The following is a 57671-nucleotide window of genomic DNA, read 5'->3' on the forward strand; positions in this document are numbered from 1 at the left end:
GCCCCCGCCGGCCGGGTCGTGCTGCTCGGCACCCCGGCCGAGGAGGGCCACACCGGCAAGGAGGTCCTCGCCCGCGCCGGGGCGTTCGACGACGTCGACGCGGCGATCATGGTGCACCCGTACGGCGCGGACGTCGCCGACCAGGTGTGGCTCGGCCGCCGGCTGCTCACCTGGACGTTCACCGGCCGCAGCGCGCACGCCTCCGCGCAGCCCTTCATGGGCCGCAACGCGCTCGACGCCGCGAACCTCGCGTACGCGGGCGTCGGGCTGCTGCGCCAGCAGCTGCCGCCGTCGGACCGGGTGCACGCCATCATCACCGACGGCGGCACCCGCCCCAGCGTCATCACCGAGCGGGCCGTCGTGCGGCTGTACGCCCGCTCGAAGTACCCGGACACGCTGCGTGACCTGTCGCGACGCCTCGACGACGTCGCCCGCGGGGCCGCGCTCATGACCGGCACCGACGTGAAGATCGGCTGGGACGACGGCGCCCACCCGTCGCTCCCGGTGCGCACCAACGCTGCGCTCACCGCCCGCTGGGTGGCCGCGCAGCAGCGGCGCGGCCGCGACGTGCTGCCCGCCGGCGTGGTGTCCGAGACCCTGGCGGCCTCCACCGACTTCGGCAACATCAGCTTCCGGGTGCCGGGCATCCACCCGCTCATCAAGGTCGCCGACCCGGCCGTCGCGCTGCACACCAAAGACTTCGCCGCCGCCGCCGGCTCCGCCCGCGCGGTGGCCGCCGCCGTCGACGGCGCCGCCGGGCTGGCACTCACCGCGCTCGACTACCTGTGCGACGACGGCCTCCGCGCCGCCGTCGACGACGAGTTCTCCGCCGCCGGCGGGTCGATCGACGTGCCCTCCTACTTCGACTGACCGGCGCACAGGCCGCGTCCGTGCGAGCGTGGACGCATGACCTCCGAGAAACAGCTCCGCCAGGCCGCCCTCGCGCTGCCCGACGTCGTCGAGTCCGAGGGTGCCTTCCGGGTGCACGACGTCGTGTTCGTCTCGGCCGTACCGGGCATCGGGATCCAGCTCGCGCTCGACGCGGCGGACGCCGAAGCCCTGCTCGGACAGATCGGCGGCGCCGAGGAGTCGCCCGGCGGCGTCGCGGTGGGCCTCGACGACCTCGATGGGCAGCAGCTCAACCACTGGGTGCGGCGCGCCTGGCTCGCGTGCGCTCCGCACGAGCTCGTCGAGACGGTGGTGGCGGCGGACTCCGCCGCGCCCGGGTCGGTCGGCGACCTGCCGGCCACCATCGGGCGGCCCGCGACCCGGGCGCTCGCGGGCGCCGGGATCACGACGCTCGCGGCGGTCGCCGAACGCTCCGACGGGGACCTGCTGGCGTTGCACGGCGTCGGGCCGCGTGCCGTGCGCCTGCTGCGCGAGGCGATCGGCTGAGGCTCAGCCCCGCAGCGGTGAGCCCGCGACGGTGAAGTCGAACCCGCCGAACTCCCCGGACAGCAGCGGGCGGGCAGCGGCGATGGACTCCTGGACCGCCGGCAGCTCCAAGGAGTCGCGGTGCGCCGCCGCGGACGTCCACAGCTCGGCGACGAACACGGTGTCCGGGTGGTCGTCGTGGGTGCCGACCTCGTAGAGCAGGCAGCCCGCGGCCGCGAGCTCGGGGCTGCGCCGCGTGAGGTGCGCGACGAGCTCGTCCCGCCGCCCGGGGGCCGTACCGAGGGTGCCGACGTTGGCGTAGGTCATGCGCACGACCGTAGCCCCGCCGTCCGACACCGCGCCCGACCAGGTGCGTGCCGCCACGGCCGAGTTGCCAGGTCACCGACCCGTCGGGTAGACATCTGCCCAGGTCACGAGCGACCGGCAACACGCCCTCCGCGTGCCGGTCCGGCAACCGCGCCCCTCGCGCACGGTGCCCCAGGAGGAAGACCCGCCCCGCGCCGACAGGCGCAGGGAAGAGCGAGGTCGACGTCACCTCGGAGCGCTCCGGCGCACCGACGTCGTCGGCCCCTGACCCGGGAGCCCGCATGTCCTTCACGTTCCGCACCCCGCACGGCACCGTCCACGAGGTCGACGCCGACGACCCGTGCCGCACCGCCCTCAGCTCGGTCGGCGAGCTCGTCTGCCCCGTCCACACCGGGGTCCAGCGGCCGCGGTCCCGGCGCTCCTGCACGGCGGCAGTCCGGGCGCACCGGCTCTGCCAGGTCTGCCTTCGTGCCACCGTGCCCCTGCGGAACTTCAAGGACGCGCAGCGGCACGTCTGCGACGACTGCCTGCGTCTCGATCGGGAGGTCGCCGCCGCGCGCGGTGGGAGCCCGCTGGTCACGACGATCCAGGGCGAGAGCCTGACGCGCCGCACCACCGCCCACGCCACGCTCGCGTTCGGGGACCTATGGGTAGGCGCGGTGGCGGGCGGACTGCCGGTGTTCGTCCTCGACGACCACGCGCCGTACTGGGGTGCCGTGCCCTCGCGCGGTGGTGTCGTCACCGTGGCCCGTACGGCGGCCGTCCGCTTCGCCTGGTTCGACGACTGGCGTCGTCGCCCGTGGGACGGGGCCGAGCAGCGCCGTCGGCACCTCGCCTGGGCGAGGGCCGTGCACCCGACCAGCAGTCTCGCGCAGCACCCGGGTGAAATCCGGTGACGGCGGCGACCGTTCCCTGGCGCACGCGTGACGCGGACAAGGGAATCCGGTACGAAGTGGGCATGGTGCGCCTCCTCCCGCCCGACCCCCGGTTCCCCGACGACGGCGGCGCCGAGCGCGCCGTGTGGGAGGCGCTCGCGGACGCGCTGCCGGACGGCGCCGCCCTGTTCCACGGCGTCCACCTGCAGGAGGGCGCACAGGAGTACGAGATCGACGTGCTCGTCGCCTGGCCCGGGGTCGGGATCGCCGCGATCGAAGTCAAGGGCGGGTACGTCGACCGGGTCGACGGCGCCTGGTACCAGGGCAGCGGGGACGCGCGGCACCGCATCGACCCCGTCGCGCAGGTGCAGGGCGCCCGCCACGCCCTGCAGGCGCTGCTGCGCGAGCGCGGCGACCTGGCGGCGTCGTCCCGCACCGCGCACCTCGTCGCGTTCCCGCACCGGTACGTGCCGGGCGACTGGCAGACGCTCGACCTGCCCCGCGACATGCTGGTCGACCGGGGCGACCTCGAGTCACCCGGTCAGGTCGCGGCGCGCGTCAAGCACGCGATCGAACGGCACGGGCAGGGGCACTTCCCGCTCGACGACCTCGGCGTCGACGAGCTCGCCACGTCCCTCGCCGGCGGTTTCCCCGGCCACGCCGAGCACCTCACCCGTGCGCTCGAGCACGAGACCTGGCTCGAGCAGATGACCCGCGACCAGTCCCGCGTCCTCGACCTGTTCGCCCAGGTGCGGCGCCTGCGCGTCGTCGGCGGCGCCGGGTCCGGCAAGACGTACCTCGCGCTGGAGCAGGCCCGACGCCGCACCCGCGCCGGGGAGCGGGTCGCCCTGCTCTGCTACTCCCGCGGCCTCGGCCGCTACCTCGAACGGATCACCGCCACCTGGCCAGCGCGGGAACGACCCGCCTACGTCGGGCTCTTCCACGACCTGCCCCGCAGCTGGGGCGCCACCGGCGGCCGCGACGACGACCCTGACTACTGGGAGCGCGACCTGCCGCTCGAGCTCGGCCGCCTCGCCGGCGAGCGCGGGCCGGACGACCTGTTCGACGCCGTCGTCGTCGACGAGGCGCAGGACTTCGGCGACCTGTGGTGGCCGTCGCTGCTGCGCTGCCTGCGCGACCCCGACCACGGCGGCCTCACCGTCTTCCTCGACGACGCGCAGCGCGTCTTCCCCCGCGACGGGCAGGCACCCCTCGACCTCGTGCCCGTCACCCTCGACGAGAACCTGCGCTCCACCAAGCAGATCGCCCACGTGTTCGGCGCGCTCTCACCCGACCGCGTGCGACCGCGCGGCCTCGACGGCGCCCCCGTGCGGATCGTCGACGTCCCCGCCGACCGTGCCCTCGATGCGGCCGACGACGCCGTCGAGGCGCTCCTCGACGAAGGCTGGGAACCCGGCCAGGTCGCGCTCCTCGCCACCGGCCGGCGGCACCCCGAGCAGATCAACGTCGTCGGCACGTCCGGCCACGCCGCCTACTGGGACGACTTCTTCGCCGGGACCGACGTGTTCTACGGGCACGTCCTCGGGTTCAAGGGCCTCGAACGGCAGGTCGTCGTGCTCGCCGTCAACGGCGTCCGCGACGCCGCCCGGGCGCGAGAGATGCTCTACACCGGGCTCTCCCGCGCGCGGACGCTGCTCGTCGTCGTCGGCGACCGGTCGTGGATCGAGGACGTCGGCGGGGAGGGTGTGCGCAAGCGGCTCGCCAAGGCCGAGGTGTGGGACGGCACGGCGTGAGCGCGGCCGGGTGCGCGGAGCTCAGGTCGTCTCGAAGTCGGCGGTCACGACCGCGGTGACCTCGACCTCCTCGACGCGCAACCGCAGGTCTCCGGTGCTGCCCGACGTCGTCACGCCGTTGCGGGCGCCCACCCCGGACTGCTGCTTCGCGCCGTACGGGCCGGCCGGTCGCAACCCCTCCTCGTAGAGGTGCACGAGGGTCACGTGGTTCTGCCCGAGAGCGGAGGCGTAGGCCTCCGCGCGCAGGCGGGCGTCGACGGCGGCGTCCCGGCGGGTCTCCGAGGTCAGGGCGTCACGGGTCTTCTCGGTCAGCGCCCAGGAGACGTGCGCGACCTCCGCGCCCTGGAGGGCGTTCGCCCGCGCGGCGAACGCCGTCATCCGCGCGAAGTCTCGGAACTTCACCTGGACACCCGCTCCCGCGACGTGGCGCTGCTGGAGGACCTTGTCGGCGTGCGCGCTCGGCTTGACCCACTCCTTCTCGACCCACGTCACCACCGGCTCGGCGCCCCACCAGGTGGCCGCACCGGCATCGGCCTCAGCGCGGGCCAGCGTGCTGACCTCGCGCAGCACTGCAGCCGCGTCCTGGGCGGTCCGATCGACCGGCGTCGGATGCTCGAAGCGGATCCGCACGCGGACGGTCGCGCGCTCGGCGGCCAGGTGTCGGACGGCCCTGCCCTCCACGGTGATGACGGCCATGCCTGCCCCTTCGGCTCGGTCGGGCTGTCCTCGGCGCTGCCCGGTCCGGGCCACCGTAGTGCCTGGCAGTGACCGACGCTGGTGGCGGGTGAATCCGTGTCCTCCTATTGCCTATGTGCAGTTAGTGCACATAGGCTGGCCGCATGACGACCCGACGGCAGTCCGACCGCCCCCGCCTCGACGCCGCCCGCGCGGCGCTCGACGAGGCGTCCACGGCCGAGCCGGGACGTGCCGTCGAACCGCTCGCCCGGGCGCGGGCGCTGCTCGACGGTGCGCTCGACGAGGCCATGGCCGAAGCCGTCCTCGACGGCGCCTCCCTGCGCGCCGTCGCCGAGCTCGCGGGCGTCGCACCCAACACCGTGCCGCCGCGACTCGGGCGCACCACCATCCTCGGCGGCTACGCGTCGCCCCAGGGCCGCGTCACCGCCGACGGCGTCTCCCGCGCCCGCTACGACCGCGAACGCGGCACCCCGCCCCCCGCCGACCCGCCCGTCGTCGAACCGCTGCGGTTCCGCCGCCGCAACAGCTGACACTCGCCGCACCACGAAGGGAACCGCCATGCCCGACGCCGCCCTCACCCACCTGGTCATGCTGCTCGACCGCTCCGGCTCCATGCAGTCCATCAAGGCCGCCACGCAGGAAGGGTTCGACGCCTTCCTCGCCGAGCAGCGCGGCACGCCCGGCCGCTGCCGCGTCACCCTCGCCCAGTTCGACCACGAGTACCAGGAGGTCTATGCCGACCGGGACGTCGCCGACGTCCCGCCGCTCGACCTCCAGCCCCGCGGACGCACCGCGCTGCTCGACTCCATCGGCCGCGTCGTCCACACCACTGCCGAACGCCTCGCCCGGCTGCCCGAGGCCGAACGTCCCGCCAACGTCGTCGTCGGCATCATGACCGACGGCCACGAGAACGCCTCCCGCGAGTACACGCACGCCGCCGTCAAGGCGCTCGTCACCGAGCGCGAGGAGATCGACGGCTGGACCTTCCTCTACCTCGGCGCCAACCAGGACGCCATCGAGGTCGGCGCCTCCGTCGGCATCCCCCGAGGCCGGTCCATGACCTACACGACCGGCAACGTCGCCGCCGCGTACGCCGCCACCTCCCGTGCCATGAGCGACGTCCGCACCGCCGTCGCCGCCGGCGCCGCACCTGCCGCCGCCCGCGACCAGCACGCCGTCTACTCCGACGCCGAGCGTGCCGCTGCTGCCGGGCCCGACGTCCCCGCGCCGCGCGCCGGCGGTGGACGCGGATGGTCCGCACGGCCGGACGTCGTGCGGCCCCGGAGCGGAACCCAGCGCTGACCACTGCCTCCCACGGCGGGGCGCCGTGCGCCCGACATGACACTCACCTGGAGAAACATGACCGACGACGTCTACCGCTACCAGACCTTCTACCGGACCAAGGCCCGCGGCCGGCTCCATGTCATGGGCTGCAGCCACCTCCCGTCGGCAGACCCCTCGGACTTCGTCCTCGCCGACGCCGCCGACCTCGCCGACCTCGCTGTGTGCACCGAGTGCGACAAGGAGATCCGAGGCATCGGCCGCATCCCCTACGAGTCCCTCGACGCCGCGTTCGAGGACGTGAAGCTCCCCGTCGAGAACCGCCCCCGCATGCGCGAGATCGCCGCAGAGCTCGACTACACCCGCATCTGGGCACCGCAGGGGCGCTCCTACGTCGCCGTCGGTCACCTCGACGGGCGAGCCGCCGCGGCGTACTTCACCCATGGCCACGTCGACGTCCGCGTCGACGACGCCACCTACCGTCGTGAGGAGATGCCCAACTTCACGAGGACCTCAGGGCGTGGCGGACGGGTGGCCGCCACGGAACGGCCCGCCGCCGTCTGCCCGACCTGCGCCGTGCAGCTGCCGGCGACCGGACTCTGCGACGACTGCGACTGACCGGGTGCCGCGTCCACCCGGCGCACGGCAGCCTTGAAAAGTTTGGCGACCGAGACGCCCCACACAGTCGAACAGACTGAGGATTGTCCGCCTGAGGTCGTAGCATTTCGTCCGTTACGCGGTACCGACGAGCTTCCGCTCCTGGACACGCTCCCCGCCGCACGAATCTTCGTGCTGCCCAGGAGCGTTCGTGTCCGGACCTGTCAGGTACTCCGCTCGTGCTCTCGCCGAGCTGGCGACGTCGGACGTCTCGTTGGTGGAGAAGCACCTCGAGGAGTTCTTCGTGAGCCAAGGCTTGGGTGTCCCCGGCCCGAGCGAGCGGCGCTCCTGGACACGCTCCTTGCCCGTGATCGCACGGGACCTGACCGACGCCGGACTCGGCGCCGTCGAGGTCCTTCTCGAGTACCGCCTGCCCTACACGTCGCGGCGGGCGGACGTCGTGCTCGCGGGAATACATCCGCAGAGAGGCGGAGACTCGTTCGTCGTGGTCGAGCTCAAGCAGTGGTCGCGCGCCCGACGTCATGACGAGTCGGAGAGTCTGGTCCACGTCGATGGGTCCCCCCGGCGGGATCACCTGCACCCGAGCGTGCAGGTGGCGGGGTACGTCGACTTCATCCGGGAATTCACCGCCACGCTGCACGACGCCCACGAGACGATCCGCGGCGTCGCCTACCTGCACAACGCGCACCATGCCGACGTCGCCGACCTCATCGACGCCGAAGTTGTGACGACGGCACCGCTCTTCACGGCGAGCTCGCGAGGTCGCTGGATCGAGTACCTCCAGGCCAATCTTGCCGCCTCGAGCGGGGCGGCGTCGGCCGACCGCCTGCTGCGTTCGGCGGTGCGGCCCTCCAAGCAGCTCCTCGCGGTGGCCGCCGACGAGGTGCGCCGCCGCGAGCAGTTCGTGCTCCTCGACGACCAGCGGGTCGCGTTCGAGCTCGTGCAAGGGGCCGTGCGCAGGGCGTACAAGGACAACACCAAGACCGCCGTGGTGGTCTCCGGCGGTCCGGGCTCGGGGAAGAGCGTCATCGCGCTCTCGTTGCTCGGTGAGCTGGCCCGGGAAGGCCGCACGGTGCTGCACGCCACCGGATCCCAGAGCTTCACGCGCACGCTGCGCAAGGTTGCCGGGAAGGGATCCTCGGCGACGCAGAAGCTGTTCATGTACTTCAACAGCTTCATGTCCGCGGAGAAGAACGAGCTCGACGTGCTCGTCCTGGACGAGGCTCACCGGATCCGTGAGAAGTCCGTGAACCGATACACGCCCCAGGCGATCCGGGAGCGGGCGCGCCCGCAGATCGACGAGCTGCTGGACGCGGCACGGGTTCCCGTCTTCCTCCTCGACGAGCACCAGGTGGTGAGGCCGGGGGAGAGCGGAACCGTCGAGACGATCACCGCCGCTGCCGAAGCGCAGGGCATCCGGGTCGAGCACGTGAGTCTGCACGACCAGTTCCGAGCCGGCGGGAGCGAGGCATACATCGAGTGGGTGCTGCGCCTGCTCGGCCTGGTCGAGGGCGGACCCATCCCCTGGCAGGGCGACGACCGTTTCGCGCTACGGACCGCCGCGTCGCCACGGGAGCTGGAGGTCGCACTCGAGGCATACCTCGGCAAGGGCTTCGGCGCCCGGATGACGGCCGGCTACGCCTGGCGATGGAGCGACCCGATGGCGGACGACACGCTGGTCCGGGACGTCGTCGTCGGCGACTGGTCCCGCCCGTGGAACGTGAAGGGCGAACGAGCGGTCGGGGACGCTCCGCCCTCCTACCTCTGGGCGACGAACCCCGGCGGGTTCGGCCAGGTCGGCTGCGTCTACACCGCGCAGGGATTCGAGTACGACTGGAACGGCGTCATCCTCGGCCCGGACCTCGTCTGGCGCACCGATCGGTGGGTCGCCCGTCGCGACGAGAACAAGGACCCGGCCTTCCGCTCCCGCAAGGAAGTCAGCGACGAGCAGTTCGACGCACTGGTCCGGAACGTCTACAAGGTCCTGCTCACGCGGGGGATGACAGGCACCATCGTCCACTCCGTCGACCCCGAGACCCAGGGACTGCTCGAGGGTCTCGTTCGCTGACCTGTCGTGCGGTTCCGCAGCGATCGGTGGCGAGCCGCGTAGGGCGTACAGGTCCGGTCGGACGTGGTCACGGCTCGACGTCGTCGTGCAGCACCACCCGCGACAGTTCGTAGCCCCCGTCTGGCAGCCGCCAGAAGTGCAGCCGCCGCGCGGAGGGCGTGTTGATCTGGAGGGACACACGGAAGCAGGTGGCGCCGTCGGCGTCGCGCGTGACCGGTTGCGAGTCACCGCCCTCGTCGGTGCGGAGCCGGTGGAGCTGGAGGCCGTTGATGTCGGCGGCGCGGCCGGTGACGACGTGCACGACGGTCTCGACGATCTTGCGGCGGCTGATGCCGCCGAGGGTGAGGGAGTCGAGGAACCGGGGGCCGAGGGAGTAGTCGCGCAGCGGCAGCGAGGCCTTCTGGGCCGCGGGGACGCCGCGCACCCAGGCGGTGCGGACCTCGTGCCGGAACTGGTCGGCGGGGTCGGTGAACCAGGGACCGTCGTCGTCCGACGTCGGGGTGCGGCTCTCTGCCTGTTGGCGCCGGAGGTCGGCCTGGCGGTACTTGCGCTTCTGCTCGCCGAGGCTGCGTTCGAGCCGGGTGATCCGTGCTTCGAGCTCGTGGACCTCGAGAAGGAGCTGTTCGTTCTCGCTTCTGAGCTGCTGGGCGAGGCGTCCTGAGGTGGTGGCGTCCCGCTCGGCGGTCTCGGCGCGCGTGACGGCGGCGGCGAGGGCGAGCTGCGCGTCCTGCAGCGCCTTGCCCTTGGGTGCGGGTCCCGCGGGGGTGGCAGGCGGTGCCGGTGTCGGCGCGGGAGGGGGCTGCGGGGGGCGATGGGTCGGGCCGTGGGACAGGAGCGCCGGTGTGGGTCGCACGGGCGCCGCCTCTGCGGGTACCGCCGCCTCCACGGGTTCCGTCAGGTCCGCCGGTCCCGTCGTCTCCGCCGGCACGTACGCCGTCGCCGAGGCGGGTTCAGCAGCGGGAGACGGCGACAGCGGAGGTGTCGGTCGCGGTGTCGGTTCCGGCGCGACGGGTTCGGGCGCACGGCGCCCTGTCGCGACGGGTGGGAGCAGCCACGGCGGCCCGCCGGGCAGCAGGGCGAGGGCCGGGACGGGGACGTCCTCGGTCTCGTCGACGTCGTCGAGACGGACGGTCAGCCCGGCGGGGCCGACGACGGTGCGGGCGAGCACGACCTCGCCGGGTTCGAAGAGGTCGTCGAGGTGGTCGAGCTCGTTGGTCGTGACGTGCGCGCGCGGCACCCGGGAGGCGTGCCGCGGTGCCAGCTCGACGGTGACGGCGTCCGCCGACGCCTCGCGTACCCGCACGAGCACGACGTCGCCGTCGCGGTAGGCGGTGCGCGCCAGGTGCTCGGACGCCGCGTCGTCGGGCAGGTGGGCGCCGACGTCGAGCAGCCGTGACGTGGGGTCGAGCACGCCGTGCACCCGCAGGCCCGGGGCGAGCACCTGCGCCAGCGGCACCCCGGCCCCGGTGAGCTCCTCCGCGACGGTGGCCTGGCCGCCGTCGTCGAGGTCGACGAGCGCACGCTGCCCGAGCACCCTGCGCACGATGCCTTCGACGACGGCCGCGGCGGGGGCGAGGTCGGGGGCGCCGATGAGCCCGGCCTGCAGCGCCGCCCCGAGGACGTCGTGCACGAGGTCCGCGCGGACGCGTGCGCCGTCGGCGTCGGAATAGGCGAAGCGCAGGCGCGACCGGCGTGGTTGGCCGACCCAGGCGTGGTCGACGGGGTACACGCGGGACGCGCCGCCGTACACCTGCGTCTGCGGGGGCATCGCGGCGGAGAACGCCCACGACGGGTCGCCGGTGCGGACGAGCGCCACCTCGGCGAGGTCACCGACCTCGGACTTCAGCTCGCCGGTGTCGACGTAGGGGCCGTCCGCGTCGGCGGCGGTCGACACGACGGCGACGGGCCACCTGCGGCCCGGGGTGAGGAGCCGGACGGCGAGCTCGCGGGCGGCCTCGGGCGTGTCGACGGCCACGACGTCCGCGGGCGGGCGCGCGCGGGTCGGGACGTCCTGCTCGCCGAGGGGCGGCGCGGCGGCGCGACGCTGCTCCCGGGCACGGTTGCGCTGGGGCACTCCACCTCCTGACCCTGTGGACCGAGGCTATCCGGGTCCTGCGACGACGAGTCCACGGGCGCGCGGAGGAGCCGCCGTCGACGCACCGGCGACGGCCGGCGCGGGAGCTGTTCCTAGGCGGCCGCCCGCCTCCGGACGTCGTCGATCAGCCACGGGTAGGGATCGGCGAGTGCTGGGCGGCCCGATCTGATGTCGTGGCCGATCGCCCGCAGCGGACCCGTGGCGGTGTAGTAGCGGCCGCGCGTCTGACCGTGCGCCTCGAGCAGTCCTGCCGCGACGAGGGCGCGCAGGTCACGACTGGCGGTCTGCTCCTCGATGCCGGCCTGCTTCACGTACGTCGGGCGGGCGACGCGCAGCCCGCGGACGGCGTCGAAGAGCGCGTCCGCCGTGCGTTCCTGCACCCCGTGCCGGGCGATCAGCTCGTCGATCGCCTGCCAGGTCCGCACGGCCTCGTCGAAGCGTCGCTGCAGGGTCTGGGCCTGCATGTGATGTGCGCGGAGGTTGAACTTGATCCAGAGCCCGGCGTCGTGCTGCGGGTTCCACGCCCCTCGCCCGGTCGCCGCCAGGATGCGGTGGTAGTCCTCGGTGTTGCCACCCAGCCATTCCTCGATGCTGGAGAACGTCAGTTCGAGGACTCGGTCCTGGGCGAGGACGAAGGTCTGCAGGGCTCGTGCGATGCGACCGTTGCCGTCCTTGAACGGGTGGATCATCACGAGGTTGAGATGGGCCATCGCTGCGTCGACGAGCGGTTCCGTCCCTCCGGTCGTCAGGGTGTCGACCAGCGCTTCGACGAGCCCGGGGACCATCTCGGACGGCGGCCCCTCGTAGACCGTGGCGTCCCGGGTCTCGTCGCGGACGTAGATCGGGCCGGGACGGAACCGTCCCGGCTCGACCGACAGGTCGTGCTCGAGCAGCATGAAGTGCATCGACCGCAGGGTCTGGGAGTCGATGCCGAAGCCGACTTCCGGAGCCATGCGCAAGATGTACGTCATCATCCGGCGATACCCGAGGATCTCTGACCAGGTGCGTTGGTCGGCGGTCAGGGGCGGCTCGTCGTCGACGGCGGCGAGCGCGTCCTGATCGGAGACGGTGTAGCCCTCGATCGTGTTGGAGCCCTGGATGGCTCGAGCCTGGGTCGTACGGCGCATCCCACTGGTCCACCGTCGGGGGGTGCGCAGCATCGTCGCCAGGGAGTCACGGAGGCCGCGGATCTCGTTGATGACTCCGGCATCCTCGTGGTCCGTCTCGGGTGTCCGGTAGATGGCGGTCACGGGGGCCTCCGACGATCGAATGATTCAATCATCATGTCACTCGGTCGAGAAGTAACGCAATGATGAAGTCAAAGCGTCACGCGACGTCGCCGTCGACGTAGAACCACCGCCCGCCCTCGCGGACGAACCGGCTGACCTCGCGCAGCTGCCCGCGCTGCCCGTCCTGGCGGTACGTCGCGACGAACTCGACGGTGCCGGCGTCGTCGAACGGCCCGCCGCCGGTGGCGGAGACGACGTCGAGCCGCAGCCAGCGCTGGTCGGGGTCGATCTCCAGGTCCGCGGGCCGGGTGGACGGGTGCCACGACGACAGCAGGTAGGCGGCGTCGCCGACGGCGAAGGCGGAGTACCGCGATCGCATGAGCGCCTCGGCGGTGGGTGCGGCGCGCTCCCTGCGGTGCAGCGGGCCGCAGCACTCGCCGTAGGGGAGGCCGGTCAGGCAGGGGCAGCGTGCGTCGTCGTCCACGCCCTCATGATCGGCCATCGGGTGCCCCGCCGTCGGGCCGCGATCCGTCACCCACTGGTTACACGGGGTCATCGGGCCCGAAACGACCGGTGTTTAGCGTCGACTTAACGCCGACGTCGGCGCACGACCCATCCGAGGAGCTCAGTGATGACGGACGCACCTGCCACGACGGCGCCCCCCGCGCCACCGGCCAAGCACCCGGTGGACGAGGTCCCGCGCCTCGCCCGGCTGTTCCCGCTCGGCCTGCAGCACGTGCTCGCGATGTACGCGGGCGCGGTCGCGGTGCCCCTCATCGTGGGTGGCGCGCTGGGCTACAGCCCGGAGGACATCGCGTTCCTCATCAGCGCCGACCTGTTCGTGGCGGGCATCGCGTCGATCGTGCAGTCGGTGGGCTTCTGGCGGTTCGGCGTACGCCTGCCGATCATGCAGGGCGTCACGTTCGCGGCGGTCGGGCCGATGATCAGCATCGGCACGACCTACGACATCACGGCGGTGTTCGGCGCGACGATCGCGACGGGCCTGTTCATGATCCTCGTCGCACCGTTCTTCTCGACGCTGCTGCGGTTCTTCCCGCCGATCGTCACGGGCACGGTCATCCTCATCATCGGCGTGTCCCTCATGGACGTCGCCGCGGGCTGGATCACGAGCCAGGGGGAGTCCGCGGCGCCGTCCGACATCGGGCTGGCGTTCGGCACCCTGCTGTTCATCGTGCTGATCGAGCGGTTCGCCCCTGCGGCGATCGCGCGCTGCTCCGTCCTCATCGGGCTCGCGCTCGGCACGCTGGCGGCGCTGCCGATGGGCAAGGTCGACTGGTCGGGCGTGGGGGAGGCGGGCTGGTTCGCCCTGGTCACGCCGCTGCACTTCGGCCTCCCGACGTTCCCCGTCGCGGCGGTGCTGTCCATGCTGGTGGTGGGCCTGGTCATCATGGTCGAGACGACGGGCGACATGATCGCCGTCGGCGAGATCGTCGACCGTCCGGTGAGCAAGAAGCGCCTCGCGGACGGCCTGCGCGCCGACGGCCTGTCCACCATGCTCGGCGGGTTCTTCAACACCTTCCCGTACACGGCGTTCGCGCAGAACGTCGGCCTGGTCAGCCTCACGGGCGTCGCGTCGCGGTTCGTCGCGACGATGGCCGGTGCCATCCTCGTCGTCCTCGGCCTCGTGCCGAAGGTGAGCGCCGTCGTCGAGGGCGTCCCCAGCGCGGTGCTCGGCGGCGCGGGCATCGCCCTGTTCGGCATGGTCGCGGCGTCCGGCATCCGCTCGCTCACCAAGGTGACGTTCACCAGCAAGAACATCCTCGTCGTCGCCGTCTCCCTGGGCGTCGCGATGCTCCCGACGGTCAAGCCGGAGATCTACGCCGAGTTCCCGACGTGGTTCCAGCTGATCTTCGACTCCGGTATCAGCGCCGGTGCGATCACCGCGATCGCGCTCAACCTGCTCCTCAACGGTGACCAGCTCAAGGGTGGCGTGCAGGACACGCAGGACGTCGCCCCGCACGACGCGCTCCGTGCCGTCCAGCCCGCCGTCCTGCACTTCGACGCCGCGACCGGCAAGGAGGAGAAGGTCGAGGCGCCGGTGACCGCGACGACGACGGGCTCCGACCCCGTCGTGGACGGCACCGAGCCCGACCCTGCCGACGACGAGGCCGGTCGCCGTGTCTGACGGCCCGGTCCCGTCGTCGGCGACCTGGTGCGCGGGTCCGCGAGTCGGCGCGCCGTGCCGCGAGTCAGCGTTGCCGGGCACGAGTCAGCGTGACTGGGTGCGAGTCAGCGCACCGTGCCCCGAGTCAGCACTGTTGGCCGCGAGTCAGCGCTCCTCTGCGCGAGTCGGCGTGCGACGGCGCGAGCAGGCGCAGGACCCGCTCGGTCGGTGCGATCAGGCTCTGATCGGTGAACTGCCTGGTCAGGCGGCTGTCCCGACGCGGACCCGGGTCCGCGGCTCGGGCAGCTTCACGCTGACCGGCGGCTGGTCGTGCTGACTCGTCACAGGGTGCGCTGACTCGCGCCGACGTGCGCTGTCTCGCGCCCGGAGGTCTCGCCGTCGGACGCGGGTCAGGCCTCGCGGGCGACGACGTCGGCGGCCTGCTCGACGACGCTGACGAGCGGCGGGTTGAGGCGCTCCTCGAGCAGCAGGACGACGAGCGCGAGCAGCACGAGACCGGCGCCGACGAGCGGGACGACCCGCACCCCGACGACGGCGACGAGCAGCGCGCCGAGCGCGGACCCGCCGGCGATGCCGAGGTTGAAGGTGGACGACGCGACAGCCTGGGCCATGGTGGTGCCGCGGGGGGCGACGAGCATGACGCGGTGGGACAGCGCGGGCGGGACGGTGGAGAACGAGAGCCCGCACACGACGAGGAACGTGACCGCAAGGATCTTGTTCTCGCCGAACGCCCACAGCCCGAGGACGCCGACGGCGTAGATGCCGATCCCGGCGAGGAGCGACGCCGCGGGGCGGCGGTCGAGGTAGCGGCCGACGACGATCGCGCCGACGACGCCGGCGGCGCCCTGGAGCAGCAGCAGGCCGGGGATGTCGGACTGGGTGAACCCGGTGACGTCCTGGAGGTACTGGGTGCCGAACGTGATGACGCCGAACGCGCCCGTGACGACGAGCACCGTGGTGACGAGCTGGAACCCGAACCGTCGGCCGCTCGGGTGGGGTGCCTGGGCGGCGCCGCCCGCGCGGGGCGCGACGGTGGGGAACAGGACCAGCACGATCACCATGACGACGGCGGAGAGCGCGGCGACGGCGCCGAAGGTGACGCGCCAGGTCGTGAGCTCGCCGAGCCAGGTGCCGATCGGGACGCCGAGGAGCGGGGCGAGGGAGTTGCCGATGGCGAGGCGGGACATCGCACGCCCGCGCACCAGCGGCGGGAACAGCCCGAGGGTGGCGGGCACGACCGCGACCCAGAACAGCGCCTGGGCGAGCCCGGTGACGAGCCGAGCCGCCATGAGCTGCTCGTAGGACGGCGTCAGCGCCGCCCACAGGGTGGCCAGGGAGGCGACGCCGCAGCAGGCGGCGAGCACCCAGCGGCGCGGGATGCGGCTGGTGGCCCAGGCGAGCGGCACGGACGACACGAGGACGACGAGCGCGTACGCGGTGACGAGCAGGCCGATCTCGGAGGTGCTGCGGCCGAGGTCGGGGGCCATGAGGGTGAGCAGCCCGGACGGCAAGGACTCGACCGTGACGAAGAGGAACGTCGAGGTGGCCATCGCGGCGAGGATGATCGTGGCGCGACGGGTGTCGACGGCGGGCTGCTGGGTGGACATCGAATCGATTCTACGGTTGCGCGGTCGCCGGACCGAGCCGAATTCTGCGCTGACCGGAGTGATCTTGCGCTGACTCGCGCCGTCGTGCGCTGACTCGCGCCCGCCCGCGCTGACTCGCGCCGTCGTGCGCTGACTGGCGCCCGCCCACGCTGACTGGCGCCCGCGTGCGCTGACTCGGGGTCTTGCCGCCGGTCGCACGGCTGTGAGCGTTCACAGTGAGCGCGCTAGACTCGGCCCCCATGAGCGGCACCACGAACGGCGACGTCGACGTCGCGTCCCCGGACGGCACCGGTCGGACGTCGGCGCAACCCTCCGCCGTGCCGGCGCGCGGCGGCCGCGGCAGCCGCAAGCCCGTCAAGCGGCCGACGATCCGCGACGTCGCGGCGGTGTCCGGCGTCTCGCGCGGCACCGTGTCGCGGGTGATCAACGGCGGCCACTGGGTGTCGCCCGAGGCGCGCGCCGCCGTCGAGGACGCGATCCGCAAGACCGGCTACCGCGCGAACGAGCACGCGCGCTCGCTCGTCACGGGCCGCTCCAACTCGGTGGCGTTCCTGCTCACCGAGCCGCAGCACCTGCTGTTCGAGGACCCGAACTTCCCGCGCCTGCTGCGCGGTGCCACGGAGGCCGCCGCGCTGCGCGAGATGCCGATGGTGCTGCTCGTCGCCGGCACCGCGGAGGAGCGCCGCCGCGTCGCGGGCTACGTCGAGGCCGGCCACGTCGACGGCGTGCTGCTCATCAGCTCCCACGAGGGCAACCCGATGATCGGCGAGCTGCTGCGGCTCGGCGTGCCGACCGTCGCGTGCGGCGTCCCGCTCGGCTACGAGGACAAGGTGGCGTACGTCGCGGCCGACGACCTCTCCGGCGGCCGCACCATGACCCAGCACCTGCTCGACCGTGGCCACCGCCGGGTCGCGACCATCACGGGCCCGATGGACACCCCGGGCGGCGTGCTGCGCCTCCAGGGGTACCGCGAGGCCCTCGGCGACGCGTTCGACCCGGCCCTCGTGGTGCACGGCGACTACTCGCGCGAGTCCGGCCGCCTCGGCATGGCACGCCTGCTCGCCGAGCAGCCGGACGTCGACGCCGTGTTCGTCCACAGCGACCTCATGGCGGCGGGTGCGCTGGTCGCGGCGCAGGCGGCGGGGCGGCGGGTGCCGGACGACGTCGCGGTCGCCGGGTTCGACGACAACGGGGTGGCGGAGCAGCTCCATCCGGCGCTGACGACGATGCGTCAGCCGTACGAGCGGATCAGTGCGGAGATGGTGCGGCTGCTGGTCGACGTCGTCGACGGCGCCGAGCCGGCGGCCGTCACGCTGCCGACGTCGCTCGTCGTGCGGGACTCCGCCTGAGCGTCGACCCAGGTCAGGGGCGCTGCCACTCGCGGGCGAGCATCCCGTAGACGAGGGTGTCGGTCCACTCGCCCTTCGACCACCAGTCGGCGCGCAGGTGCCCCTCACGCTTGAGCCCGACGCGCTCGCACAGCAGCGCGGACCGCTCGTTGCGGGCGTCGAGCTGCGCGACGACGCGGTGCATCCGGTAGTGGTCGAACGCGATGCCCAGCAGGGAGCGCAGCGCCTCGGTCGCGAACCCGCGGCCGGTGTAGGCGGGGTTGAACGCCCAGCCGACCTCGCCGCGGGACACCGTGTCACCCGTCGTCCACAGGGAGACGTCGCCGACGACGGTCCCCTCGTGCTCGACGACGAGCGCCAGCGCGGAGCCGGGCTCGTCGACGCCGGTGCGCGCCATGCGGCGGGCGAGCTGCGTCTCGGCGTCCTCGGAGGTCCACGGCTCCTCCAGCAGGAACCGCGCGACCTCGGGGTCGGCGTAGTAGGCCAGGAGCGCGTCGAGGTCGCCCGGCGCGTACGTGCGCAGCACGAGCCGGCTCGTCCTGACGGGCAGGGGAGCGCGGAGCGGGGTCACCTCGGTCACGGGAAGGCACCCTAACCCGAGACCGCCCCACTGGTGGGGACGACGGCGTGTGACGGTGGAAACAGGTGGCGCCCGCCGTCGGTGCGTGCGCACCCTGGAGCATGACCTGGATGCTGACGGAGGCACCGCACGCCACGTCGCCCGACGACCCGGCGGCGTGGGCGTACCGGGGCTGCGCGGACGTGGAGCGGCAGGTGGCGCTCGCCGACCTGGGCAACGCGGACGGCGTGCCGTCGGCCCTGGACGTCGTCGTGACGATGAACGAGGCGGGCTACCACCGACGGCGGCGTGTCGTCGCGGTCGAGGACTCCGGTGACGGACGGCACGTCGTCGGGCTGGGGTTCTTCATCGCGGACCTGCGCGACAACCCGGACAGCGCGGACGTGCGGGTCGCGGTGCTCCCGGAGCACCGCCGTCGTGGCATCGGGTCGGCGCTGCTGCACCGGATGGTCGAGATCGCGCGTTCCGAGGGCCGGTCGGTGCTCCAGGCGGAGGTGGACGTCGCCGACGAGCCGGACGCCGGCGGGCCGGGCGTGCTCACCGCGCCGACGGGCAACGGGCGGGTCCGCGCCGACGCGCCGGGCGTCGCCTTCGCGCGGGCCGCGGGGTTCGACCTCGCCCTGATGGCGCGCCGGTCGTGCCTGACGCTGCCGCTCGACGACGCCCTGCTCGACCGGTGGGAGGCCGACGCCCGCGCGGCGGCGGGCCGGGAGTACCGGCTGCACACCTGGCGCGACGACCTCCCCCAGCGCTGGCACCAGGCGTACGCGGACCTGGAGCACCAGCTCACGGTGGACGAGCCGAACCCCGGCCTCGACCTGGAGCCGGAGCAGTGGGACGCCGACCGGGTCCGCGCGATCCTGGACCGGCTCGCCCGGCAGCGCAAGGGGTTCGTCGTGACGGGCGTCGAGCACGTGCCGTCGGGGCGGCTGGTGGCGATGACGGTGCTGGAGCACGGTCTCGACACCCCCGAGTTCTCGGAGCAGGAGACGACCGTCGTCATGCCCGAGCACCGCGGCCACCGGCTGGGCCTGCTCGTCAAGGCGGTGAACCTGCGCGCCCACCTGGCCGCCTGGCCGTCCGTGCGGCGCGTGTGGACGTGGAACAACGAGGACAACCCGCACATGCTCGCGATCAACGTCGCGATGGGGTTCCGGCCGGCTGGAGGTGCCGCGCTGTTCCAGGCGCGGGCCGACGGCGTCCGGTCGCCGCGCGCGTAGCGTGGCCCCATGGCCGACCGTCTGCGCAGCGCGACCTCGCCGTACCTGCTCCAGCACGCGGACAACCCGGTGGACTGGTGGGAGTGGGGCGACGACGCGTTCGCGGAGGCGCGGCGTCGCGACGTGCCGGTGCTGCTGTCGGTCGGGTACGCCGCGTGCCACTGGTGCCACGTCATGGCGCACGAGTCGTTCGAGGACGCCGACGTCGCCGCCGTGATCAACGAGTCGTTCGTGCCGATCAAGGTCGACCGGGAGGAACGCCCCGACGTCGACGCCGTCTACATGACCGCGACGACGGCGATGACGGGGCAGGGCGGCTGGCCGATGACGGCGTTCCTCACGCCGGACGGCGACGCCTTCCACTGCGGCACGTACTTCCCGCGCGAGCAGTTCGTCGGCGTGCTCGGAGCGGTCCGGGACGCCTGGGCGGACGCGCGGGACGCCGTCGTGCAGCGTGCCGCCGCCGTGACGGACGCCGTCACGGAGGCCACGGGGCCGCTGCCGGGTGCGCCGCTGGACGACGTCACGCTCGCCGAGGCCGTCGCCGTCCTGCGCCGGGACGCCGACGTCGTGCGGGGCGGGTTCGGCGGCGCTCCGAAGTTCCCGCCGTCCATGACCCTCGAGCACCTGCTGCGCCACCACGCCCGCACCGGGGACGCCAACGCTCTCGCGATGGTGGAGCGCACGGGCGAGGCGATGGCGCGCGGCGGCCTGTACGACCAGCTCGGGGGCGGATTCGCGCGCTATGCCGTCGACGCCGCCTGGGTGGTGCCGCACTTCGAGAAGATGCTCTACGACAACGCCCAGCTGCTGCGCGTCCACGCGCACTGGTGGCGGGCGACGGGCTCGCCGCTCGCCGCGCGGGTGGTGCGCGAGACCGCCGAGTTCCTGCTGCGCGACCTGCGCACCGCCGACGGCGGGTTCGCGTCCGCGCTCGACGCCGACACGCCCGTCGACGACGGCTCGGGGGGACGCCACGGCGTCGAGGGGCTGACGTACGTGTGGACCCCGGCGCAGCTGCGCGAGGTGCTCGGCGACGACGACGGCGCGACCGCCGCCACCGTGCTGGGCGTCACCGACGAGGGCACGTTCGAGCATGGCACGTCGACCCTGCAGCTCCGGCACGACCCCGACCCCACCTGGTGGGCGCGCGTGCGCCCCGCACTGCTCGACGCCCGGGCCGCCCGCCCGCAGCCTGCTCGCGACGACAAGGTCGTCACCGCGTGGAACGGGCTCGCCGTCGCGGCCCTCGCCGACGCCGGGGCGCTGTTCGGCCGCGACGACTGGGTGGACGCCGCCCGGGAGTGCGCGGACCTGCTGCTGCGGCGGCACGTCGTGGACGGACGGTTGCGGCGCGCCTCCCGGGACGGGGTCGTGGGTGCCGCACCGGGCGTCGCGGCCGACCACGGCGACCTCGCCGAGGGACTGCTCGCCCTGCACCAGGCCACCGGCGAGGCGCGCTGGCTCGCCGCCGCCGGGGACCTGCTCGACACGGCGCTGGCACGGTTCGCCGCGCCGGGCAGCGGCTTCGGCCCCGACGCACCGCACGGCCCCGACGGTGCGGGCGCCCCCGCCGCTGGCAGCGGCGGTCCGGCCGACCTCGGGTTCTTCGACGTCGCGGACGACGCCGAGCGGCTCGTCGTGCGACCCCGGGACCCCAGCGACGGACCGGAGCCGTCCGGCCAGTCGGCGCTCGCCGGGGCCCTGACGACGTACGCCGCCCTGACCGGGTCGTCGCGGCACCGTGCGGCGGCGGAGGCGGCGGTGCGGGCGTCGGGCACCCTGGCTCGCCGCGCACCCCGGTTCGCCGGGTGGACGCTCGCCACCGCCGAGGCGCTCGCCGCCGGACCGCTGCAGGTCGCCGTCGTCGGCACCGGTCCCGCGGCCGCCGAGCTGCTCGCGACCGCGCGGTGCGCGCACGTCGCCGGCGCCGTCGTCGTGCCCGGCGCACCGGACGCCGACGGCGTCCCGCTCCTGGCCGACCGGCCCCTGGTGGGCGGCTCCCCGGCGGCGTACGTGTGCCGCGGCTTCGTCTGCGACCGTCCCGTCACGACGCCCGAGGATCTCGCCGCCGCGCTCGTGCGGTGAGGACCGCGAGCCCGGCCTGCCCGCCTCAGGTCAGCCGGTCGGCCGCCTCCAACAGCGGCAAGAGGGTGTCCCGCAGTGCCGTGTTCATCTCGGTGGACGACGTCAGGTCGAGCCCGTCGAGCGCGCGCTCGACGTCCGCCCGGGCCCGACGGCCGTCGCCGGCCGCCAGGTAGGCCGTCGCCCGGACCCGCAGGGAGAGCCGGACGAGATTGACCGCCCCCACCTCCTCGGCGATGGCGAGGGCGCGGTCGACCTCCTCGATCGCCTCGACGGGCCGCTCGAGACCGGCGAGCGCCAGGGCCATGAAGTAGTGCAGCGTGCCGACGACGTACGTCATGGCGTGCGTCGTGAACGGCGCCTCCGCCTGCACGCGGTCGTACGCGGCGCGGTGCTCGTCGAGCGCGAGCTGATGGTCACCGCTCGCGTGGGCGTGGTTCCCGAGCGCTGCTGCGGCACTGGCCGTTCCCACGGCGTCACCCGCAAGACCGAAGTGCAGCAGCGCGGCGTGACTGGCCGCCGGGCCGCCGTCGAGGCCGTTCTGCTGCAACATCCAGCCGAGGTAGTAGTTCGTCCAGCCGAGCTGCTGATGGTCGCCGGACCTCTCGGCGACCTCGACCGCGAGCCGGGCGAGGCGGAGTCCCTCGACGCGGTCCCGCGACTCGACGGCCGTGGCCCACACGAGGTAGCCCAGGTGCATCGCCTCCAGGCGGTCGTCCTGCAGGGCGCGCGACGACTCCACGGCGAGACCGAAGAGCTCCACCCAGTGACCCCAGTCCGCCCACAGCTCCGAGAACCAGTGCAGAGCGTCGGCCGCGTCGACGACCAGGGCGTGCTCACCCGCTCGGGCCGCGGCCTGCATCGCCGGCCACCAGTGCTGCTCCTCGAGCCGGATCCACGCGTCGGCCGCCGCTGCGTCCGGGAACGTCACACCGGTCGCAGCGGCGTCCGTCGCCGAGCGGTCCGATTCGAACCAGGCACCAGCACGCTCCAGGCTCGCGAGCAGCCAGTGCCGCAGCCGGGCACGGCGTGCCTGCGTCTCCGCGACGGACTCGGCATCGGCCCGTCGTCCGCCGGCGAACAGGTGCACGAGGTCGTGCAGGTGATACCGGTTGCCGCCACGCGCCTCGATCAGACCGAGGTCGGTGAGCTCGTCCAGCCAACCCTCGACGTCGACGACGCTCACGGGAGACGCGAGGGTGGCGGCGGCGATCCGGGCGTCGAACGTCCCGGCATCGATCACGGAGATCGAGCGGAACAGCGCTGAGACGGACGGCGCCAGGTCCTCGTAGGACAGGGTGAAGGCCGCCTCGACGGCGAGGTCACCGGCCACCAGCATCCGCAGGCGGTTCTCGGCCGACCGGATGCGGGCCGAGAAGTCGCCCGCCCGGACGGCGGGCGTGGCGGCGATCCGGTTCCCGGCGATCCGCATCGCGAGCGGGACGTTGCCGGCGAGCTCGGCGAGGTCGCGCAGGTCACCGGCGTCCCGTTGGTCCGCGGGGATGATGCTGGCCAGCATCTCGACGCTCTCCTCGGGTCGCAGCGGGCCGAGCGTGATCCGCCGCACCCCCTCCAGACCGGCCAGGGCGCGTCGCGAGGTGACCACCACCGCGCTCTGCGGGTCCAGCGTGAGGACGGGGCGGACCTGGGCCTCGGCGTCGGCATTGTCGAGCAGCACCGTCACCGGCGTCTCCGCTGTCACCGCGCGCCAGCGGCGCACCGCGTCGTCGAGGGTCCGGGGTGCCGCGTCGCCGGCGCCGGGGACCTGGCGCAGCAGACCGCTGACGACCTGGAGCGGCGTCAGCGGGGCCGGGCTCAGGCCGTCGAGGTCGAGGAACAGGATCGGGCGCGAGCTCTCGAGGCGGTGGATCGCCTCGAGAGCGGTGGTGGTCTTGCCGATCCCGGCCAGACCGGAGATCACGACCGGAGCCGTGCGTCCCGCCGGGGCACCGCCGAGGAACGACACGATCTCGGCGATCTCACGCTCTCGACCGCTGAAGTCCCCGACCCGGTGCGGTGCGACAGCCGACGCCCGCGGCCCCTGCGCCGGGACGGCTCGTCGGGCGCGCACGTCGCGCAGCAGTGACTCACGCTCCGCAGGGTCGAGCCGAAGTCCCCGGGCGAGGGCGTCGACGGTCCGGCGGTGCGGCGCGACGCTGACGCCCCGCTCGACGTCGCCGATGGTCCGGACGCTCACGCCCGAGCGTTCGGCGAGGGCTTCGAGCGTGAGGTCGGCCGACGTCCGGAGCCGGCGGAGCTGCTCACCGAACGTGAGGGGACGGTTCACCGGAGGTGACATTCCCTTTCTGCCTGCTTTCTGCCTGGTCACCCGGCCATGACCGGGGTGAGGTGGGGACAGGCGTTCGCCCGCGGTCTCGCTCGAGCGGGCGCAGCTCCCGCGTCCGGCCCTTCAGCCGGGACGACATCATCAGCAGCAGAGGATATTTCATGCCCTACATCACGACGTCCGACGGCACCGAGATCTACTTCACGACGCAGGGCTCGGGCCAGCCGGTCCTCTTCAGCCACGGGTGGCCGCTGAGCTCGGACGCCTGGCAGGTCGAGCTCAAGCTGCTCGCGGACGCGGGCTACCAGGCCATCGCCCACGACCGGCGCGGTCACGGCCGCTCCTCGAAGACGTCCACGGGCAACGACATGGACACCTACGCTCGCGACCTCGCGGAGCTCGTCGAGGCCCTGGACCTGCGCGACCTCGTCGTGATCGGTCATTCGACGGGCGGTGGCGAGGTGGTGCGCTACGCCGCGCAGCACGGCGCCGGGCGGGTCTCCCGCGTGGTCACGGTGGGAGCCGTGCCGCCCCTCATGGTCCGGACCGAGGACAACCCGGACGGGCTGCTGATCGAGGTGTTCGACGGCATCCGCGCCGGCGTCCTGAAGGACGCCTCGCAGTTCTACCAGGAGCTCACGGAGCCGTTCTTCGGAGCCAACCGGGAGGGCTCGAACGTGTCCCAGGGCGCGAAGGACGACTTCTGGCGGCAGGGCATGCTGGTCAACCTGGCCGCGGCGTACGACTGCGTGAAGGCCTTCTCCGAGACGGACTTCACCGAGGACCTCAAGGCTCTCGACGTGCCGATCCTCATCGCGCACGGTGACGACGACCAGATCGTCCCGATCGGCGCCTCCGCGCTCCGCTCCGCCGAGCTCGTGAAGCACGGCACCCTGAAGATCTACCCGGGCGCGCCGCACGGCGTCTACGGTGACTTCCGGGCGGCGCTCGGCGCCGACATCCTCGAGTTCCTGGCCTCCTGATGGGGGACGTCGACGCCCGCCTCGCAGAGCTGGGCATCACGATCCCGCACCGGTCCCCGGCACCTGCCGGGGTCTACGTGCCCGCCGTCGTCACCGGGAACCTCGTCCTCACGGCCGGGCAGCTGCCGATCGTCGACGGCCGGCTCCCCGTCACGGGGAAGGTCGGCACCGACGTTCCTGCCGAGGTCGCCACCCGCTGCGCGCGCATCAGCGCCCTCAACGCCCTCTCGGCCGTCGCCGAGGTGCTGGGCAGCCTCGACCGGGTCACGCGCGTCGTGAAGGTCGTCGGGTTCGTGGCCTCCGACCCCGCCTTCACCGGGCAGCCCGCCGTCCTCGACGGGGCGTCCGAGCTGCTCGGAGCGGTCTTCGGCGACGCCGGCGTGCACGCGCGGAGCGCGGTCGGTGTCGCAGTCCTGCCCCTCGACGCACCCGTCGAGGTCGAGCTCACCGTCGAGTTCGACTGACCCGCCGCCACGAGTTGATCTGATCCACCACGAAGGAGCATCACCCATGTCTGCAGACATCACCGTCGTCCTGGTCCACGGCGCGTTCGCCGAGTCCGCCAGCTGGTCCGGCGTGATCCACCGGCTCACCGATGCCGGGATCGCCGCCGTCGCCACGCCGAACCCGCTGCGCAGCGTGAGCACCGACGCGCAGAACGTGCGGGCGGCCGTCGCCGGCATCGGAGCGCCCGTCCTCCTCGTCGGCCACTCCTACGGCGGCGCCGTCATCACCGAGGCGGCCGTGGACAACCCGAACGTCGTCGGCCTCGTCTACGTCGCCGCGTTCGCACCGGACCACGGCGAGAACGCCCTCGAGCTGACCGGGAGATTCCCCGGCAGCACCCTCGGGGAGACCGTGCGCGCGTACCCGCTGGCCGACGGCACGAACGACCTCGTCGTGGACCGGGACCTGTTCCCCGGCCAGTTCGCCGCCGACGTCAACGCCGCGGACGCGGCGATCCAGGCGCGCACGCAGCGCCCGATCCGGGACTACGCGCTCGGCGAGGCGCAGCCCGCGTCGACCCCGGCGTGGAAGACGCTCCCGTCGTGGTTCGTCTTCGGCGACGCGGACAAGAACATCCCGGTCGAGGGGTTGCGGTTCATGGCCGAGCGGGCCGGTGCCGTCACGATCCAGGAGATCGCCGGTGCATCCCACTCGGTCATGGTGTCCCAGCCGGACGCGGTCGCCGACCTGATCGTCGAAGCGGTCGGCAAGCTGTCCGCGTAGCCCGCCGGAGGGACCCCTCTGGGGGCGACGTCCGACGGCGGGAGCCGGAACTCACCACCGCCGTCGGACGTTGCCCAGGCGATCCCGACCCCGGAAGAAGGACCACCCATGCCCGCGCCCGCCCATCCGAAGCCCGCCCTGTCCCGCTGGGGCCGCGCGTTCGCCGTCGTCGCCTGGATCGAGGCGTTCACGTGGGCGGGCCTGCTGGTGGGCATGTTCCTCAAGTACGTCACCGAGACCACGGAGGCCGGCGTGTGGCTGTTCGGGCGGCTGCACGGCGGGGCGTTCGTCGCCTACGGCGTGGTCGCGCTGATCGTCGCGGTGCAGCACCGCTGGGGCTGGTGGCGCACGCTCGTGGCGCTCGCGGCCGCGGTCCCGCCGCTGGCGACCCTGCCGGCCGAGTGGTGGCTGCGCCGCACGGGCCACCTGAGCGACGCGCCGGCGCAGGAGCAGGCCCCCGCCGTCGTCTGACGCGTCCGGGCCGCGCGGAGTTTTCCCGATCGTTACCCGTTCGGCTCCCCGTCGTCGGACCCGCTGGCTACTGTGACTCGGACCACCTCAACAGCGGGAGAAGTCACACATGCACACCATGCGCCAGCGCGTGGCCGGGGGCACGGTCCTCGGCCTCACGTTCGCGGGTGTCGCCGCCGTCGGAGTCCTGCCTGCGCAGGCCGCCGACCCGGTCGACATCCAGATCCTCGCCACCAACGACTTCCACGGCCGGATCCAGGCCAACGGCTCCGAGGCGGGCGCCGCCGCCCTGTCGGGTGCCGTGAAGAGCCTGCGCGAGGCGAACCCGAACACGGTGTTCGCCGCCGCCGGCGACCTCATCGGGGCCTCCACGTTCGAGTCGTTCATCCAGCAGGACAAGCCCACCATCGACGCCCTCAACGAGGCGGGCCTCGAGGTGTCGGCCGTGGGCAACCACGAGCTCGACCAGGGGTACCGCGACCTCGTGGACCGCGTCATGGCGCCGTTCGACGCCCAGACGAACCCGTACGGCGGCGCCGAGTGGGAGTACGTCGCCGCGAACCTCAAGATGCGCGAGACCGGCGAGGACGCCGTGCCCGCGTCGTGGCTGAAGGACTTCGGCGACGTCGAGGTCGGCTTCGTCGGCGCCGTCACCGAGGAGCTGCCGTCGCTGGTGACCCCGGGCGGCATCGCCGAGCTCGAGGTGGCCGACATCGTCGACACCGCCGACGCCGAGGCGGAAGCCCTCAAGGCCGAGGGTGCCGACCTCGTCGTCCTGCTCGTGCACGACGGCGCCGAGACCACGACCTGCGCGGCGGTGCCGACGGCGGACAACGCGTTCGCGCGGATCGTCAACGACCTCAGCCCCGAGGTGGACGCGATCGTCTCCGGCCACACGCACCTCGCCTACGACTGCGCGTTCCCCGTCGAGGAGTGGGCCGGCCGCGCCGTCACCGAGCGGCCCGTCGTGTCGGCCGGTCAGTACGGCTACAACCTCAACCAGCTCGTCTACTCGGTCGACCCGGAGACGGGCGACGTCGTGGGGTTGACGACGGCGGTCCTGCCGATCGCCGGCAGCTACCCGGCCGACCCGGCCGTCACGACCATCGTGGACGACGCCGTCGCGGAGGCCGCCGTGCTCGGCGCCGAGCCGCTCGGCCAGATCGAGGGCGCCTTCAACCGCGCCAAGCTGGCCTCGGGCAGCGAGAACCGTGGTGGCGAGTCCACCCTGGGCAACCTCGTCGCCGAGGTGCAGCGCTGGGCGACCTCCGGCGAGGAGTCGGGCGCCGCGCAGATCGCGTTCATGAACCCGGGCGGCCTGCGCGCCGACATGACCGGCACGGGCACCGGCTCGCCGCGCACCCTGACCTACCAGCAGGCGGCCGTCGTCCAGCCGTTCGCCAACACGCTGGTCAACATGCAGCTCACCGGCGCGCAGATCGAGGCCGTCCTGGAGGAGCAGTGGCAGCCCGCCGGCGCCTCGCGGCCGTTCCTGCGGCTCGGTGTGTCCGAGGGCTTCGAGTACACCTACGACCCGGCCGGCGCCGCGGGCGACCGCATCACGTCGATGTCGCTGGACGGCGAGCCGATCGTCGCCGACGCCACCTACTCGGTGACCGTCAACTCGTTCCTGTCCACCGGCGGCGACAACTTCTTCACGCTGGCCGAGGGCACCGGCAAGCGCGACACGGGCAAGATCGACCTCGCCGCCATGGTCGACTACCTGGCCGAGGTCGCCGCGGACGAGCCGCTGGCCGTCGACTACGCGCAGCGCGCCGTCGGCGTGTCCTTCCCGGCCGACGCCCCCGCGGCGTACGAGCCCGGCGACACCGTCGCGTTCGAGGTCTCCTCGTGGTCGATGTCCACCGCCGACGACGTCAAGGACGCCGCGCTCACCGTGTCCCTCGACGGTGCCGAGCTCGGCTCGTTCCCCGTGACGACGACGCCCGGCACGACGGTCGACGACCAGGTCGGCACCGCGTCGGTGTCCGTCATCCTGCCGACCGACGTCGCCGCCGGTCCGGTGACCCTCACCCTCGCGGGCGAGGCGACCGGCACCGAGGTCGATGTGCCCGTCGAGGTGTCGGCCCCGTCCGCGCCCGCGTTCGAGCGCGGCACCGTCTACACCGAGGGCGACCAGGTGACGTACGACGGCCGCCTGTTCGAGGCCATGTGGTGGACCACCGAGGTGCCCGGGAAGTCCGTGTGGGGCTCGTGGCAGGAGATCGCCACGACCGCCGACGGCACCGCCGTGTGGACCGCCTCGCGGGTGTTCGTCGCGGGTGACGTCGTCGAGCACGAGGGCGTGACGTACACGGCCCAGTGGTGGACGCGGAACCAGGAGCCCGGCTCCTCCCCGTGGGGTCCGTGGCAGGCGGGCTCCTGATCTGACGGCCTGACCCTGGCGGCCCGTTCCGGCAACGAGCGTGCAGGGTTGGTACCCCAAACCATCGTTTGAGGTGCCAACCCTGCACGCTCGTTGCGTCTCGGACGGCTGCAGAGAGCTGCGGGGGCTGCTTCAGCCGGGGCCGGCGCAGGCGCCGTGACCAGGTCGTGACCTGTTGAGGCGGCCTCAGCTATTCACTATTGAGGCTGCATCAGTAATACTCCCTGTGACCCGACGACGACGACGGGCCACGGCCACGTGCCGTGCCGGACCGTTCCGCGTCACCGGCGACGCGGGTGGGAGTGACGCTCCATGACCTCGAGAACCACGGCGCGCGGATCGCGCGGACCGACCATCACCACGGCCTTCGCCGTCGCGGCGCTCGCGCTCGCGGCCCTCATCGCGCTCGTCGTGCTCGTCCTGCTCAACAGCAGCGTGGCCGACGGCGCCACCCGGCTCGACGCCGGGGCGGGGGAGGTGCAGGACGGCGCCACCCGGCTCGCCGACGGCAGCGTCCAGCTCTCCGACGGAGCCACCACCCTCGCCGACGGCGCGACCGCGCTCACCGCGGGCACCACCCGCCTGCTGGAGGGCACGGGCGAACTCACCGACGGCACCACCCGCCTCGCGGACGGCACCGGGGAGCTCCGGGACGGGCTCGTCGACAAGCTGCAGCCCGGCTCGGTCGAGGCCTTCGCCGGCATCCAGAAGCTGCACGACGGCACCGTGCTCCTCCACGACGGCGGCGTCGAGCTGAGCACGGGTGCGTCGCAGGTCGCCGCCGGCGCCGGCACCGCCGCCGCGGGCGCGACCGAGCTCGCCGGCGGGCTCCCCGTCCTCGTCGACGGCGCGGGACGCGTCGCCGACGGCGCCGTGAAGGCGTCCGACGGCGCGTCGGAGCTGTCCGGCAAGCTGCCCGACCTCGTCGACGGCGCCACCCAGGTCCACGACGGCACCCAGCAGGCCGCGGCAGGGGCGGGTGCGCTCGCCGTCGGCTCGCAGGCCGTCGCGACGGGTGCCGGCGACCTGTCCACCGGTGTCGGGAAGCTGTCGGCGGGGATCGACCGGCTGGTCGCCTCCGGCGGCGAGCTCGCCACGGGCACCCAGCAGGTGGCCGACGGCGCCGGCACGCTCGCGCAGGGCACGACGCAGCTGGCGGGTTCCGCGCGGGCGCTCGACGGCGGCGCGACCCAGGTGCGCGACGGCGCGGCCGGTGTGCGGGACGGCGCGTCGGCCCTGGCGGACGGCGTCGGCCAGGCGGCGGGTGCCAGCCGGTCCCTCGCTGACGGCCTCGCCTCCGTCGACGACGGCGCCGAGCAGGTCGCCGCGGGCACGTCCGGGCTCGCGGACGCGCTCGACGCCCTGGCGGAGTCCACCGACGACCCGGACCTCGCAGCGACGCTGACGGGTCTCGCCGCCCAGGCTCAGGGCGTCTCCGCCGGGGCCGCCGAGGTCGCGCGCGGTACCGGGTCCGCACGTCAGGGCGCGCAGCAGCTCGCCGGCGGTTTCGAGGGGGACAAGGGGCTCGTCGCCGGGTCGAAGGCCCTCCGGGCCGGTGCGGGGCAGGTCGCGGACGGCGCCCAGGGCGTCGCCGCCGGCACGGGGAAGCTCGTCACCGCGGCCGGCACCCTCGATGCGGGCGCCCAGCAGGTCAGCGGTGGCGCGACGGCGGTGCGTGACGGCGTCGGCGCGCTCCTCGCGGGCGGCTCCGACCTGCAGGCGGGTGCGTGGACGGCCCGCGACGGGGCGAGCGCCCTCGCGCAGGGGACGTCCGACCTCGACGCCGGTGCGTCGGAGCTGGCGGGCAAGCTGCCCGCGCTGGTGGACGGCGCGGACCAGGTGGCTGCGGGGACGGTGCGTGCGGCGGACGGTGCGTCGGAGCTGGCGGGCAAGCTGCCCGCGCTGGTGGACGGGGCCGACCAGGTCGCGGCGGGAACGGTGCGTGCCGCGGGCGGGGCGGATCAGCTCGCCGCCGGGCTGCCCACCCTCTCCGACGGCGCGTCCGACCTGTCCGCCGGGGCGGACCGCCTCGCGGGCAAGCTCGGCGAGGCGGAGTCCGGCGCCGGCGAGCTGGAGGCGGGTCTGGACCGGTTGGCCGTCGGCGCGGACGACGCGGCGGTCGGCATCCGGAAGATCCACCTCGGGGCGCAGGACCTCGACGCGGGTGCCGGGACGCTGGCCGAAGGCGCCGGCGACCTGGCGGACGGCGCGTCGCGCCTGTCCAGCGGCGCCGGGGAGCTCGCGGACGGCACCACCGTGCTGTCCGAGGGTGCCACCGAGCTGGCCGACGGCACCACGCAGCTCGCGGACGGCACCGGCACGATGCGGACCGAGGTGGCGAACAGCCCCGCGGGCCCGGCGTCGCTGGCCGGCAGCGTGCTGCTGATCCTCGGCCTGCTCGGCGCCGTCGCGGCGATCACCCTGCTGGTGCGGCGCGTGCGCTGAGGTCCAACCGGCCTCGCCCTGACCGACCGGCCCCGACGCTCACCCGGTGTCGGGGCCGGTCCGTCGTCGTCCCTCGAGGTAGTACCCCCGGCCGTGAGGTAGTACCCCCGGGGTACGACCTCACGGCCGGGGGTACTACCTCGAAATGTCAGTCCCAGCCGCAGGCGTCGTGGATGGCGTCGTAGACGGCGGCGCGCCCGGCGTCCGTCATCGGCAGGTAGACCACGGGCTGCTCCGCGCCGTCGACGGTCGCGACGACGGGCAGGAACGTGCCGCGCTTGTCCTCGCCCACGGCGTGCGGGTCGCAGCGGGCGGGCAGCGCGTCAAGGACGACGACGCCGTCCGCCGGCACGACGGCGTCACCGGACCAGGTGGTGGCGCCGCCCGCTGGGGTGAGCAGGGTGGTGCCGGTGACGTGCACCACCTGCACGTCGGGGCCGCCCACGACCGGGGTCACGACGACCGTCACCCGCAGCCCGGCCGCCCGGCCGCCGCCACGACCCTCGACCTCGGCGGCCTCGACGCCTCCGACCTCCAGCCGGGCGCCGGTCGCCACCAGCCGCTCCGCGCACACCTCCGCGTGCACGGCGGCGAGCCGTCCCAGCGGGTCCGTCACCGGCACCTCGACCTCGATGCCCGACGCGGCGGCGGACGCCGCCGCGGTCCCGAGACCGGCTTCCCCGAGACCGGCTTCCCCGAGACCGGCCTCGTCGACGTCGGTGCGGCCCGTCTCTTCGCCGGGCGCGAGGGCGACGCGGACGACGGCGCGCAGGTCGCCGTCGTCGGGAGGCGTCGCGCAGTCGACGGTCCCGAGGCGGAGCCGGACGTCGCGGCCGGCTCCCGCGGGCAGCGGCCGGTCGGTGCCGCCGTCGGGCGTGGTGGGGTCGAAGCCGGGCGCGGTGACGGTGCCGCCGAGCAGCACGAGGTCGCGGCCGGAGTCATTGACGACCCGCAGGGAGGCGGTGCGGTCGGCGTACTGCGTGCGGTCCTGGCGGAGCTCGGCGTGCAGCGCGGCGGCGACGTCGGCGGGGAGTGTCGGCGTCGGGTCCGTCGTCGCCGAGCAGCCGGCGAGCGCGACGCCTGCCACGCCCACCGCGACGGCGGCGCGCAGCAGCCGGGCCGCCGTCGGACGGCGCACCGGCGGGCACGACGCGGCAGCCTGCGCCCATGGGGTGGTGCCGCGACGGCGACGGTCCGCGCGGCGCACGTCAGTCCTCGGCGGGCGCGGGGCCGGTCCCGGCGCGCACGGGCCGGTCGATGACGCGGGACATGACGATCGCGGTGCGGGTCTTGTCGACGCGGGCGGAGACGCGGAACGTCTCGACGATGCGTTCCACGTCGGCCATGGAGTCGGCCATGATCTGCACGAGCGCGTCGGCCTCGCCGGTGATGGTGTCGACGCGCACGACCTCGGGGATGGGGCCGAAGTCGCGTTCGAGCGCGGCGGGGGAGATGTTGCCGCGGCAGAAGATCTCGACGTACGCGACGATCTTCCACCCGAGCTGCTCGGGGGAGACCTGGACGGTGAACCCGGAGATCTCGCCGCGGGCCACCATGCGGTCGACGCGGCGCTTCACCGCGGGGGCGGACAGCCCGACGGCGTCACCGATGTCCGCGTAGGAGGCGCGACCGTCGCGCAGCAGGTGGGCGACGATGCGTCGGTTGGTCTCGTCCACGTTCTCCCTCTCGGCGGCGATTCGTTGCGCAGGAGATCAAGAATCCTGTGTATCGGCAGCTCGACGCGCACGATCCAGCACCTTCCGGGCAACGGTACCCCTCCTAGCCTCGCGCTATGACGCTGCTCACACCACCGCTCCCCGCCGCGGCCACGGCACCCGCCGTCGCTCCGCGATCCGTCGAGCGCACCGCGACCCCGCGCCGCTACCTCATGTGCCCCCCGGTCCACTTCGACGTCGTCTACGCGATCAACCCGTGGATGGACGTCAGCGTCCCGGTGGACGCAGGCCTCGCCGTCGTCCAGTGGCAGGCGCTCAAGGCGGCCTACGAGGCGCGCGGGCACACCGTGGACGTCATCCGCCCGGAGCCCGGCCTGCCCGACATGGTCTACGCGGCCAACGGCGGGATCGTCGTCGGCGGGCAGGCGCTCGCCGCCCGGTTCACGTTCCCCGAGCGGCAGCCCGAGGGCGCCGCCTACGAGGCGTGGCTGCGCACGTCCGGCGCGCAGCACGGCGTGGTCAGCCTCGGCCAGGCCGTCGAGCGCAACGAGGGGGAGGGGGACCTGCTGTGGGACGGCGAGGTCCTGCTCGCCGGCACCGGATTCCGCACCACGCGCGAGGCGCACGCCGAGGTCGCCGCGCGGCTCGACGTCGACGTCGTCACGCTGGAGCTCGTCGACCCGCGGTTCTACCACCTGGACACGGCGCTCGCGGTGCTCACGACGGCGTCGGGCGACCGCCGCCCCGAGGTCGCCTACTTCCCCGGCGCGTTCACGAGCGAGTCCCTGGCCGTGCTGCGCGAGCGCTACCCGGACGCCATCGAGGCGACCGAGGACGACGCCGCCGTGCTGGGTCTCAACGCCGTCTCCGACGGCCGCCACGTCTTCCTCACGCAGCGCGCCACCGGCATGCACGCCGCCTTGCGCGAGCGCGGGTACGAGCCCGTCGGCATCGACCTGTCCGAGCTGTTCAAGGGCGGCGGGTCGGTCAAGTGCTGCACGCTGGAGCTGCGCCCCGCGCCCGGGACGGAGGTGGCCGCATGACCTCCGTCGACCTCTTGGACGTCGCCGCGACCGCCCGCTGGATCGGCGCCCGCGGCGCCGAGCGCATCATCGGCGAGCTCGTCGACGCCCTCGCCACGGACTTCCGCCGCTGGCCCGACCTCGACAAGCGGGAACGCGTCGCGTCGCACTCGCGCGACGGCGTCATCGAGCTCATGCCCGCCTCCGACGGCGTCACGTACGGCTTCAAGTACGTCAACGGCCACCCGAGCAACCCGGCCCGCGGCTTCCAGACGGTCACGGCGTTCGGCGTCCTCGCGGACGTCCACAACGGCTACCCGACGTTCCTCGCGGAGATGACGCTGCTCACCGCGCTGCGCACCGCGGCGACGTCGGGCCTCGCTGCGCGGGCGCTCGCCCGGCCCGACGCGCGGACGCTCGCCCTGATCGGCACCGGCTCGCAGGCCGAGTTCCAGGCCCTCGGGATGCGCGCCGCGCTCGGCGTCACCCACCTGCGGGCGTGGGACGTCGACCCGGCCGCCCGCGAGAAGCTCGTCCGCAACGCCCGGGCGCTCGGCTTCGACGTCCACGAGGCGACCAGCGCCGCCGACGCCGTCACCGGGGCCGACGTCGTCACCACCTGCACGGCGGACAAGCGCAACGCCACCGTGCTCACCGCCGACATGCTCGCCCTCGCCGCCCCCGGCGTGCACGTCAACGCCATCGGCGGGGACTGCCCCGGCAAGACGGAGCTCGACCCCGCCATCCTCACCGCGCCGGGCACCGCCGTCGTCGTCGAGTACACCCCGCAGACCCGCATCGAGGGGGAGATCCAGCAGCTCGACCCCGACTTCGGGGTCACCGAGCTGTGGGAGATCCTCGTCGGCGACGCCCCCGGGCGGACGTCGCCCACCCAGGTCACCGTGTTCGACTCCGTCGGGTTCGCCGTCGAGGACTGGTGCGCCCTGCGGTACGTGCACGACGCCGTCCGCGCCGACCCGTGGGCCCGGGACCTCCTGCAGCGCGTGGACCTCGTCGCCGAGCCCGCCGACCCCAAGGATCTGTGGTCCCTCGTCGCCGCACCTGCCCTGGCGCCCAGCCGCTCGTGACCGGCACGACAGCCCAGGCGGATCGGCGCACGCGGACGTAGCGTGGGCATGCCGATCACGGCACACCGGCGGACGACGGCGTCCTGGACGGCGGGCAGGCGCCCGCAGGATCGAGGGACGATGTCGACGTCAGCAACGGGCTCTTCGGTCGGGTGGCGCGTGCGGCCGTCGGTGCCGGTCGCGGCGGTCGTGTTCGCCGTGTACTGCGTGATCGTCATCAGCCTGATGCAGACCTCGGGCATCGGGTACGAACACTTCTTCGACACCGCCGCGGACACCGTGCGCGCCGCGGTCCTGCCGCTCGCGGCGGGCGCGGTGTGGCTCGTCGCGTTCCTGGTGTGGGCACGCTGGGACCACGTCTTTCGCGACGCGCGACGCCTGCCGCTGCGCTGGGGTTACTGGGTCCTGCCGGTCCTCATGGTCCTCGTCGCGCTCCTGCACCTCGTGGGCGTCGACTGGGGGGCCTTCGCCCCGGAGCACCTGCTGGCCGTGCTGACGGCGAGCGTCCTCGTGGGGTTCACGGAGGAGACGCTGTTCCGGGGGATCGTGCTGCGATCGTTGCGGCAGGGGGACCGGTCGGAGGGAACGGCCGCCCTGTGGACGACGCTCTGGTTCGGAGCCTTCCACGTCACCAACCTCCTCCTCGGCGAGCCCGGCGCCGTCCTGCAGGTCGTCTTCGCCGCGCTCGGGGGCGTCGCGTTCTACCTGCTCCGGCGGGGGACCGGGGTTCTGATCGCGGCGATGGCGCTGCACGGGCTCTGGGACTTCTCGACGTTCCTGTCCGGGGTCCACGCCGTCGACGGCGTCGCCACCGACGCGGCGAGCTTCCTCACGTCCTTCGTCTATGTCGCCGCGCTCGTGACGCTCGTGGTGCTCGTGGTCCGGGAGCGGCGACGGCCGGCGGCGGAGGCGATCACGGCGCCGCACGACGCGAGCACCGCGCCGGCCCCGCGCTGAGCTACCGCCGCCACGGGCGGTCGCCACCGGTCCCAGGTGATTTGTGCAGGCACTACGCTTCGCGCCATGCCCGACGCCGTCGTTCCCCGCCGCCGCTGGTCCGTCGCCGTCGTGGTGGCGGTGCTGCTGGCGCTGGGCGCGCTGACGGCGTTCGCGCTCGGTGACGCGCTCGCGGTGCAGGCCACGCCCGCGCAGGCGGCGCCCGAGAGCCCGGTGGCCGCACCGGCGTCGGCACCGGTCGACCCGCCCGCGGTGAGCACCGTCGTCGTGCCGGACGACACGAAGCAGCTCGCGCTCGCGGGCCAGGCCCTGGTGGACGCGCTGGCTGCCCGGGGCGTGACGGCGGACCTCCGGGTGGGCGACGACGGGCCGCGCGGCGCGGTGGTCGCGACGACGTCCGCGGACCTGGGCTCGGAGAACCCCGAGGCCTACCGCGTCACCGCGCGGGCCGGGGGCTGGCGGGTGGACGCGGCGACGGCGGACGGCGCCGCGCGCGGCCTCTACGACGTCGCGGACCGGGTCCGCACGGGGCGGGCCGTGACCGACGCCGACGGCGAGGTGGTCGAGCCGCGCTTGAGGATGCGGCTGGTCGACAAGGGCGCGGTGGGCATCGAGCCGGACGCGGACGCCTGGGTGAGCGGGGACCCGTACTCGCACAACGGCGGGTCGTTCGCCGACGCGATCCTGTCCGGCGAGCCGTACGTCGACGTCGAGGCGCTGACCCGGGACGCCGCGGACTTCGACGCCTACGTCGCCCGCCGCCTCGCGCAGGGGTACACGGGCGTCGTCATCCCCGGGTTCCTGGAGTACGTGACGTTCTCCGGCGTCGGCGACGGCGCCGAGGTGTACGCGGCCGGGGACGAGCACGTGGCGCGCGCCGAGGCGATGCGGTCCTGGTTCGGCACGATGTGGGACTCGGCGGACGCCGCCGGGATGGACGTCTACCTCCAGACCGACATGCTCATGCTGTCCACGCCCTTGCAGGCCTACCTCGACGAGCGCGGGCTCACCCCCGACGACCCGGAGCTGTGGGATGTGTACGCGGCCGGGCTGGACGAGGTGTTCGCCGCGATGCCGGCCGTGGACGGACTGATGGTCCGCATCGGCGAGGCGGGCCGCATCTACGACCTGCCCGGCTGGGACTACTGGTCGGAGCTGGCCGTCACCGACGAGGTCGCGGTGCGCGAGATGCTGACGGCGTTCACGCGGGTCGCGGAGGCGCACGGCAAGGACGTGATCTTCCGGTCGTGGACGGTGGGGGTCGGCGCGGTGGGCGACCTGCACACCAACCCCGACTCGTACGAGGCGGTGCTGACGGGGATCGACTCGCCGTCGCTCGTGGTGTCGACCAAGCACGTCGCCGGGGACTTCTACTCGTGGCTGCCGCTCAACCCGACCCTCGAGGTGGGGGACCAGCGGCGCATCGTCGAGATGCAGTCGCGGCGCGAGTTCGAGGGCTTCGGGGCGCTGCCGAACGACCTCGGGTCCGCCTACCAGCAGGCGCTCGCGCACTACCTGGAGGCGAACCCGCAGGTCGAGGGTGTGTGGGGCTGGTCGCAGGACGGCGGCCCGTGGAAGGCGGGGCCGATGAGCCTGGACGGGAAGTCCGGGTTCTGGCAGCTCTACGACCTCAACACGTACGCCGCGGCACGTCTGGCCCTCGACCCGGGCGCGGACCCGGCCGAGATCACGGCGTCGTGGGCGCGGGCCACGTTCTCCGACGACCCGGCCACGGTCGCGGCGATCGGCGAGGCGATGGCGCTGTCGCGCGACGCCGTCCGGCACGGCCTGTACCTGGGGGCGTTCGCGGAGAACCAGGTCAAGGCGCTGGGGCTGGAGCCGCCGCCCATGATGTGGATCTTCGAGTGGGACATCGTCTCCGGCGACGCCGCCGCGCTCGACTCGATCTCGTCGATCGTCGGCACGGACGCCGCCTCCGTGGACGCCTCCGTCGCGGAGGGCCGGGAGGCGGTGACGACGGCGCAGCGGATGCGTGACCTCGTCGCCGGCACCGACGAAGGCACCTGGCGCGACCCCGCGCTGCGGGAGCAGTTCGTCGCGGCGCTCGACTACGAGGTCGACCTGTTCACGGTGCTCGGTGACTACCGCGAGGTCGTGCTCCAGCACGGCCGGTGGCTCGACACGGGCGACGGTGCTGCGCGCGACGCGTGGGCCGCCGCGCTGGCCCGGTTCGAGTCGTCGCGCGCCCACCACGTCGACACGTACGGCGACGACCTCGACCTCCCGGCGTACACCTTCACCGCGGCGGACCTCGGCGTGCAGCGGGCCGAGCGGGACCTGACGGTCGCGTGGGTCGCCCGTGTCCTGGGCGTCCTGCTGGTGGTCGCCCTCGCGCTGGGTAAGACACGCGGGCAGCGGTTGCTGGTGCGGGGCCGACGGTCCGTCCACAGCCCTGTGGACACGTCACCCGACGGTCACCCTGCGGACGGCCGCCCGGCCCGTCCAGGCTTGGCCATCGCACGGCCCGACGGCGGCACACCGGCCGGATCGGCCGGCCTGCGGGCGCTCTGGCTGGGCGCCACGCGGCCGTGGCGGGTCGTCGAGCTGGCCCGCGGTGCCGGCCGTCTCGACAAGCTCGTCGTGTGCGCGGTACCGGTGCTCGCCGTCGTCCTCAGCCGTGTCGCGTACACGTGGGCGCTGTCGTGGGTGCACCTCGCGCTGGTGCTCGGCGCGTGGGCGCTGTTCGTGCTCGTCCTGCGTGCCGTCGCCGGCCGGGATGCGGCGTTCACGCTCGCCGGCGCCGTGGGCGGGGCCGCCGTGCTGCGCACCGTGCTGCTGCTCGTCGCGCTGGCCCCCACCGGGCCGGGCGGCTACTGGTACGGCCTGTGGACGGGCCCCGCGGCCCGCAGCGTCTACGTGACGTTCGCCGTCGCCGGGTTCGCGTGGGTGCTCGCCGCGGCCTGGTGGGCGCTGCGCTCCCTCGGTGCCACCCGCACCGGCGCCACCGGCCGGCTGCTGCTCGCCGTCGCCGCGCCGCTCGTCGTCGGAGGTGCCGTCGTCGCCGCCGTCGGGCTGGAGACCACGCTCACGGCCTGGAACGACCAGATGATGATCCTGCCGTGGGGGCTGTCCCGGATCCTCGGTCTCACGGTGCACCTCGGCATCCCGACCGCCCTGCCCGTGGCCGTCGGCGTCGCCGGAGGCGTGCTCGTGGTCGCTGGTGCGCTGCTCGCATGGGTCGGTCGACGCCGACCCGGCCGCCTGCTCTCCCACCAGGCGTGAAGCGATTTCCACCGGCCTCCGTGAACCTGCCACACTTCCCCTGGATCGGACCGATCAGCAGGGGGACGCATGACCACCGGTGAGGACGCGGCGCCGACCGGCAGCGCCGCCGTCGACGCGGCCATCGCGCGACTGCGTGCCGTCGCGGCCGAGTCGGGCACGGCCGGCCCGGGCGAGGCGGGCAGCGCCGACGCCGACGTGCTGCGCACCGCGCTCGCCACCCTCCCGTACCAGGAGCAGCGACTGCTGTGGGACAGCCACGTCCTCGGCCGCACCCTCGACGGCATCGCCGGGGCGCTCGGGCTGCACGTGCGGGCCGCACGCCGCCGCCTGCAGCGCGCCGAGGAACAGCTCGCCCGGGCGCTGTCCGCCGCGCACGCCCGCGGCGTGCCCGCCCGGCTCTGCGCCGAGACCCGCGGCGACCTGCACGCCTACGTGACCCACCACCTCGGCGGTGGCCGGCGCCAGGCCCTCGAGGACCACCTGTTCGGCTGTCCGGGATGCATGCGCGCCTTCATCGACGTGCGGGAGGCGTCGTGGGCGCTGCGCGACGCCGCGCCCGTGCTGCTCGCCCCGCTCGCCGCGAGCGGCGTCACCGTGCCCGTCGTCGTCGGAGCGCTCGGAGCGAGCACCTCGACCGGCGTCGCGGGCTGGTTCGCCGCGCTCGGGGCCGCGCTCGTCGGTGGGTGGGAGTGGGTCGTGCGGGGTGTGAAGCACCTCGTCGGCCGCCCGGTGGGACTCGCCGCCGGGACGGCCGGGGCGCTCGTGGCCGTCGCCGCCGTGGCGATGTCCCTCGCGCCCGGCGCCGAACCGGCGCCCGTGTCCGCCGTGGCGACCCCCTCGTCGTCGGCCCCCGCCGGCGAGGAACCCGTCGCGAGCACCGAGCCGTCCGTCGCGCCGACGCCGTCGGCGACGCCCTCGGCCACGGCCTCCCCGTCGCCCGGCCCCACGCCCACCTCGGAGACGACGCCGACCCCGGACGCCGCCGTCCCGCCGGTACCGGTCGAGGACGACGACACCCCGGCGGACACCCGTGAGCCCGCCCCCGCGCCCGCGCCCGATGCCGACGACGAGGCGGCCGGGCCCGCGGACGCCGTCGACCCGCCGCGCACCGGGGGCAGCACCAGCGCACCCCGCCCCAGCACCACCCCCACGCCGGACGGCACCGAGCCCACGACCCGGCCGACGCCGGCGCCCGCACCCTCCGCCGCGCCGACCGCCACGCCCGACCCCGTCGAGCCGGAGCCCGCACCCGAGCCGACCGAGCCCGTCAGCGTCAGCCTCACCCTGGGCGTCGGCGGCTTCGGCTGGTTCCAGGTGGTTCCGACCGGCGGCGCGGAGATCGTCGACGTCGTCGGCGGCCACCGCACCGAGGTCACGCAGGACTCGCGCGGTCGCTGGTGGGTGCGCGCCGTCGGCGCTCGTGAGCGCGAGGTGACCGTCGTCGTCAGCGGCCCCGCCGGCTCCGAACCCGGCGCGCGGTTGTCCTGGTACGGCCTGGAGCACTGACTCGCGAGAGCTTGCGCTGACTCGCGCCGATCTGCGCTGACTCGCGTCAGGCGGCGCGTTCCAGCAGCACGAGGACCTCGTAGTGGTCGGTGTGCGGGAACATGTCGAGCAGGCGGGCCCGGGTGGGGCGCAGCGAGGGCATGTCGGCGAGGTCGCGGGCCAGCGTGGCGGCGTTGCACGACGAGTACAGGACGTGCCGCACGCCGGAGGCCTCCAGGCGCCCGGCGAGATCGGTGCCGATGCCGCGTCGCGGCGGGTTGACGATCACCATGTCCGGGTCGGCGTCCGTGCCGAGCGCGAACGTGGCGGCGTCCCCCGCGGCGAACTCCACGTCGGCGGTGGCGGCCCGCCACCAGGCGGCGTCGTGGCCGCCGACGACGGCGTCCGGCGGCAGGGTGGCGAGCTCGCGCGCCGTCGTGGTCGCCGAGGCGACGGCCTCCGCGGAGATCTCGATGCCCGTGACCGCGCGGCCGGGGGCAGCGCAGTGCAGGGCGAACCCGCCGACGCCGCAGTACAGGTCCCACAGGGCCGCGGGGGAGACCTCGTCCACCCAGGCGCGCGCCTGCCGGTACAGGGCGGTCGCCACCTCGGTGTTCGTCTGGAAGAAGCTCTGCGGGCGCAGGTGCAGGGTGATGCCGTCGAGCTCCATCCCCAGGGTCTGCCGCTCGGTGAGGACGATCTCCTCGGCGCCCTCCAGCACCGCGGCGTGCGCAGGCTGCACGTTGACGCTGAGCACCGCCAGCGCGGGCAGGGCGCCCGCGAGCCACGGCAGGTGCTTGCGGAGCCGTGCGACCGGCTCGGTCGAGCGCAGCACGAGGCGCACCATGAGCTCCCCGGCGGGGGAGAGGGTGACGATGACGTGCTTGAGCTCGCCCCGCTGCGCAGCGTCCTTCGGCGTCACCTTGCGACGGCGACCCCCCGGGCCGAACGTCGGCGTCAGGTCGTACGGGGTGAGGCGGGCACGCCGGATCAGCTCCGCCAGCGGCTCGAACGCCGCCTGCAGCTCGGCCGGGTACAGCGGGCAGTCCGTGAGGTCGACGCCCTGCCCCTCGTACTCCCCGGGCGGCCCGAGGATCCCCAGCACGGGCGCGGCCGCCGTGCCGGTGACGACCATCTTCGCCTTGTTGCGGAACCCCGCCTCGTCGCCGACGACCGGGGCCAGCCACACGTCGTCCGGCAACGCCAGCAACCCGCGGACGTGCGCCTCCTTGCCGCGCACCTGCTGCGGGTGCGTCAGGTCCAGGAGGGTGCACGACCGGCACCGGCCGGCGTCGTAGTGGTGGCACTGCACGGGTCCATTGTCTCCCTGCGACGGACCTGGCCAGCAATGCCCGAGACCTCAGCGTGAGCACCCCGCCCCGTCGTCCCCGATCGGTTCGGGAAAGAGCCGTCAAACCGAAAGGCGTCCCTTCCCCCCGAGAGTTGCATGACGATGCCAGTCGACGTGGTGTCCCGGACAGGAGTTCTCGCGCCACGTGGACCGGAAGGAAGCCTCATGGTCGAAGCAACCAAGATTTGCGGTTGACCTGCATTTTCACCATTGACCGCGGGCAGTACGTACAGGTCTACTTGGCCCCACGACCACTGACAGATTGAGCCGTGGCTCTGGCGTGCACGTACCAGCGCGCCCGACCTGGAGTGCAGTAGTTGACGTGGGTCATGCGTCGCGCACTTTTCGACTTGGAAGGATGGTGGGGGATCGGATCGCGCTGGAGGGGTTGAGCGACGCCTTGCAGTTCCTGCCATTGAGATCGGCATCAAGCGATGTGCGGAGAGTTTCAGTAGTGACGAGTGTGGATCGGTGAAGATTCGTAGAACTGATGTCGCCGACTACTAGGGGGGAGGTCCCATGGATCTATGGGATCTGGTTCGTGGCGCGGGCATAGCAATGCTCATGGCCATGCTGGTGCGACTGTTCCTTATTCTTGGGCTAGCCAGGGTTCGCCTCACTGACCTATTCGGGTACGTGGGTGGCTTTTGTGGCCTGCTGACGGTCGTCTTCTACATTCTCGATGAGTTCGGCGAGGGAGCCTGGGTGGTGCTCGTTGCTGGTGTCATTGGTGGGGCCGCTTGGACTGTTCGTTCGATCAGAGCACGAGCTCGCGATCCGGAGCACGTTCTCGTTGGTGTCTTCTACTTCGGAAAGGTTCCGCCTGCGACAGAGAACTGGATAAGCCTCAAAGGCCTCAAGAAGTAGTTTCCGGCGGGCGCGCAATCCCGTGGGCGTGGGCCCCGTTGAGGAATGTGAGGCCCTGCGGACGATGATGTGGACTGCTGAGGAGCCTTACTCACGACCCGCAGGTCTTCGTATCCTTGCCGCGAGGCTCTGGACTGGAGGCATATCTGCTGGCGGGAGTGGCTCGGCTTGCCAGTCGCGAAAGTCCTCAGCCCACGAAGACGCAGAACGGGTGGCCCGCCGGGTCGGCGTAGACGTAGAGGGGTTCGTCGGGGTCGTCGGGGTCGTCGGTGCGATCGAGCAGGAGCGTCGCGCCGAGGGCGAGGGCACGCTCGTGCTGGCGGGCGAGCTCGGTGGCGTCGGGCACGGTGGTGTCGAGGTGGAGCTGCTGCGGCACGCCGTCGTCGGGCCAGGTGGACGCCGGCAGGGTGTCGACCTGCTGGAACGCCAGCCCGACGCCGGGGCCTCGCAGCACGAGCCAGTCGGCACCCCGCGGGTCCGGCGCACCGGTCGCGGGCGGCTCGTCGCCCGGGCGGTAGGTGAGGCCGAACAGCTCGCGGTAGAACTCTGCGAGGCCGCGGGCGTCGGTCGTGTCGAGCACGACCTGCCGGATGCGGGGGTACGTCGGCCCGGCGTCTTCGGCCGGCTCGTACCGGTCTGCGGACAGGGTGCCGTCGTCCGCCGTCGTCACGGCCCCTCCGGGAACGACTCCGCGATGGCACGCACCTTGGCGACGTAGGCGTGCTGGTCGATGTCGGGGATGTTCGTGGCCCGGGGGATGAGCCCGACGGCGCCGTCGATCTGCTCGCGCAGGATGTCGGCGTGCCCGGCGTGCCGGGACAGGTCCTCGATGACGTGCACGAGGATCCGCTGGAGCGTGATGTCGCCGCGCTCACCCCACCAGGGCACCTGGCCCGGGGCATCGAGAGGCAGCTCGCTGATGATCGCGTCGGCCCACTCGCCGACCCGGCGGTACAGGTCGAGGATGCCCTCGGCGGTCTCGTAGGCGGTGAGGTAGAAGTCGGCGTTCGGGTCCTCGTCGAACTCCTGGATCCAGGCGACCTCGTCCGGGGTGGGCCACTCGCGGCCGAACGTCTCGCCGAAGTAGCCGATCTCGATGCTCGCCGCGTGCTTCACCAGGCCGATGAGGTTGGTGCCGGTGCCGGTGCGCGGCATCCGCAGCTCACGTTCGGACAGTCCCTCGCACTTCCACAGCAGCGCCGTGCGGACGTCCCGCAGGTAGTGCAGCAGCATCTGCTTCGGGTCGGGCAGCGTGTTCACTCGGATCTCCTCGCGTCGGTGCACCCCTGCTCGGTCGACGCTAGGCCCCGGCACCCACGCCCGCACTCGAATAAGCCGCGGGGCACCAGGCCCCGCCGAGCCACCCGAAGGTGGTCTCGACGCGGACCCGGTGCCCCGCGGTCAGGATCGACCGGTCAACGACCGGCCGGACGCGCGACCCTCGAGGGGATCAGCTCGTCAGGGTGAAGCGGACGGTCGTGACGTTGCCCGCCACGTCGTGCACCTTGAGGGTGTTGTTGCCCGCCTTGGCGCCGAACACGCCCGGGCGGACGTAGTTCAGGTCCGACCAGACGTTGTCCGTCAGGTCCTTCTCCACGCCGTTGAGGACGACCATGTCGACCTTCCCCGCGTCGTAGAGCTTGTAGGACACCTTCGAGTAGGTGCCGTCCGAGCCCACGGTGAACTCGGCACCGTCCTTGACGGTGACCGTCGGCTTGACGTCGTCGCGCTCCGACTTCGTCACGGTGACCGGCGTCTCGAGGATCGTCGTCCCCGGGACCTCGTCCGCCACGATCTCGGTGCGGACGACGCCGTCGCCGGCCTTCTTCTTGGCGTCGAGCGTGACCTCGTAGGTGAGCGAACCACCCGGCGTCGGGTCGGTCGAGGTGACGACCTTGTCGGTGCCGTCGGGCAGCTCGGCGACCATGTCACCCTGCCCGATGTGGTTCTCCGCGCCCACGAGGAACGTCAGGTCTGCCGGGAGGGCGTCCATCGGCTCGGCGTAGGTGAACGAGACGTCCTGCTGCGACCCGAGGCCGATCCAGGCCTGGAAGGTCCGCGCGTCGGTGGTGCCCCACACGTTGACGTCCCACTGGACGACGAGCCACTGGTTGACGCCGTCGTTGAGGGACCCGATGCGGATCCCCTCCGCACCCTCGCCGTTGAGGTCCGTCCAGAACGGTGCGAGCACGGAGTTCGGTCGAGCTGACGACGGCCCGTCCGGCAGCTCGCAGCACTTGCTGTCCTCCGAGGTGCCGCCTCCGGCAACCACGTAGCCGTTGGTGCTGATGCTGAGCGACGTGTAGGTGCGACCGTTGTAGGTGTACGCCGGGACGGTGTAGGTGATGAAGTCCTCGTCACCGACCGTCACGGGCGTGATGCCGAAGCCCGCCAGGTCGAGGTAGCCCGCCGGCGAGCCCTGCGGCACGTCGTCCACGGACGGCACGCCGGGCTCGGCACCGGTGAGGGTGGCCGTCTCGGCCGTGAGGCCCTTGAGCGCGCCGGTGCCCTGGGTGGTGGCGTTGACGGTCTGCTCGTTGAAGGACTCGTTGGTCGCCGTCACGGTGCAGGTGACCGACTCGTCGGTCGTGATCGACGTGGCGTCGCACGACTGCGACGCGACGACGTTGCCCTGCGTGGGCACGAACGCGACGGGGATGTGCCCGTCACCGTGGTTCGTGCGGAACGTGATCGCGCCGAACTTCTGCGCACCGCTCGCCGACGTGTCGGTGATGGTGACGTCGAACGACGCGGTCCCGCCGGGGCGGATGGTGGCCTGCTGGGGCGTGACCTTGATGGTCGAACCCTCCGGGGCGTCCACCTTGGGCCGGACCACCAGGGTCTTGCCGGAGGTGTTCTCCAGGGTGCGGGTGGTGCTGAGGCGACCCGGCATGGTCGGGGCGTTGATCGACGGGATGTTGAGGTCGATCGCGTGCACCGGGTCGGTGGTCAGCGCGTTGTAGTTCGCGGTCGTCTCGCTGATCGTGAACGGCGCCTCGAGCGCCTCGCCGACGTCGACGCGACCGGCGCCCATGTCGAACGGGTCGGCGGGCGTCGTCAGGTCCTCCTTGAGGACCTCGGTGAGCGACTGGGTCATGATGGCCGACTTGATCTGGCCCGGGGTCCAGTCGGGGTAGGAGGCCTTGAGGAGCAGGCCGACGCCCGCGATGTGCGGAGCCGACATCGAGGTGCCGGAGATCGCCTGGTAGTACTTCCCGGCGGGCCCGGCGTCCGTGGACTCCGGCGTCGGGGTCATCGCGGCGAGGATGGACACGCCGGGCGCGGTGACGTCCGGCTTGATGAACGGACCGGCGGGACCGCGCGAGGAGAACGCGGCCATGACGTCGCCCTGGCCCTCGCCCTTCGAGCCGGCCGGGAAGGAGCCCGTGATGCCGGTGTGCGAGTCCAGGTACGCCTTGAGCTCGGTGCCGTCCGCGACGTGCACGGCCGGGAGGTAGTGGTTGTCGGTCGCGACGTCGGCGAGGGCCGGGTTGTAGAGCACCATGCCGGCCGCGTCACCGGCGAGGACGTTGTAGCCCTTCGCCACGCGGGCGTTCTCGCCGCGCTCGCAGACCACGATCTGGCCGTCGAACAGGCCGTCCGGCGCCGGCTCGAGGCACAGCGGGTCGGAGTAGGGGGCCTCGGCGGCGTGCACGACGGGCAGCGGCTCGGTGATGCCCGCGGTGAGGGACGCGCCCTCGACCACGAACGAGGAGCCGTCGTCGGCGTTCAGCGTGAGGGTGCTGGTGAACGCACGGTCCTGGGTGGACGCGGCGACGGTGGTCACCCACGGGCTGACGTGGTTCGACGTCCCGGCGCCCGGGCCGTCGTTGCCGGCCGACGCGGCGACGAACACGCCCGCGTCGACGGCGTTGAGGAACGCCAGCTCGATCGGGTCGGTGACGTTGCTGCCGCCGGAGATCGAGTAGTTGAGCGCGTCGACGTCGTCGAGGATCGACTGCTGCACGGCGGCGACCAGGTCGGACGTGTAGCCGCCGCCCGGGCCGAGCGCCTTGTACTCGACGATCTTCACGCCCGGGGCGACGCCCTGGATGCGCGCGATGTCGGCGTCGATCTGCGGCTCCTCGACGATGTTGCCCGCCGTGGTGCCGGAGGTGTGCGAGCCGTGGCCCTCCGCGTCACGCGCGGTGCCCTGGTGCAGGTAGGCCGGGTTGTTCGCGTCGTAGAACTCGGTGAACGAGTACCCGCCGACGAGCTTGTCGTTGCACTCGAACGGGTCGACGGCCTCGGTGAGGGGGTTGTCGCCGTAGTCGCACCTCAGCGCGGGGCCGTCGTAGGGGGACAGGTTGCCCAGGTCCTCGAACGACTCGTGCTCGGGCCACAGGCCGGTGTCGATGTTGCCGAGCACCAGGCCGTCACCGGCCTCGGCGGTGGTGCCGAGGAGGTCGTAGGCGGCGCCCGCGTTGATGAACTCGGTGGAGGAGTCCGTCAGCGGCTGCTCGAGGGTGTTCTCCTGCACGGCGACGACGCCGGGCACCTCGAGGAGGGCGGGGATCTCGTCGCCCGGCACCATGGCGGCGACGCCGCCGTACACGGTGTCGAACTCCTGGACGATCTCCGTGCCCGGCACGGCGTCGGTGACCTCGGCGGAGATCTCCGCCGTCTGGTCGGCGACGTAGCCGCGGTACTTCCGCTCGGCGGCGCTGGAGCCGGCGAGCGACTTCCCGGTGACGGCGGGGCTGGTCGCGTCGTACTGCGGCAGCGAGCCGTCGTAGGAGGCCACGGCGTCGAGGTCGTACTTGACCATGACGGGGACCTTCTTGGACGACGTCAGCTTCAGCAGCGCGGGGTCGGTCTCGACGAGCGAGCTGGACGGCGCCTTCGGGCCGTTCGTCTCGTGCGACGTGACGACGGGCTGCTCGGCGGCGAGCTCCAGGTCGTCGGGGTCCACGGTGGCGCTCGCACTGGTGGCGGCGAGCGAGGTGATCACCAGCGCGGCGCCCGAGGTGGTGGCGGCGAGCCGGATGAGGGACGGGTGTCTCCGTAAGCGCACGGTGCGCTCCCTTCGTGTCGGTCAGGACGAGACCTCCGCCCCCGGCGTCACGGCGTTGTGACGGAGCCCGGCGTCGGACGTCTGAAGGAAACGTAAAGCATCTGTGATGCAGGCAACAGTCAGAGTTGTTTCACGGAGGTTTCCCGGGCGGGTGCCCGGGGGCGCTCAGCGCACCATGCTGTTGCCGTGCACGGCGGCGAGGCGCGCCTTGACGCTGAGGAGTGTCTCGATGATGAGGTCCTCGCGGCCGTCGCCCAGCCGGGCGATCGGCACGGCCACGCTCATCGCGTCGACGGAGTGCTGGGTGAACGGCAGCGCCACGCCGAAGCAGCGCACGCCGAGGCAGGACTCCTCGCTCTCGGTGGCGTAGCCCTGCTCGGCGGCGCGGTCGATGATGTCGAGCACGGCGTGCTTGTCGGTGGTGGTGCGGGGCGTGATCGCGGTGATCGACGTGGGCACGTGCTCGCCACGCTCCTCCGGCGGCATCTCGGCGATGAGCGCCCGGCCGAGCGAGGTGGCGTAGGCGGGCAGGCGGCGCCCGACGGCGGAGTGCATGCGCAGGGGGTGCACGGACTCGCGCTTGGCGGTGTAGATGACGTCGGAGCCGTCGAGGCGCCCGAGGTGGACGGTCTCGCCGGTCATCGCGGAGACCTCGTCGAGCACGGACGCGGCGCGGGCGAGCACGGGGTCGCCGTCGAGGTAGGCGGAGCTCACCACCAGCGAGTGGATGCCGAGCTGGAAGATGCTGCCGGTCGGGTCGGTCTGGAGCCAGCCTCGGTCGACCATCGTGCGCAGCAGCGCGTGCAGGCTGCTCTTGGGGATCCCGAGGCGCGTCGAGAGCTGGAGCTGGGTGCCGGGGCCGTGGGCCGCGATCTCGTCGAGGAGGTCCAGCGCGCGGGCGGCGGACTTCACGGGTCCGGCGCCGGCGACGCCGGTCGGCTCCCGGAGGAGCTCCTTCTGCAGCGGCATGTTCGTTCTCCTCTGATCCTTCCCCGGGTCACCGGGCCCGGCCCGGAGGGTGAGATCCAGCCTAGCGCGAGTTCGCATACATGGACAGACTTCCACCCCTTGACTCGCGGACGGATCTGGCCCTATCGTCGGGGCAGTTCACATAGACGAACGCAGTTCACGAATCGAGGGTGCTTTGTGATTCAGGTTCGATACTCCAGCCCGCCGTCCAGCGCGGAGACCGCCACCACGGCCGACCTGCGGGACGCCTTCCTCGTCGACGACCTCTTCGTCGCCGGCGAGGTGCGCGGGACCTACACGCACGACGAGCGCATGGTGATCGGCGGCGCCGTCCCCGGCACCGGCCAGCTCGACCTGCCCGCCTGGACCGACGTGCTCGGTGCCGACTCGCACCTCGCGCGGCGCGAGCTCGGCGTCATCAACGTCGGCGCCGCCGGCCACGTCGTCGTCGACGGCGAGAAGTTCGAGCTCGACCATCTCGACGGGCTCTACGTCGGCCGGGGGAGCGAGGTGTCCTTCACCGGCGCCGACGCCGCCTTCTACTTCGTGTCCGCCCCGGCGCACGCGACGTACCCGACGCGGGCGCTCAGCCACGCCGAGGTGGAGCCCGTCGCGCTCGGCTCGGCGCAGGCCGCCAACGAGCGCAGCCTGTTCCGCTACGTCTGGGGCCAGGAGATCGAGACGTCCGTGCTCCAGTTCGGGGTCACCGTCATCGCCGACGGCTCGGTGTGGAACACGTTCCCGCCGCACCTGCACGAGCGGCGCACCGAGGTGTACTGCTACGTCGACCTCGCCGAGGACGACCGCGTGTTCCACCTCATGGGCCGCCCCGGCGAGACGCGTCACCTCGTGCTGCGCAACCGCGAGGCCGTCATCTCTCCGCCGTGGTCCATCCACTCCGGCGCCGGCACCGGGTCGTACGCCTTCATCTGGGCGATGGCGGGGGAGAACAACACCTACACCGACCTCGTGCCCGTGGCGGTGGACGACCTGTGACCACCTCCCCGTTCGACCTGACCGGCCGGTGCGCCGTCGTCACCGGGGCCGGTCGCGGCCTCGGCCAGGCGGTCGCCGTCGGGCTCGCCCGGGCGGGGGCGGACCTCGTCCTGCTCGGTCGTCCCGGCCGTCAGGAGGCCACCCGCGACCTGGTCGCCGCGCTCGGCGCGAAGGTCGACGTCGTCGACCTCGACGTGAGCGACCTCGACGCGGTCGCCGAGGTCGCCGCCGACCTCGACCGTTCCCACCAGGTCGACGTGCTGGTCAACAACGCCGGGATCATCGACCGCGCCGACTCCGTCGACGTCGGCCGCGACGACTGGCAGCGCGTGGTCGACGTCAACCTCACCGGGCTGTTCTTCCTCACCCAGCAGCTCGGTGCCCCGATGGTCGCGCGCGGCCACGGCAAGGTCGTCAGCATCGCCAGCCTGCTGTCCTTCCAGGGCGGCCTGCGGGTGGCGTCCTACGCGGCGAGCAAGCACGGCGTCGCCGGGCTCACCAAGGCGCTCGCCAACGAGTGGGGGCCGCGCGGCGTGCAGGTCAACGCCATCGCCCCCGGCTACATGGTCACCGACAACACCACGGCGCTCCGCGAGGACCCGGACCGCTCGCGGTCCATCCTCGAGCGCATCCCGGCCGGTCGGTGGGGCACCCCGGAGGACGTCGCCGGTGCGGCCGTCTTCCTCGCCTCGTCGGCCGCCGACTACGTCAACGGCCACGTCCTGGTCGTCGACGGCGGCTGGATGGCCCGCTGACGGGCGTCCGGCACCGCTCCACCCGCACCACCCCAGCACCCCAGATCAGCCCCACCCCAGAGCAGCACCGGCACCACACCCCAGACGACGAGCACCGCACCGCCGCGGTACCCGTCACGCAGTCTCCACCGCCGTACCCCGGCACCTGAAGAAATCGAGGAAGACAATGAGGTTCACTTCTCGACCCGCCGCCGCCGTCATCGGCGTCACCCTCGCGGCCACCGCGCTCACCGGCTGCACGGAGGAGGCCGTCGGCACCAGCGGCCCCACCGAGGCGGCCGCCGCCTGCGACCCCGCCGACGTCAAGCTGGTCGGCCAGGTCCGCAACGAGTCCAACCCGTACGAGGCCGCCTGGCTCGACGGCGGCGACGCCTTCGCCGAGCAGGTCGGTCTCACCCAGGAGCGGCTCACCTACGACGGCGACTCGACCCGTCAGCAGGAGCAGATCAGCCAGCTCCTCGCCGGCGACACCGACTGCCTCGTCATGAACGTCCTGCCCAACGGCGACTCCGACACCCCGCCCATCGTGGAGGGCGCCGAGGGCGCCGGCGCCTACCTCGTCACCCAGTGGAACAAGCCGGCCGACCTGAACGTCGCCGACTACCAGTACTGGCTGTCGCACATCACGTACGACGGCGTGGCGTCGGGCAAGCAGATCGGCGACGCGCTGGCCGAGGCCATCGGCGGCTCGGGCGGCATCATCGCCCTCCAGGGCATCCTCGACACCGGCGCCGCCAAGGACCGGTTCGCCGGCTTGGAGGAGTCGCTCGCCGCGAACACCGGCGTCGAGCTCCTCGACGACCAGACCGCCAACTTCTCCCGCGCCGAGGCGCTCGAGGTCACCAAGACGCTGCTCAGCAAGCACGGTGACGACGTCAAGGGCATCTGGGCGGCCAACGACGACATGGCGCTCGGCGCGCTCGAAGCGCTCCAGCAGGCGGGTCGCACCGACGTCGCCGTGGTCGGCATCGACGCCGTGCCGGACGCGCTCACCGCGATCGAGGACGGCGCCATGACGGCCACCGTCTCCAGCGACGGCCCGTGGCAGGGCGGCATCGGTCTCGCCATCGGCTACTGCGTCGCCACCGGCGAGCTCGCCGTGGAGGACATCGCCGCCGAGGACCGTGCCTGGTTCGCCGAGCAGTTCCTCATCACCGCCGACAACGTCGCGGACTTCACGTCGCCGGAGACCGACCCCGCCGACTTCGAGTGCGCGAACGTCTTCAACCGGTCGCAGGGCGCGATCTCGTGACCATGGCACCCCCCGCCGACGCCGAGGTCGTGACCTCGCGACGCCCCCGCGCCCGGCGGGGGGTGTCGCTCCGTGACACCGGCCCGTCGATCGCCCTGGTCGTCGTGTTCGCCGTCTTCGCGGCGCTCAGCCCGGGCTTCCGGACGCTGTCCAACGTGCAGAACATCATGGACGCCGCCGCGGTGCTCGCGGTCGTGACGTGCGGCGTCACGTTCGTGCTCATGATGGGCTCCATCGACCTGTCCACCCCCGGGATCATGGGGGCCTCGGCGATCACGGTCGCCCTGCTGGTCGCCAACAACCGCAACGACAACGACCTGGGGATGCTCGGCGTCGCCGTCGCCGTCCTGCTGGCCGCCGCGCTCGGCTGCCTCAGCGGCCTCGCGCTGGTCGCCCTCAAGGTCCCCTCCTTCATGACCACGCTCGGCGTCTCCGCCGTGGGTCTCGGCGTGGCCACCCTGCTCTTCGCGGGGGTCCAGCCGAACATCACCGACGAGATGCTCGAGGGCTGGGCGGTCGAGCGGACGCTCGGGCTGTCCCACCTCACGTGGATCGCGGTGGCCTGCGTGCTCGTGGGCTGGTCGGTCCAGCGCTGGACCCGGCTCGGCCGGTACGCGTACGCGATCGGCGGCGCCGAGGAGGTCCTCGGGCTGTCCGGCGTGAAGGTCGCCCCGTTCAAGGTGGGGGTCTTCACCATGGCGGGCGCGTTCTACGGGCTCGCCGGGGTCATGGTGACCAGCCAGCTCGGCGCCGGCCTCGTCCAGGCGGGCAAGGGCTACGACTTCTCCGCCATCACGGCGGCGGTGGTCGGCGGCACCCTGCTCTCCGGCGGTCGTGGCGGCGTCCTGCACTCCGCCGTCGGCGTCCTGCTCGTCACCGTGCTCACCAACGGCCTCGTGCAGGTCGGCGTGAGCCCGTACTGGCAGGGCGGCGTCCAGGGCCTCATCGTCGTCGCGGCCGTCGCGGCCGCGGTCATCCCCCAGCGTCGTAGGAACCAGGTGACGAAGTGACCATGAACCTGCAGATCGAGCCCGACGCGCCCGCCCCGGCCACCGCCCCCGCCCTCGAGGTCCGCGGGCTCGTCAAGCACTTCCCGGGCGTCAAGGCGCTCGACGGCGTCGACCTGGTCGTGCACCAGCACGAGGTGCTGGGCCTCGCCGGGGAGAACGGTGCCGGCAAGTCCACCCTGCTCAAGGCCCTCGTGGGCCTGGTGCGGCCCGACGCCGGGGAGATCCTCGTGCGCGGGCAGCAGGTGAAGCTGCGCAGCATCATGGACGCCGCCGACCACGGCATCGGCATGGTGTTCCAGGAGCAGTCGCTCGTGCCGAACCTCACCGTCGCCGAGAACATCGTGCTCGGCAGCGAGGGCCCCGGCGTCCGCGGCGGCCTCTACCGCTGGGACACCCTGCGCGGGCTCGCCCAGGAGCAGCTCGACAAGATCGGGTCGCACATCGACCCGCTCGCCCGCACGGACACCCTGTCGTTCGCCGACCGGCAGATGGTCGAGATCGCCAAGGTGCTCCGCATCGAGCAGCGCTCCTCGCACCCGCCCGTCATCATCCTCGACGAGCCCACCTCGGTGCTCGAGCCGAAGGAGATCGACGCGCTGTTCACGCAGGTGCGCCGGCTGCGGGAGTTCGCGTCCGTCGTGTTCGTCTCGCACCGCCTCGACGAGGTGCTCGACGTCTGCGACCGCGTCGCCGTGCTCCGCGGCGGCCGGTCCGAGGGCGAGGTCGTCGCCCAGGGTGCCGAGCCCGAGGACCTGCACCGCATGATGATCGGCGCGACCAGCTCCGCCGACCACTACCACGACGCCGTCTGCGAGCGCACCGACGCGCCCCCCACCCCCCGCCTGGTGGTGCGCGGCCTGACGGGCGCGACGTTCCAGGACGTCGACCTGGACGTGCACGCGGGGGAGATCGTCGGCATCGTCGGCGTCCACGGCTCCGGCCGCGAGGACGTCTGCCGGGCGCTGTTCGGCGCCGAGGCCACCACCGCCGGCGAGGCCACCCTCGACGGCGAGGCGCTCGACCTGTCCGGCACCCGCGCCGCGTGCGCCGCCGGCATCGGGTACGTGCCCGCGGAGCGCAAGACCGAGGGCATGGTCGGCCCGATGTCGGTGGCCGACAACATGCTGCTCACCAAGCAGAGCGCGCGGTGCGCGGGCCCGCTCGTGCGGCCCCGCAAGCAGGCGCGGCTCGTGGACACGTGGATCGAGCGGCTGTCGATCCGCACCCCGCACCGCAGCACCCCCATCGGGCGGCTGTCGGGCGGCAACCAGCAGAAGGTGGTGCTGGCCCGCTGGCTGGTGGGCGGCGACGTCCGGCTCCTGCTGCTCGACCACCCGACCCGCGGCCTCGACGTCGGTGCCCGCTCGGAGGTGTACCGCCTCATGCGCGAGCTCGCCAACAGCGGCGTCGCCACCGTGCTGCTCGCCGACAGCCTCGAGGAGGCCATCGGCATGTCCGACCGGATCGTCGTCATGAGCGACGGCCGTGCGACCGCCGAGGTCGCCGCCCCCGCGGGCGGCAAGCCGACCCCGCTCGACCTCGTCAAGGAGATGGTCTGACCGTGTCCACGTCCGTCCTCACCCCGGCGGCCGCACCGGCGACCGTCGTCGCTCGCCCCACCGTCGGCCAGCGCGTGACGTCGTTCATGCCGCTCATCGCGCTGGCCGCCCTGCTGGGGGCGCTGGCGATCGCGGACCCCGGGTTCCTCAGCCAGTCCAGCCTCACGGCGGTGGTGCGGACCGCGGCGCCGCTGGTCGTGCTCGCGGCCGGGGCCACGGTGGTGGTGCTGTGCGGCGGCATCGACCTGTCGATCGCCGCGCTCTGCTCCCTGGCGACCGTGTTCTTCGCGATGTGGCTGCCCGACCTCGGCGGGCTGACGATCGCCGCGGTCGTCGCCGCGACGGCCGTCATCGGGGCCGTGCAGGGCGTCGCCCACGTGCTCCTGCGCATCCCGTCGTTCATCGTCACGCTCGGCGGCATGAGCATCTTCGCGGCGATCGCGCTGGTGATCTCCGACGCCGGACCCATCCGGGTCGTCGACCGTGAGGCCACCGCGTGGCTCGACCTCTACCTCGCGGGCGTGGTGCCCATGGCGTTCGTCGTCGCGCTGGTCGTCGTGGCGCTCATCTCGGCCGCGCTCCGGTTCACCCCGCTCGACAGCTGGGTGCGGGCCATCGGCTACTCGGAGTCCGCGGCCCGGCTGGCCGGGTCGCCGGTCGACCGGGTCAAGATCGCCGCGTTCACCGTGTCCGGCGCCTGCGCCGGGCTCGCCGCGGTCATGCTCGTCTCCCGCAACTTCAGCGGCAGCCCCACCATGGCGGACAACCTGCTGCTGCCCGCCGTGGCGGCGATCGTCGTCGGCGGCACCGCCATCACCGGCGGGCACGGCTCGGTGTGGCGCAGCCTCGCCGGCGCGCTCGTCGTCACCCTGCTCCGCGTCGGCCTGCCCATCGTGGGTGTGCCGTCCGCCTACGAGCAGATCCTCTACGGCGCGATCATCGTCGCCGCCGTCGCCCTCACCCTCGACCGGTCCAAGGTGCAGATCATCAAGTAGCCGACCACCCACCGAACCCTGAGACCCTGACACCCCAGAACCACGGAAGGCCCCTCATGTCCGCGAGCGCACCCCTCCTGCCCGCCGTCTCCTCGTTCCTGTCCTCCCGCAAGCAGCTCCTCATCGACGGGGAGTGGGTCGACGCGAAGGACGGCCAGACCTTCACCACGCTCAACCCTGCGACCGAGGACGTCCTCGTCGAGGTCGCCCAGGCGTCCGCCGTCGACGCCGACCGGGCCGTCGTCGCGGCCCGCACCGCCTTCGAGGACGGCTCGCCCTGGTCGCGCATGACGCCGCGCGAGCGCTCGCACCTGCTGTGGCGCATCGGCGACATGATCGAGGAGCGGGCCGAGGAGTTCGCGCAGCTCGAGTCGCTCGACAACGGCAAGAGCCTCGCGTCCGCCCGCGGCGACGTCGGTGTGGCCGCGGAGCTGTTCCGCTACTTCGCCGGCTGGGCCACCAAGATGGAGGGCACCTCCATCCCCATGTCGGTGCCCGGCAAGCAGTTCCACGCGTACACCCGCCGTGAGGCGATCGGCGTCGTGGCGGGCATCGTGCCGTGGAACTTCCCGCTGACGATGGCCGCGTTCAAGATCGTCCCGGCGATCACCGCCGGGAACACGGTCGTCCTCAAGCCGGCCGAGCAGACCCCGCTGACGGCGCTGCGCCTCGGCGAGCTGCTGCTCGAGGCCGGCGTCCCCGCGGGCGTCGTCAACGTGCTGCCCGGGTTCGGCGACGCGGGCGCGGCGCTGGTCGACCACGCCGGCGTCGACAAGGTCGCCTTCACCGGCAGCACCGAGGTCGGCAAGAAGATCGCCGCGGGCGCGTCGCGGAACCTCAAGAAGGTGTCCCTGGAGCTCGGCGGCAAGGCGCCCAACATCGTCTTCGCCGACGCCGACCTCGACGCCGCGATCGCCGGTGCGGCGCTCGCGGGCTACTTCAACGAGGGCCAGTGCTGCGTCAACGGCTCGCGCCTGTACGTCCAGCGCAGCGTCTTCGACGAGGTCGTCGAGGGCGTCGCGGCGGCCGCGCGCGCGATCAAGGTCGGCGACGCGTTCGACCCGGCCACGACGATGGGCCCGCTGGTCTCGGCGGAGCAGCACGAGAAGGTCATGGGCTACGTGCGCGGCGCGGTGTCCGACGGCGCCACCATCGCGGCGGGCAGCCCCGACGCGGCCGCGGACCGCGGGTACTTCTTCGCGCCGACGCTCATCACCGGCGTCACCGAGCAGATGGCCGTCCAGACGGACGAGATCTTCGGCCCGGTCGTCACGGCGATCCCGTTCGACACGGAGGACGAGGTCGTGGCCGCCGCGAACAACACCGTCTACGGCCTGGCCGCGGGCGTGTGGTCGAAGGACCTCGGCACCGCGCACCGCGTCGGTGGCCGCCTGCGGGCCGGCACCGTCTGGCTCAACACCTGGCACGCCGACGACGTCACCCTCCCGCGGGGTGGCTACAAGCAGTCCGGCTGGGGCCGCGAGCTCGGCTCGTTCGGCCTCGACGACTACACGGAGCTCAAGACGGTGATCGCCGAGCTCCGGTGAACCTGCACGGCTCGCACCGACGCGGGCCCGCAGCGAGATAGGTAGTACCCGACACGGCCTGGACGGCCGGTCCCCGACCCGGGACCGGCCGCCCGGTCCGTCGTCATGCCCCAGTGACGTATGCGAAAGGGATTCGACGATGAACCTGTTCCGCAGATCCGACCGGCAGCGCGGTGCGCGCCGCAGACTCCGGGCGCCGGCTCGCCTGGCGGCCATGGTGGCCGCCGTCGCGGTGCTGGCACCCCTCACCGGCGGTGTCGCCACCGCCGCCCCGGCCGCGGCCGCGCCCGGCTCCGTCGACGACGGCGTGCTGCGCGTCCTGCTGTTCTACAAGGCGAACTTCCACGCGTCGCACGTGCAGGCCCGCCAGGCCGTGCGCGACCTCGCCACGGAGCTCGGCACCGAGCACGGCCAGCAGGTCGACATCCAGGAGACGGACGACCCGGCGGCCTTCACCACGGCGAACCTCGCGTCGAAGGACGCGGTGGTGTTCGCGCAGACCGGCGGCGTGCTGTTCAACGTGCAGCAGCGGGCCGCGCTGGAGGAGTACATCCGCGGCGGCGGCGGCTACATGGGCCTGCACTACGCCGGCTGGTCGGTCGGCCAGAGCGAGCACGACGTCAACCCGTTCTACGCGCAGCTCGTCGGCGCGGTGTCCGAGGGGCACCCGGAGAACCCGGCGGTGCGGTCCGGCCGCGTCAGCGTCAAGGACGCCGACCACCCCCTGACCGAGGGCGTGCCCGCCACGTTCACCCGCAGCGACGAGTGGTACGACT

At 73.1% G+C, this 57671-nt stretch carries 47 protein-coding genes and 1 riboswitch (2 of these 48 only partly in view); of the genes, 32 read left to right on the top strand and 15 right to left on the bottom strand.

Going from position 1 to position 57671, the window contains the following annotated elements; translation table 11 throughout:
- Window positions 1-870: the 3' portion of a M20 family metallopeptidase gene (locus I598_RS12985; protein WP_068203324.1), read on the top strand. The gene continues 480 nt to the left of window position 1, outside the view; the window shows 870 of its 1350 coding nt (coding positions 481-1350); its start codon lies beyond the left edge, outside the window; it ends in the stop codon at window positions 868-870.
- Window positions 871-906: 36 nt separating this feature from the next.
- Window positions 907-1395: a helix-hairpin-helix domain-containing protein gene (locus I598_RS18140; RefSeq protein WP_068203325.1), complete on the top strand. Its 489-nt coding sequence runs from the start codon at window positions 907-909 to the stop codon at window positions 1393-1395.
- Window positions 1396-1398: 3 nt separating this feature from the next.
- Here the strand turns inward: I598_RS18140 and I598_RS12995 are convergent, their stop codons facing one another.
- A complete protein-coding gene (locus tag I598_RS12995; RefSeq protein ID WP_068205275.1) occupies window positions 1399-1701 on the bottom strand; it encodes a putative quinol monooxygenase in 303 nt (100 codons plus the stop codon).
- A gap of 102 nt (window positions 1702-1803) precedes the next feature.
- Window positions 1804-1921: riboswitch (SAM riboswitch) on the top strand.
- A gap of 61 nt (window positions 1922-1982) precedes the next feature.
- Between I598_RS12995 and I598_RS13000 the strand changes: the two genes are divergently transcribed.
- The gene (locus I598_RS13000) at window positions 1983-2597 is read left to right on the top strand and encodes a hypothetical protein (protein WP_068203326.1); all 615 of its coding nucleotides are present in this window, start codon (window positions 1983-1985) and stop codon (window positions 2595-2597) included.
- 62 nt (window positions 2598-2659) lie between these two features.
- Window positions 2660-4330, top strand: coding sequence for a nuclease-related domain-containing DEAD/DEAH box helicase (locus I598_RS13005; protein WP_068203327.1), 1671 nt, complete (start codon window positions 2660-2662; stop codon window positions 4328-4330).
- A 21-nt stretch (window positions 4331-4351) separates the two neighbouring features.
- Here I598_RS13005 and I598_RS13010 read toward each other — a convergent pair whose 3' ends face one another.
- The gene (locus tag I598_RS13010) at window positions 4352-5026 is read right to left on the bottom strand and encodes an SIMPL domain-containing protein (protein ID WP_068203328.1); all 675 of its coding nucleotides are present in this window, start codon (window positions 5024-5026) and stop codon (window positions 4352-4354) included.
- A gap of 143 nt (window positions 5027-5169) precedes the next feature.
- Between I598_RS13010 and I598_RS13015 the strand changes: the two genes are divergently transcribed.
- The 4 genes from I598_RS13015 (at window position 5170) to I598_RS13030 (ending at window position 8993) form a co-directional block, all read left to right on the top strand.
- Window positions 5170-5556 carry a hypothetical protein gene (locus tag I598_RS13015; RefSeq protein WP_068203329.1) on the top strand — a complete coding sequence of 129 codons (387 nt, stop codon included), beginning with the start codon at window positions 5170-5172 and terminating at the stop codon, window positions 5554-5556.
- A 28-nt stretch (window positions 5557-5584) separates the two neighbouring features.
- A complete protein-coding gene (locus I598_RS13020) occupies window positions 5585-6328 on the top strand; it encodes a vWA domain-containing protein (protein WP_068203330.1) in 744 nt (247 codons plus the stop codon).
- Between the two features lie 57 nt (window positions 6329-6385).
- The gene (locus tag I598_RS13025; protein ID WP_068203331.1) at window positions 6386-6925 is read left to right on the top strand and encodes a hypothetical protein; all 540 of its coding nucleotides are present in this window, start codon (window positions 6386-6388) and stop codon (window positions 6923-6925) included.
- A 346-nt stretch (window positions 6926-7271) separates the two neighbouring features.
- Window positions 7272-8993: a DUF2075 domain-containing protein gene (locus tag I598_RS13030; protein WP_232314158.1), complete on the top strand. Its 1722-nt coding sequence runs from the start codon at window positions 7272-7274 to the stop codon at window positions 8991-8993.
- 67 nt (window positions 8994-9060) lie between these two features.
- Here the strand turns inward: I598_RS13030 and I598_RS13035 are convergent, their stop codons facing one another.
- The 3 genes from I598_RS13035 to I598_RS13045 form a co-directional block, all read right to left on the bottom strand.
- Complete coding sequence (locus tag I598_RS13035) at window positions 9061-11067, bottom strand: hypothetical protein (RefSeq protein WP_083973258.1); 2007 nt, start codon at window positions 11065-11067, stop codon at window positions 9061-9063.
- Between the two features lie 113 nt (window positions 11068-11180).
- Window positions 11181-12338 (bottom strand): Fic family protein, encoded by a 1158-nt coding sequence (locus I598_RS13040; protein ID WP_232314159.1) that lies wholly within the window; start codon window positions 12336-12338, stop codon window positions 11181-11183.
- Between the two features lie 76 nt (window positions 12339-12414).
- A complete protein-coding gene (locus tag I598_RS13045) occupies window positions 12415-12819 on the bottom strand; it encodes a YchJ family protein (RefSeq protein WP_068203332.1) in 405 nt (134 codons plus the stop codon).
- A 129-nt stretch (window positions 12820-12948) separates the two neighbouring features.
- Here I598_RS13045 and I598_RS13050 point away from each other — a divergent pair, with 129 nt between their 5' ends.
- Window positions 12949-14463, top strand: a complete 1515-nt coding sequence (locus tag I598_RS13050) for a nucleobase:cation symporter-2 family protein (RefSeq protein WP_083973260.1) — start codon at window positions 12949-12951, stop codon at window positions 14461-14463.
- Between the two features lie 389 nt (window positions 14464-14852).
- On the opposite strand, the gene I598_RS13055 is transcribed toward I598_RS13050, so the two are convergent.
- Window positions 14853-16070, bottom strand: a complete 1218-nt coding sequence (locus I598_RS13055; protein WP_068203333.1) for an MFS transporter — start codon at window positions 16068-16070, stop codon at window positions 14853-14855.
- 239 nt (window positions 16071-16309) lie between these two features.
- Between I598_RS13055 and I598_RS13060 the strand changes: the two genes are divergently transcribed.
- Window positions 16310-17419 (top strand): LacI family DNA-binding transcriptional regulator, encoded by a 1110-nt coding sequence (locus I598_RS13060; protein WP_083973262.1) that lies wholly within the window; start codon window positions 16310-16312, stop codon window positions 17417-17419.
- A 13-nt stretch (window positions 17420-17432) separates the two neighbouring features.
- On the opposite strand, the gene I598_RS13065 is transcribed toward I598_RS13060, so the two are convergent.
- The gene (locus I598_RS13065; RefSeq protein ID WP_157557237.1) at window positions 17433-17999 is read right to left on the bottom strand and encodes a GNAT family N-acetyltransferase; all 567 of its coding nucleotides are present in this window, start codon (window positions 17997-17999) and stop codon (window positions 17433-17435) included.
- Between the two features lie 101 nt (window positions 18000-18100).
- Between I598_RS13065 and I598_RS13070 the strand changes: the two genes are divergently transcribed.
- Together I598_RS13070 and I598_RS13075 are read left to right on the top strand one after the other, a co-directional pair.
- Window positions 18101-19219, top strand: coding sequence for a GNAT family N-acetyltransferase (locus tag I598_RS13070; RefSeq protein WP_068205281.1), 1119 nt, complete (start codon window positions 18101-18103; stop codon window positions 19217-19219).
- 9 nt (window positions 19220-19228) lie between these two features.
- Entirely contained in the window at window positions 19229-21307 is a 2079-nt protein-coding gene (locus tag I598_RS13075; protein ID WP_068203334.1) for a thioredoxin domain-containing protein, read from the top strand.
- Window positions 21308-21332: 25 nt separating this feature from the next.
- Here the strand turns inward: I598_RS13075 and I598_RS13080 are convergent, their stop codons facing one another.
- Window positions 21333-23591, bottom strand: a complete 2259-nt coding sequence (locus tag I598_RS13080) for a helix-turn-helix domain-containing protein (protein WP_068203335.1) — start codon at window positions 23589-23591, stop codon at window positions 21333-21335.
- A 161-nt stretch (window positions 23592-23752) separates the two neighbouring features.
- On the opposite strand from I598_RS13080, the gene I598_RS13085 reads away from it, so the two are divergent.
- The 6 genes from I598_RS13085 (at window position 23753) to I598_RS13110 (ending at window position 31106) form a co-directional block, all read left to right on the top strand.
- Entirely contained in the window at window positions 23753-24574 is an 822-nt protein-coding gene (locus tag I598_RS13085; RefSeq protein ID WP_068203336.1) for an alpha/beta fold hydrolase, read from the top strand.
- Window positions 24574-25038: a RidA family protein gene (locus tag I598_RS13090; RefSeq protein WP_068203337.1), complete on the top strand. Its 465-nt coding sequence runs from the start codon at window positions 24574-24576 to the stop codon at window positions 25036-25038. Before I598_RS13085 ends, I598_RS13090 begins: the two co-directional genes overlap by 1 nt.
- A 46-nt stretch (window positions 25039-25084) precedes the next feature.
- Complete coding sequence (locus I598_RS13095; protein WP_068203338.1) at window positions 25085-25804, top strand: alpha/beta fold hydrolase; 720 nt, start codon at window positions 25085-25087, stop codon at window positions 25802-25804.
- A 108-nt stretch (window positions 25805-25912) separates the two neighbouring features.
- Window positions 25913-26275, top strand: a complete 363-nt coding sequence (locus I598_RS13100) for a DUF3817 domain-containing protein (RefSeq protein WP_068203339.1) — start codon at window positions 25913-25915, stop codon at window positions 26273-26275.
- Window positions 26276-26384: 109 nt separating this feature from the next.
- Window positions 26385-28661 carry a 5'-nucleotidase C-terminal domain-containing protein gene (locus tag I598_RS13105; protein ID WP_083973266.1) on the top strand — a complete coding sequence of 759 codons (2277 nt, stop codon included), beginning with the start codon at window positions 26385-26387 and terminating at the stop codon, window positions 28659-28661.
- A gap of 312 nt (window positions 28662-28973) precedes the next feature.
- Complete coding sequence (locus I598_RS13110) at window positions 28974-31106, top strand: YhgE/Pip domain-containing protein (protein ID WP_068203340.1); 2133 nt, start codon at window positions 28974-28976, stop codon at window positions 31104-31106.
- A gap of 148 nt (window positions 31107-31254) precedes the next feature.
- Here the strand turns inward: I598_RS13110 and I598_RS13115 are convergent, their stop codons facing one another.
- Both I598_RS13115 and I598_RS13120 read right to left on the bottom strand, forming a co-directional pair.
- Window positions 31255-32313 (bottom strand): hypothetical protein, encoded by a 1059-nt coding sequence (locus I598_RS13115; RefSeq protein WP_068203341.1) that lies wholly within the window; start codon window positions 32311-32313, stop codon window positions 31255-31257.
- A gap of 1 nt (window position 32314) precedes the next feature.
- Complete coding sequence (locus I598_RS13120) at window positions 32315-32782, bottom strand: Lrp/AsnC family transcriptional regulator (protein WP_068203342.1); 468 nt, start codon at window positions 32780-32782, stop codon at window positions 32315-32317.
- Window positions 32783-32898: 116 nt separating this feature from the next.
- Here I598_RS13120 and ddaH point away from each other — a divergent pair, with 116 nt between their 5' ends.
- From ddaH to I598_RS13145, 5 genes are all read left to right on the top strand, one after another.
- A complete protein-coding gene (ddaH, locus tag I598_RS13125) occupies window positions 32899-33825 on the top strand; it encodes a dimethylargininase (protein ID WP_068203343.1) in 927 nt (308 codons plus the stop codon).
- On the top strand, window positions 33822-34892 hold the full coding sequence (locus tag I598_RS13130; RefSeq protein WP_068203344.1) for an ornithine cyclodeaminase: 1071 nt from the start codon (window positions 33822-33824) through the stop codon (window positions 34890-34892). The genes ddaH and I598_RS13130 overlap by 4 nt, the downstream gene beginning before the upstream one ends.
- Window positions 34893-35051: 159 nt before the next feature.
- Window positions 35052-35849, top strand: a complete 798-nt coding sequence (locus I598_RS13135; protein ID WP_068203345.1) for a CPBP family intramembrane glutamic endopeptidase — start codon at window positions 35052-35054, stop codon at window positions 35847-35849.
- Window positions 35850-35915: 66 nt separating this feature from the next.
- Window positions 35916-39092, top strand: a complete 3177-nt coding sequence (locus I598_RS13140; RefSeq protein WP_068203346.1) for a hypothetical protein — start codon at window positions 35916-35918, stop codon at window positions 39090-39092.
- A gap of 69 nt (window positions 39093-39161) precedes the next feature.
- Window positions 39162-40601 (top strand): zf-HC2 domain-containing protein, encoded by a 1440-nt coding sequence (locus tag I598_RS13145; RefSeq protein WP_068203347.1) that lies wholly within the window; start codon window positions 39162-39164, stop codon window positions 40599-40601.
- 46 nt (window positions 40602-40647) lie between these two features.
- Here the strand turns inward: I598_RS13145 and rlmC are convergent, their stop codons facing one another.
- Complete coding sequence (gene rlmC / locus I598_RS13150) at window positions 40648-41892, bottom strand: 23S rRNA (uracil(747)-C(5))-methyltransferase RlmC (protein ID WP_068203348.1); 1245 nt, start codon at window positions 41890-41892, stop codon at window positions 40648-40650.
- Between the two features lie 603 nt (window positions 41893-42495).
- Here rlmC and I598_RS13155 point away from each other — a divergent pair.
- On the top strand, window positions 42496-42798 hold the full coding sequence (locus I598_RS13155; protein ID WP_157557238.1) for a hypothetical protein: 303 nt from the start codon (window positions 42496-42498) through the stop codon (window positions 42796-42798).
- A 187-nt stretch (window positions 42799-42985) separates the two neighbouring features.
- Here the strand turns inward: I598_RS13155 and I598_RS13160 are convergent, their stop codons facing one another.
- The 4 genes from I598_RS13160 to I598_RS13175 form a co-directional block, all read right to left on the bottom strand.
- Window positions 42986-43444: a VOC family protein gene (locus I598_RS13160; protein ID WP_198155823.1), complete on the bottom strand. Its 459-nt coding sequence runs from the start codon at window positions 43442-43444 to the stop codon at window positions 42986-42988.
- 20 nt (window positions 43445-43464) lie between these two features.
- Window positions 43465-44058, bottom strand: coding sequence for a DinB family protein (locus I598_RS13165; protein WP_232314160.1), 594 nt, complete (start codon window positions 44056-44058; stop codon window positions 43465-43467).
- A 190-nt stretch (window positions 44059-44248) separates the two neighbouring features.
- Window positions 44249-47812 carry a S8 family serine peptidase gene (locus tag I598_RS13170; protein ID WP_232314161.1) on the bottom strand — a complete coding sequence of 1188 codons (3564 nt, stop codon included), beginning with the start codon at window positions 47810-47812 and terminating at the stop codon, window positions 44249-44251.
- 165 nt (window positions 47813-47977) lie between these two features.
- Window positions 47978-48781: an IclR family transcriptional regulator gene (locus tag I598_RS13175; protein ID WP_068203351.1), complete on the bottom strand. Its 804-nt coding sequence runs from the start codon at window positions 48779-48781 to the stop codon at window positions 47978-47980.
- Window positions 48782-48958: 177 nt separating this feature from the next.
- Between I598_RS13175 and kduI the strand changes: the two genes are divergently transcribed.
- The 8 genes from kduI to I598_RS13215 form a co-directional block, all read left to right on the top strand.
- The gene (kduI, locus tag I598_RS13180) at window positions 48959-49777 is read left to right on the top strand and encodes a 5-dehydro-4-deoxy-D-glucuronate isomerase (RefSeq protein ID WP_068203352.1); all 819 of its coding nucleotides are present in this window, start codon (window positions 48959-48961) and stop codon (window positions 49775-49777) included.
- Window positions 49774-50532, top strand: a complete 759-nt coding sequence (kduD, locus tag I598_RS13185) for a 2-dehydro-3-deoxy-D-gluconate 5-dehydrogenase KduD (protein WP_068203353.1) — start codon at window positions 49774-49776, stop codon at window positions 50530-50532. The genes kduI and kduD overlap by 4 nt, the downstream gene beginning before the upstream one ends.
- A 166-nt stretch (window positions 50533-50698) precedes the next feature.
- The gene (locus I598_RS13190; protein WP_068203354.1) at window positions 50699-51784 is read left to right on the top strand and encodes a sugar ABC transporter substrate-binding protein; all 1086 of its coding nucleotides are present in this window, start codon (window positions 50699-50701) and stop codon (window positions 51782-51784) included.
- Window positions 51785-51786: 2 nt separating this feature from the next.
- A complete protein-coding gene (locus I598_RS13195) occupies window positions 51787-52794 on the top strand; it encodes an ABC transporter permease (protein WP_068203355.1) in 1008 nt (335 codons plus the stop codon).
- Window positions 52795-52796: 2 nt separating this feature from the next.
- On the top strand, window positions 52797-54353 hold the full coding sequence (locus I598_RS13200; RefSeq protein WP_157557239.1) for a sugar ABC transporter ATP-binding protein: 1557 nt from the start codon (window positions 52797-52799) through the stop codon (window positions 54351-54353).
- A gap of 2 nt (window positions 54354-54355) precedes the next feature.
- Window positions 54356-55348, top strand: coding sequence for an ABC transporter permease (locus I598_RS13205; protein ID WP_068203357.1), 993 nt, complete (start codon window positions 54356-54358; stop codon window positions 55346-55348).
- Between the two features lie 56 nt (window positions 55349-55404).
- Window positions 55405-56895 (top strand): aldehyde dehydrogenase family protein, encoded by a 1491-nt coding sequence (locus I598_RS13210; protein WP_068203358.1) that lies wholly within the window; start codon window positions 55405-55407, stop codon window positions 56893-56895.
- Window positions 56896-57109: 214 nt separating this feature from the next.
- A protein-coding gene (locus I598_RS13215) for a LamG-like jellyroll fold domain-containing protein (RefSeq protein WP_068203359.1) crosses the window boundary here: on the top strand, window positions 57110-57671 show its 5' end (the start). The gene runs 5108 nt beyond the window's last position; 562 of the gene's 5670 nt are visible here — the first part of the coding sequence; the start codon lies at window positions 57110-57112; its stop codon lies beyond the right edge, outside the window.

The sequence above is a fragment of the Isoptericola dokdonensis DS-3 genome (assembly GCF_001636295.1).
GTDB lineage: Bacteria > Actinomycetota > Actinomycetes > Actinomycetales > Cellulomonadaceae > Isoptericola > Isoptericola dokdonensis.

Excerpts from the sequence above, each read along its gene's own strand:
- I598_RS13105 (WP_083973266.1), top strand. The coding sequence starts at position 26,385 with ATGCACACCATGCGCCAGCGCGTGGCCGGGGGCACGGTCCTCGGCCTC.
- I598_RS12995 (WP_068205275.1), bottom strand. The coding sequence starts at position 1,701 with ATGACCTACGCCAACGTCGGCACCCTCGGTACGGCCCCCGGGCGGCGG.
- I598_RS13000 (WP_068203326.1), top strand. The coding sequence starts at position 1,983 with ATGTCCTTCACGTTCCGCACCCCGCACGGCACCGTCCACGAGGTCGAC.
- I598_RS13085 (WP_068203336.1), top strand. The coding sequence starts at position 23,753 with ATGCCCTACATCACGACGTCCGACGGCACCGAGATCTACTTCACGACG.
- I598_RS13190 (WP_068203354.1), top strand. The coding sequence starts at position 50,699 with ATGAGGTTCACTTCTCGACCCGCCGCCGCCGTCATCGGCGTCACCCTC.
- I598_RS13140 (WP_068203346.1), top strand. The coding sequence starts at position 35,916 with ATGCCCGACGCCGTCGTTCCCCGCCGCCGCTGGTCCGTCGCCGTCGTG.
- I598_RS13045 (WP_068203332.1), bottom strand. The coding sequence starts at position 12,819 with ATGGCCGATCATGAGGGCGTGGACGACGACGCACGCTGCCCCTGCCTG.
- I598_RS13100 (WP_068203339.1), top strand. The coding sequence starts at position 25,913 with ATGCCCGCGCCCGCCCATCCGAAGCCCGCCCTGTCCCGCTGGGGCCGC.
- I598_RS13055 (WP_068203333.1), bottom strand. The coding sequence starts at position 16,070 with ATGTCCACCCAGCAGCCCGCCGTCGACACCCGTCGCGCCACGATCATC.
- ddaH (WP_068203343.1), top strand. The coding sequence starts at position 32,899 with ATGACGCTGCTCACACCACCGCTCCCCGCCGCGGCCACGGCACCCGCC.
- I598_RS13145 (WP_068203347.1), top strand. The coding sequence starts at position 39,162 with ATGACCACCGGTGAGGACGCGGCGCCGACCGGCAGCGCCGCCGTCGAC.
- I598_RS13090 (WP_068203337.1), top strand. The coding sequence starts at position 24,574 with ATGGGGGACGTCGACGCCCGCCTCGCAGAGCTGGGCATCACGATCCCG.
- I598_RS13130 (WP_068203344.1), top strand. The coding sequence starts at position 33,822 with ATGACCTCCGTCGACCTCTTGGACGTCGCCGCGACCGCCCGCTGGATC.
- I598_RS13095 (WP_068203338.1), top strand. The coding sequence starts at position 25,085 with ATGTCTGCAGACATCACCGTCGTCCTGGTCCACGGCGCGTTCGCCGAG.
- I598_RS13025 (WP_068203331.1), top strand. The coding sequence starts at position 6,386 with ATGACCGACGACGTCTACCGCTACCAGACCTTCTACCGGACCAAGGCC.
- I598_RS13210 (WP_068203358.1), top strand. The coding sequence starts at position 55,405 with ATGTCCGCGAGCGCACCCCTCCTGCCCGCCGTCTCCTCGTTCCTGTCC.
- I598_RS13200 (WP_157557239.1), top strand. The coding sequence starts at position 52,797 with ATGAACCTGCAGATCGAGCCCGACGCGCCCGCCCCGGCCACCGCCCCC.
- I598_RS13155 (WP_157557238.1), top strand. The coding sequence starts at position 42,496 with ATGGCCATGCTGGTGCGACTGTTCCTTATTCTTGGGCTAGCCAGGGTT.
- I598_RS13195 (WP_068203355.1), top strand. The coding sequence starts at position 51,787 with ATGGCACCCCCCGCCGACGCCGAGGTCGTGACCTCGCGACGCCCCCGC.
- I598_RS13070 (WP_068205281.1), top strand. The coding sequence starts at position 18,101 with ATGACCTGGATGCTGACGGAGGCACCGCACGCCACGTCGCCCGACGAC.
- I598_RS18140 (WP_068203325.1), top strand. The coding sequence starts at position 907 with ATGACCTCCGAGAAACAGCTCCGCCAGGCCGCCCTCGCGCTGCCCGAC.
- I598_RS13060 (WP_083973262.1), top strand. The coding sequence starts at position 16,310 with ATGAGCGGCACCACGAACGGCGACGTCGACGTCGCGTCCCCGGACGGC.
- I598_RS13005 (WP_068203327.1), top strand. The coding sequence starts at position 2,660 with ATGGTGCGCCTCCTCCCGCCCGACCCCCGGTTCCCCGACGACGGCGGC.
- I598_RS13075 (WP_068203334.1), top strand. The coding sequence starts at position 19,229 with ATGGCCGACCGTCTGCGCAGCGCGACCTCGCCGTACCTGCTCCAGCAC.
- I598_RS13010 (WP_068203328.1), bottom strand. The coding sequence starts at position 5,026 with ATGGCCGTCATCACCGTGGAGGGCAGGGCCGTCCGACACCTGGCCGCC.
- I598_RS13020 (WP_068203330.1), top strand. The coding sequence starts at position 5,585 with ATGCCCGACGCCGCCCTCACCCACCTGGTCATGCTGCTCGACCGCTCC.
- I598_RS13175 (WP_068203351.1), bottom strand. The coding sequence starts at position 48,781 with ATGCCGCTGCAGAAGGAGCTCCTCCGGGAGCCGACCGGCGTCGCCGGC.
- I598_RS13015 (WP_068203329.1), top strand. The coding sequence starts at position 5,170 with ATGACGACCCGACGGCAGTCCGACCGCCCCCGCCTCGACGCCGCCCGC.
- I598_RS13050 (WP_083973260.1), top strand. The coding sequence starts at position 12,949 with ATGACGGACGCACCTGCCACGACGGCGCCCCCCGCGCCACCGGCCAAG.
- I598_RS13110 (WP_068203340.1), top strand. The coding sequence starts at position 28,974 with ATGACCTCGAGAACCACGGCGCGCGGATCGCGCGGACCGACCATCACC.